Below are 57,671 nucleotides of genomic sequence, written 5' to 3' on the forward strand. Positions count from 1 at the left end.
GGAACCTACGATCTGTAGGTTCCTTTTTACATGTATAGACTCTTATGTTCATTTGCGAGTATTATATATCCATTTATTATTTCAAAGTAAAATGAATAGGGAATATAGTTGTCAGAATACTCTCTCGTTATTAAGCCGTTTACTAATGTGGTGCTTGGGCGGACTATTTTTCTTTTTTGTAGTCCACCCAGACGGGAGATTAAATCAGGATCAGCGCGGAATGATCAACTTCGGCCTCTTGCGTGTGGAGATCACAACACGCTTGTTGGAAACCTCCTGGCCGTTCACCTCACCGTGACTAATGAAGAGCAGGATGCGACCAAGATCCTTCCACATAACATTGATGAAATTGTAAGTAAGGTTGGGAGTTTCCCCTTCGCCTTCGAGCTTTACTACCAATTCCTTGTGACGATCACTCGTCTTGCCGTCGATAGTAATGGTAGCGTTGTAGAAGGTAAGTTCAGATCCTGCTTTAATCTTCATCGTTACTCCTAAGTAATCCAGACGACTTTTGTCGCTATAGACATTATATTTATTTAAAATTAGAAAGACAACAATAAGGACAGGGAATATGTTCCCTCATATATGCATGCTTGTCCAAAACATGATAAAATAAAGATTGCTTAGTGTTTTTGATATCATAAAATTGCCGTTCATCATATCCGTTAGGTTGCATATACTAAGTTTGATGAATTTACCAAAGGGGGTTTTTTGGTTGTTCCAGTCACTTCTAAGAGCAAAACAACAATTTGTCACAGAGACGAATACAGATAAAAACTTTGAAATGTTTGTCAAATCATTCCAAGAATTTGAGAAAAATATGGAAGCTATTGAGGAAAAACCAGAACGTAAAAAATTATTTGGAAGACCTTATCGGTCTATCTAAGGAAGGGGGGTTGGCGTGGATTTTTCATCTCCAAGCATGTCCCAACTACCGCCTAATCAACCGCTGTATCACGCAGTTCATCGGGATCGGTATACACGGCAATCTTTTATTCAAGAGATTGAAAAAGCAACAGGTCGTCGATTAATTGTATATATAGCAAATTTTAACCATCCAGAAAGTGCTATCACACGTGAAGATATCGCACCATTTAGCGAGATGGTTACAGCTTTGGATAAAGATAGCAATGTTGATCTGATGATTCAAAGTCCTGGTGGCGATCCCAATGCAGCGGAGATTATTGTACACACGTTACTTGCCAAGACCAAACATTTACGAGTTGTTGTCCCGCAGGCAGCAAAAAGCGCAGCTACGCTCGTTAGTTTGGCAGCAGATGAAATTGTGATGAGTAATACGTCTGAACTTGGACCAATCGATCCACAAGTTACGATTCCAACTGCCTTTGGACTAGCTTTTCGTCCTGCTCAAGCATTTTTAAATGGTTTGGAAATGATTAAGAAAGAACATGCGGGTGGACAAGCTTTAAACCCTGCATACTACCCTTTCCTAAAGGGTGTTGACGCAGCATTGATTGACTACTGCATGAAATCGATTGAACATTCCAAACGTTTGGCCGTCAAGTGGCTATCTCGATCCATGTTCAAAGGGCAGGTAAACGAAGCAAAACGAATTGCCGAAGAATTGATCAATATTGAAAAATATCCTAACCATGGTCAAGTCATTAATTACCAAGATGCAAAAAAGATTGGGCTTAACATCGTGTACAAGCCAGATAATGATTCTTACTGGCAAGCAATGTGGCAGCTTTATATTAATTATATTATTATGATGAGAGAAAAAGAAAGCGTAAAGATTTATGAAAGCACTTACTCTTCCATTATGATATAAATGACACATAGAATTGATCGAAAGCCTTCTGAAAGCAAGGCAGATGATCGATTCTATTTATTTTTTAAGAAAACTTTTTCTATTTGTAGTTGATTGACGATTTGATGAAATGGTATAATTTTAATCAGACCGACAAAGACATTTGAAATTTTACATTACTATTACAGAAAGGAGTGTATTTCTTCTTATAAAAATATCTGCTCCATGAAGTGGGGGTTTTTTATGAGCATTTTAATAATTAATCGTTTTGCCCATGACCGATGCCAGTATGAAGAATGGCTCAGTGGTCTCGATGAAGAGTTACTTCTTCTCAGTGCGGAAGAAGTAATAGATAGTTTCCCGGCAAAAAAATATGCTTATATCGAATCCTTTTCAAGGTTTGATACAAATGGAAAAGTAGAACTTCGTGCAATTGAACTATTTGCACGCTATCGATTTCATACCATTATTGCCATCTCCGAAAGAGATGTACTTCGAGCAAGTTATTTAAGGGAAAGGTTTCAATTACAAGGACAGCTTCCTGAAAGTGCTTCTCAATTTCGTGACAAAACAAGGATGAAAGAAATCGCTCAAGGTTCAGGGCTTGCTGTTCCGCGTTTTACCAGCTTGGAGTCTAGTCTTGATCTTCTATCTTTTGTAGAAGAGTATGGCTATCCGGTGGTTATTAAACCAATTGACGGAGCTGGATCACAGAATATTCAGGTTATAAGTAACCGATTGGATCTAGAAGAATTTTTGGAAAAAGGCATACAACATTCTACAGAGGTAGAAACTTTTATCTCTGGAGATATGTATCATGTGGATGGTCTCGTTACCGAAGGAGAGGTTGCATTTATCTCTGTTTCTAAATATGCAAGTGGTTGTCTTGCATATCAATCAGGTGGATATAACGCTAGTTATTTGATTAGTCGTCAAAATCCCATGTTTCAAAGACTTGCTGATTTTACTACTCAACTACTAAAAGCGCTTGATACTCCTTCGCACACAGCTTTTCATACAGAATTATTTCATACACCAGAGGATGAAATTTTTTTATGTGAAATTGCTAGTCGAACAGGTGGAGGTCGTTTGGATACCTATTTAGAGCAAGCTTATGGTATTCATCTAACGAAAACTTGGGTACAAGCACAATGTGGAGTAGGTCTGTTAGAAGTGGTGAAAGATGTCATGCAGCAAGAACAGAGTATCCTTACTGGAGATGTTCTGATTCCTCCGCGTAAGGGAGAGTTTATCTCAGGACCATTAGAAAGCCCCCCTTCTTGGGTAACGGAATATCGTATGCTAGCAAAACCAGGAGAGCGTTATGATCATCCCAAATTAAGTATTGACCACATAGCATCCTTTGTCGTTCAAGGGCAAAACGAGGAGGAAATAGAAGCGAGACTTGCTCATATAGCTGACTGGTTTGAACAATCTTCATATTGGAAGTAAACCGTTTTGGTAATGTGATCGTATGACAAGGGCATTAATAAGTTTAAATATTCAGAAAAGAGTGATGGAATGAGTATTTTAATTTTAAATCGTGTTGCTCGTGATCTAGCTCCATATGAAGAATGGTTAAAAGACTTAAATGAAGATCTTATCTTGTTAACCGCAGATGACTATGCAGATGATTTTAATCCAGCGAATTTTGCATATTTTGAATCATTTTCTAACTACAACTACAATGCAAATGTAGAAGCAAGAGCAGTTGAACTTTTCGATAGATATAAATACCGTGCTGTAATTGGTTTATCAGAGAGAGATGTTCTCCGCGCTGCATATTTACGTGATCGATTTGGTATTGAAGGACAAACGTGGGAAAGCGCATGGAACTTCAGAAGTAAAATAAAAATGAAAGAACTAGCGATAGGACATGGATTGCCTTGTCCAGATTATCAGGAAATCGTCAACAGTTTTGATCTGCTAGAATTTGTGGAAGAACACAAGTTGCCTGTTGTTCTTAAACCAATTGATAGTGCGGGGTCTGTTGGGACTACTGTTTTAGAAACACAAGAAGAATTAGCAGCTTTATTGGAACAAGGAGTTCCTCATAATTGGGAAGTAGAAAAATTTGTAGAAGGCGATTTGTATCATGTGGATGGATTTATTTATCATGGAGAATTAATCTTCACTTCTGTGAGCAAATACGTCGAATCATGTTTATCTTTTCACGAAGAAGGTAAATTTACGGGTAGTTTTATTGTTGATCAAACCACTGAATTAGCAAAACGAATGTCGGAAAGAGCAGCTAAACATCTACGTATTATGGCTCCTCCAGAACATACACCTTTTCACGCTGAATTTTTTCATACACCTGATGATAAAATCGTACTTTGTGAAATAGCGAGCAGAACAGGTGGAGGACGAGTAAATATACAGATTGAACAATCATTTGGGATTAACTTAAATAAATGCTGGATTTATGCTCAATTAGGGATACCTCTGGAGCTGCCTACAGGTGGTCGGAAACAGGTAAAACCGCATATTTTAACTGGTTCCGCTTTGCTTCCACCTAGAAAAGGTGTATTTCGAGGGTTTAGTGCAGAGTCATGGCCTGAATGGGTGACAGAGTATCGACTTTTAGCGAAACCAGGAGAGAGATTTGATGGACCGAAATCAAGTGTTGATCATATGGCTTCCTTAGTAGTGGTTGCGAACTCCGAACAGGAGATGGAAGAGAGACTCCGTGAAGGAAATCGAATTTTTCGAGAGCAAAGTGTATGGACATAAATAAGGTAGACAAACATGATGCTTAATATTTGCTGTATAATGTAGATGCATGTTAATCCGACATGCCACACGATGATCAGGAGATTCTAATGGCACGGAATGACTTCCATGGATCTATGTCTTCAAAAGATAGGAGCACTTTGAGTATCAGCGTATTTGATTTGGAGGTAGTAGGTGATCGAGTCATGGTGACCCATAAGAGCAGTGGAATGAGATCAAACGAGATGATTTCTGTAGTTGAGCTACTCTCTAATGGCAGATATGCAAGGGGCATTGATTTTGAAGGTTATCGGATCTCCATTCAGGCGAAGAATGGACATCAACTAGCTGTAATGGTACAGAAGTGAGATCTCCTGATAAAAAAGGTGGGAAGAAACCTTCTTTCCGCCTGAGACATGATAGAAACAAGCATCTCCTAATCATATTTCATGATGGAGATGCTTTTATAATGATGAAGGATGTTTTCTTTTCTACGAACAAAACTTTTGATGGCTTTTCCTATTTACATGTATGATAACAGGAGCACAAGTGGACAAAGAAGGGAAGAAGCATCAATGTCAGATTCGGTATTTGCTGTAAATCGCCATTTATCTCAAGAAACTGTATGCAGTCGCTTGTCTCGAAAAAGAATGAATGGATTTAATTTCAAATAATAAAGAGTGGCAAACATGAAACTGGATAATATCCGTTTATGTGTAACCAAATATAAAGAATGCTTTCTTTTTTATCATGATATTCTTGGTTTAAACCTCTTGTTAGCTAATGAAACCTCTACTTACGCAGACACAGGTTCCTCGAAAGTATCATTGTTTAATCGAGAGTTTATGGCTCAAGCGATAGGAGAGAGCAACCTACCTTTTGAAAGTAAAAGCATGGATTCATTTGCACTCATTTTTGAAGTAGATGAAGTGGAAAGGAAATACAAGGAGTTACAGAAAAAAGGAGTTACATTTATCGCAGAGCAAACCGTTCGAGAAGATTGGGGAATAAAAGTATCTCATTTTAGAGATCCAGGAGGAAATTTGATTGAAATATATGAGAGCTTAGAAAAATAGAAAAAGCAGTATAGATCCTGATTTAGATTGTAACTTGAGTCACCTGAAGGCGGCTCAAGTTATTGTTTTGATATGTGATTGTTTCATACTTTTGATGCTAGGCTAGTAAGCCGTTATTCTTTAATTTTCTTGTGTTTTAGAGATGAACTTGTGGATGAATTCACATGCAATCTTACAAGATTGATCAAGAAGACAGTTATGCCTTCCTGGTACTTTTTTAATGTCTACTGCTTTGCTAAGTCTTTTCTGAGCAATACGACTTGTTTTTGTGTTGTCGACTATCTCGTCATCCTCTGCAAGCAGTATAGAAACGGGTGTTTGAAGTGTGTTTCTCTTTAGCATCTGATTAGTGAAATGAATGGCTCGAATTAGCTCAATAATAGAAATTACTGGGCGGTGCTTCTTTGAACCTCGATATTTTTCAAAACACATTTCGGATTGGGGGAAGGGGATTGTTGGATAAATACGATTGATTTGCTGAGCAATTTGGCGATCAAAGGTCGACATTCTGATTGCTTCTGATGGAAGGAGTGGCTTCCATTTCAACCGAAGAGGGGGACTAATAGAAGTCACTCCCATTACCTGCAGTCCACATTCCTGTTCCAGTCTATCTTTTAGTGTTGCAGCTTGAAGTGCAAAGAGTCCTCCTAGGGAGAAACCTGCTAGATAGGTTTTTTTGATCCCATATTGGGTAATCCCCTGCAATTGTGTCCAACACGCATACCACCAATCAGTCCATCTGGTGGTAATGTGGAAGCTAGGGTAGCTGGGTACAACTACCGAATATCCTAGACTTTGCAAATAATATGCTGCTGGTTGCAGTGATTTGGGCAGTTCGCTCCATCCCGGGATAAAGTAAATGAGGATGTCATTTATCCCGGGAAGGAAAAATGATCCGTTAATTTCTTCTGGGAGTTCGATGCCAAGTAGTTTGTTATAAGGCATGATGTCTCTCTCAATGTTCACCGGTAGAAAACGAAAGGAAAGCGATTTGTATTACACAATTCTATTATATTATAACTTTATTATAATACTCATACAATTATATTTTTTGTGTTAGCATGAAAATGGGAAGTCCTAATACTCAAGCGATAATAGGGAGATGTTATTTTCAAGAATATTGAGATAAAAAATGGAATATAATTACTATTTATCTAAAATTTATCTATTAATTTATTTTCATTAAATCATATTGACATACTAAGTATTTACATATAGAATGAATCCAATCGAATACGAGCTTCTTATCTAGAGAGATGGAGGGACTGGCCCTTTGATATCTCAGCAACAGATCACTTGATACTGTGCTAATTCCTACAAGCAATTTGCTTGGAAGATAGGGAGAGTTATTTAAATGAGCGATAATAACCATTAAAATGTCTCTTTCTATAAAAGGAAGAGACATTTTTTGTTTTCTTTAAAATTTACTTATTTTCACAAGTAGACTAGATTTTGGATTTTTCACCCTTATGTTATTGGCAATTTTTCAAGTTATTGTATTAGGAGGAAATGAAATTGATTGAGTTGAGAAATGTCAGTAAGATTTATCCTGGATTGCCTCCAGTTGAAGCCTTAAAAGAAGTATCCCTTCATATAGAAAAAGGCGAGATCTTTGGTGTGGTAGGCGTGAGTGGGGCAGGAAAAAGTTCTTTAATCCGCTCTGTGAATTTGCTCGAAAAACCCACCACAGGTGAAGTAATTGTAGATGGTGTTTCATTAGCTTCGCTCTCACCTGAAGGATTAAGAGATGCTCGTCGAAAAATCGGGATGATTTTTCAGCAATTTAATCTCCTCGAATCTAAGACTGTATTTCATAATGTAGCATTACCTCTCTATTTGAGTGGAAAGAAGAAGAAGGATGTTGAAGAAAAGGTAATGGAGTTACTTACCTTTGTTGGTTTAGCTGATCGTGCAGAACATTATCCTGGACAGTTATCAGGCGGGCAAAAGCAACGGGTAGGAATTGCAAGAGCATTAGCCACTGATCCACATATTTTACTGTGTGATGAGGCTACTTCTGCACTTGATCCAGATACGACAAAGTCAGTACTTGATCTTTTGCAAAGGATTAATACGGACTATGGTATCACTATTTTGTTAATTACCCATGAAATGGATGTGGTACGAAATCTTTGCCATCAAGTAGCGGTGCTTGATCAAGGGAGTATTGTGGAACAGGGAACGGTCTATGATGTCTTTACTAATCCAAAGTCTCAGACAGCTCAACGTTTCGTTCGTACGATTTTTCAACAAGAGCTTCCCAAAAGCATCCAAAACTCTTTAAAAGAACAAGATCATGTTTTACGGGTTGTATTTACTGGAGAAAATGCAAATCAGCCACTTATTGCGGAGACGATCAAGAAGTTCCAAGTGAATATCAATATTTTACAAGGGAATATAACGGAACTTCAAGGGAAGCCGTTTGGAGATCTGTTAATAAGTATTCACGGAAGTACGAAAGAAATAGCGGAAGTTATTCATTATTTACAAGAAAAACAAGTATCAGTAGAAGAGGTGAAGTCACTTGGCTTTTGATTGGGCAGTTTTTTGGCCGCAATTAATAGATGGGATTTTGGCAACTTTGATTATGGTAATTGTTTCGCTCGCTTTTTCTGTGTTAATTGGTTTCCCTTTAGGAGTGGTTTTGGTTGTAACCAGACCAGGACATATTTTAGAGAACCGGATAGTCTATGCGATTCTCAGTACAATAATAAATATTTTTCGCTCTGTTCCATTTATTATTCTGTTGGTTGCCATTATTCCGTTTACTAGACTTGTAACGGGTTCATCCATTGGAACAGCAGCAGCGATTGTGCCTTTAATCTTTTATGCAGCGCCCTATGTTGGCCGCTTAGTAGAAAACTCTTTGTTAGAAGTAGAACCCGGGGTGGTGGAAGCTGCTCAAGCGATGGGGGCTACTCCTTGGCAAATCATTTGGAGATTTTTGTTACCAGAAGCCTTAAGTTCGCTTTTCCTCGCGGCTACTATTGCTACGATTGGTCTAATTGGTGCAAGCGCGATGGCAGGAGCTGTTGGAGGAGGTGGACTAGGCGATCTTGCGATTACATACGGCTACAATCAATTTGAAGTTCGTGTAATTGTTATCACTGTTGTTTTGTTAATTATTTTCGTGCAACTAGTACAGTCATTAGGAAATTATTTAGCCCAAGTGGTCAGGAGGAAGTAAGTTATGAGAAAGTTATCATCTATTTTTTTATCTATTTTGCTTATTATCGGAGTTTTAGCAGGTTGCTCCAACCAAAGTGATCAAACGATTAAAGTAGGAATCAGTAGCTCGGATACAAAAGTCTGGGAGTTTATTAAGCAACAAGCCAAAAAAGAAGGTTTGGATATTCAAATTGTTACCTTTAATGATTATGTACAACCAAACTTAGCCTTGTCGGATGGCAGCCTTGATGCAAATGCGTTTCAAACGGTCTCTTATTTTAATGAATTTAAGAAACAAAGAAATCTGGATTTAACCGCAATAGGTTCTACTGTGCTTGCGCCAATGGGTGTTTATTCAAAGAAATATAAAGATATCACTCAAATTCCTAATGGTGCAACCATAACCATTCCAAATGAAGCAAGTAACGGTGGACGGGCGTTACTGCTCTTAGAAAAGGCAGGTTTATTGAAGTTGAAAGAAGGCTTTAATGGCAAAGGTTTAACAGAAGTGATCAAATCAAATCCGAAAAATTTAAAAATCGTAACGGTTGCTGCTCCACAAACTCCTCGATCTATGGATGATGCAGCTGCAGCAGTTATTAATAATGGAATTGCAGTTAGTGCCGGGCTCAGTCCTGTCAAAGATCCCATTTTCAGTGAAGACAAAACTGCAAAGCCTTATATCAATATTATCGCAACACAAACAAAGAACAAAGACAATGCTAACTTAAAAAAGCTAGTGAAAATCTATCAATCACCTGAAGTGGCTGAATATATTAAGAAGGTCTATAATGGCGGCGTTATTCCGACGATAGTTCCCGTATCTGAAATAGAAAACCTATAGAAAAGGAGAGGATAGCATGGTACAAACAAAGGTATTGTCTATTCGTGAACAAATCACTCAATTTATCGATGAAAGAGGTGAACAATGGATTCAGGTCAGTCATGATATTCATGAACATCCAGAGATCGGAAATGAAGAGTATTATGCTAGCGAGCTTCATATCAACTTATTGAAGAAAAATGGATTTGCGGTGGAAACGAATATTGCTGGTCATCCAACCGGTTTTATCGCTAGGAAGAAAAGTGCAAAAGCAGGACCCGTCATTGGATATTTAGCTGAATATGACGCTTTACCAGGACTTGGTCATGCCTGCGGTCATAATATTATTGGTACTGCGAGTGTATCGGCAGGGATAGCGCTTGGAGAAGTAATTGATGAGATTGGTGGAGAAGTAGTTGTATTTGGTACGCCAGCAGAAGAGGGAGGACCAAATGGAAGTGCCAAAGCTAGTTTTGTGAAGGCAAATCTTTTTACTGGAGTAGATGCTTGTGCAATGATTCACCCCAATAGTGATACATCCAAAACTACTCCATCCTTAGCTCTTGATCCGCTAATCTTCTCTTTTTATGGGAAGGCCGCTCATGCTGCTGCAGCTCCAGAGAAAGGGATTAATGCTTTAGATGGTGTTATCCAACTCTACAATGGAATTAATGCATTGAGGCAACATCTCACAGACGATGTTCGAATTCATGGTGTGATTACACATGGAGGTGATGCGCCAAATATTGTACCAGAATTTGCAGAAGCGCGGTTCTATCTTCGTGCAGCAAAGAGGACAACTCTAAACGATGTGACCAATAAAGTCAAAGCAATCGCAGAGGGTGCAGCGTTAGCAACTGGTACTCGTGTGGAAATTAAGCCATTGCAAAATGAAATAGATGAACTAATCTTAAATCCTACATTTGATGCAGTTTTAGTAGAAGAGTTAGAAAAATTAGGGGAAACAATAATAAATGATATCAGAGGTCTAGGTTCAACAGATGCAGGGAATGTTAGCCATGTTGTGCCAACTGTTCATGGTTATATCAAAATTGGCCCGTCAGATTTAGTTCCTCATACAGATGCATTTCGTGAAGCAGCCAAATCACCTCAAGGAGATAAGGCATTAATCCTTTCAAGTAAGGCATTAGCATTAACAGGGGCTCGCATCATTACAGAACCAGCATTACTGGCTGCGATTCGAGAAGATTTTCATTCCAATGAATTATAAGGGGATTTAGGATTATTCTGATAGGCTCTTTGTGTATGTTATGCAGAGAGTCTTTTCATTTTTAATGGAAGTAAAATAACAGATGATCTTTTCAAAAACAAGGAAAGAAAAGGGATGTGTCAAAACAAAAAACCTTTTTCTTTTTTGTATACTCTTTTTGCAATATAATGAAGGAAAGTTCTTTTTGAAAGGAGCAGATAATATTGCGACGACCAATTATTCCGGGTTTGAAGGAACGGGAGCAAGCGAACAACTTGGTTACTCGTCCTATTACCTCCGCATTGGAATTGCAAGAGCGTTTGCGAAGAGAAAGAACGAACTCCTATCTAAAGTTATTCTCAGAATTGGATACAAAAAGTAAAATCCATTTCAATATAGATTCTGTTATGGAAAAAATAGAACAAGAGTTTGCAGATATTCCCATCACTGAACAATTGATTGGCATTGTCGCAAAGTGCTATTTAGAAGATGGTTATGATGTGCATTTATTGGATCGCAATCAAAAGATTATCCGACATCTGAAAAAAACGGATGCTTTACCAGAAGTATTTGATAAGGCAAGAGGACTCGCACTTCATTCACAATATGCGTGTATAGAAGTGTATGCGGACTGTATACGAGCAGTATCAGTCAACGGGGATGTTTCTGTTGTCAAGGAGTGAATGAGATATGGAACGAGATGAATTACAGTTAGCAGAGATAAAGTTAGTGCGAGTAAGACAAGAATTAGAACAAAAATATGGTCACTATGATCAAGTACGACGAACGGCAACTGGTATTTTACAAGCGATTGATCTTTCTCTGGTGAGATCTAGTATTGTAAAAAGCGTGACAGAAGAGATGATGATCACAACCCCTAAATATTGGTTAGCTCCAGCTCTGGTAGCGTTAACAGGGTGGTTAAATGATCAGCAAGATTTGGCTGAGAGAGCTTTGGAAGAAGCAATGCGTCGAAATTCAAAGAAGACATCCCTGTTTTTTGCTCTTGTCAGCAGGCGGTATAATAGACAAGTTGCATGCCGTCAGTGGTTTCAACACTATTTTCAAGAAATAAATCCAATGGAAGTGGATCGAGATATGGTTATGGTTATAGACGGAATTACCAATGGGGTTTTTCCTCTATCAATCACCACAGCTTTCACTGATCAAAGTACAATATGGAAAAATGAGCTGACTTCCAATGTAGAGCTAAAGACAGCAGAAAGAGAAGAATGGAGAGACGCTCTGTTTCAACGGATAGAATATCCATTAATGGATGAAAAGTATCCTTATTTAGTGAAAAACAGTTTAACTTGGGATAAAATCAGTTATTCTGCTCAGATCGTGCAGTATCATGAAGAAATCGGAAATTATTTGGGGAGTGTATTAAAACAAGATATCGAGCCTTCTCCACAGGTAGAAGTTGCGATTGATAATCTATTGGAAAAATTAGTTTTCCAGTACGAGGACAATGAGCTGAGTTTGCGCCAAGAAGAACGGAAAATGCAGATTTTAATTGAAGAAGAGGGCGATATGGAGAAAACTGATAAAAGGATGGAAGGAGAAAAGGAATTATTTTCTTCCACACAAAATTACCTAGAGTTATTACGTAATATGGCAATGTATCCTGAAACTCTACAAGTATCTCCTCTCACTCAACGGTTTGCATTGGCAGTATTAAAAAATGTAGTAATAGAAACACATAGTGATTTGGCTACTTCCATTCGAAAACAAGTTCCAATGGAAATTCATATAACAACACCGAACAAAATTAGAGAAATTGATCTGATGAAAGATTGGGTATTTGAGACAAGAGATGGTTCTAATATGGAAGAATGTAAGAAATCCATGCAAGAAGCTTTGAAAAAATCAAATAAAGAGCGAATTAAAGAGATGTGGAAAGTTCGATTTTCAAAAGAATATTTGAATCACAATAAAATAAAAGCTATTTTAATCGCAGCACTGTCAGCAGGAGTCTTTTTCTATTCTCCACTCATGGGTGGGATTGGAGTACTAGCAGGAGCAATATTTTACAAATGGCTTCGTGAAAAGCCTTTCTATGATCAATTAAAAGAAATTGACCCTTATATTCAATCAGAAGTAGAGGCAACAATGGCTGATATCGTTGATTATCGGCATAACTTTGATAAGGCAGATGAAAAAGCAGAGCAGTTGCCTACTTTATTGCGACCACTTTATGTAAAAGAAATGTTACAACGTAATTATGACAAAGCTCGTGTTATTGTTCGTTAAGGAGGAATTAAAAATGGGTGATAATCCATTTAAAGAAGAACAGATGAGTGTTTTTAAAGATGCTCCTACCAATGAAAAAAAACAGATAGAAACAACATTTCCAGCAAATAGTCAAATAAAACAACCTAAAGAAGACCCATATTCTAAATTTCCAAAATGGGATTTACTTCCACCATTTAAGTTGATTAAACGAGGAGGTCAAAAATGAATGGGGAAATAAAACCGCCATCAAGCTATGCAGAATGGTTGAATTGTTTTGAAGTTCTTGGGACGGGAATGCATGATGAAGAATTGCTGGAAGCCGTATCCAAAGGAAAAGTTCCTTGGTCTGATGGGATTGCTCAACGTTTTGCAGAGAGAATGATGGATGCAGTATCAGAGAGATTGCAAAAAGCTGTTGAGCAATTTGGAAAGGAGCTGGGGAGAGCTCGCGGTGAAGAATATGCAGTTGTACAAGCTATCTTGGCACTTCGTCGACAAATAAAGTATATGCTCCGATTTGTTTCTGCTCCAGTTTTCCCAGAAGAGATCATCAAAACTTTCTCAGCAGAAATAGAGAAAAATGCCACAAATATACAAGATCAAATCTTAAGTGAGGTCAAAAAAGACCCTAGTGGAAGATTAGTTCGTGTCGTTCAACACACTCCACTACTAGTACGGGAGGAACCAGTATCGAACGATACGTCTATTCCCATGGGAAAAACGAAAAGGAGAATTATATTTTAATGAGCGATCTCATTTCATTTACTGACATCTTAGAAAGATACTTGAAAGCACGTATCCCATTTATTTCGATTCGCAGTTCAGAAAGATCACGTGTTTTGGAAGTAGTTCGTAACTTAGCTCAAAAGATAAATATACCTACTTATGTACACACTCTTTCCCAAGGAATGCGAGATCTGGTGCATCATCGTACGGTGAGTGAAGATCGTTCGATCATGGGAGCTGTCGATTTTATGAGCAGCCAATTTACTCAGAGACAAAATCTTACTTATGTACTGACAGAAGTCTCCGATTTAGAAGATGACACACCAACTGCGCGTTATTTTTATGATGTAGCAATGCTTGCTGCTGAAACAGGAGGATCGGTAGTTGTTGTTACTTCCAATCCAGTATGGAATCCATTAGCAAGACTTGGAATGTCCATTACACTCGATGTTCCAAATGAAGATGAGATGTTGACAATCATTCAAGAACAGATTAGTCCTTATCGCGGTCAAATACCGATCAATTGGACGGAACAAGAAGAAAAAGAAGCTGCGGCTATATTATCAGGTATCAGCCAAATTGAAGCAGAAAATGTTATTGCTACGTTATTGGCTAAAGGAAAAATAGAAAAAGAAGATTTGGTAGAACTGACACAGGTAAAAGATAGCGTTTTCTCTGATATTTCTGGGCTTGAACGTATTTATATCAAAGATCAAGAATTGACGGTAGGAGGATTAGAAGGTTTACGGAAGTGGCTGGACCATGAAAGACCTCTGCTGACAGCTGATTTGCGAGAAAGAGGAATTCGCCCACCACGAGGTGTTCTACTGGTAGGGGTACCTGGTTGTGGAAAATCATTATCGGCAAAAGCAATCGCATCAAGTTGGAATTTACCACTCTATCGTTTGGATTTATCTACCATATATGGTCAATATGTCGGACAATCTGAAGGAAGACTGAAAGAGGCTTTAAGTACTGCTGACCACGTATCACCTTGTGTTCTATGGATCGATGAGATTGAAAAAGGTTTAGCTGGTTCGCAAGGAGATAGTTCTGGTGTGACAAATCGATTAGTCGGGCAGTTTTTATTCTGGTTACAGGAAGCTCGTTCACGTGTATTTGTAGTAGCAACGGCCAATGATGTATCTAAACTTCCACCTGAGCTACTGAGACGTGGTCGCTTTGATGAATTATTTTTTGTAGATTTGCCTACACCAGAAGAAAGAAGAGATATTATCAATATCTATATCCATCGTGGATTAAAACGAAGCCTTGATGATCGATTATTAGATGAATTGGTGCGATTATCAGAAGGATTTGCAGGAGCAGATATTGAGTCCGCTGTGCGAGATGTTGTAAAAGAAGCATTCTTAAAAGGAGATAACTCGATAACTGTAGATCTCTTTCGTCGTAGCTTTCAAAATGTTGTTCCTCTCTCTCAGACAAGCCCTGAGCAGATTCAAGCAATTCGTACGTGGGGGAGGGAGCGTGCAGTTTCTGCTTCTGGTAGACCAATCACAGATGACCCAAATTTGGGTCAAATGAAACGGAATATGCTTTATCCATAGGATAGTAATTTTTTTACAGGGAATAGATAAAAATGAAATTACCTTCATTCTATAGTAAAATAGGAATGGATTTTTTTATACCGCTTAAATTTTAGCGGTTTTTTTTAAGCCGCATGATGGAGGTATTTAGTTTGAAAGAAAATGACTTATTGCAGAGACAGTTATCATCTAGACATATCTCTATGCTTGCAATAGGAGGTTCGATTGGAACTGGATTGTTTTTAGCAAGTGGAAATGCAATTCACCAAGCAGGTGCAGGCGGTGCTATTTTAGCGTATGCAGTTATTGGTTTGATGGTTTTTTTCTTAATGACAAGTTTAGGTGAAATGGCGAGTTACATGCCTGTTACGGGATCATTTAGTGCGTATGCTTCCCGTTTCGTTGATCCAGCACTTGGATTTGCACTTGGGTGGAATTATTGGTATAACTGGGCAATAACGATTGCGGTGGAATTATCAGCAGGTTCTCTTCTCATGAAATTTTGGTTTCCCACTGTACCATCATATGTATGGAGTTTGTTATTTTTATTTATTTTCGTTATTTTTAATTTGATATCTGTTAGAGGTTTTGGGGAATCAGAATTTTGGTTTGCACTTATTAAGGTAGTGGCTATTATTCTATTTATTATTGTCGGTATATTGATGATTTTCGGTGTGATTGGTAATCAAGCAGTTGGATTTTCCAATATAAATGCTGGATCAGGCGCTTTTCATGGCGGATATTTCACTCTTTTTCAGTTGCTGATTGTTGCTGGATTTTCATTTCAGGGTACTGAATTAGTAGGAGTCACAGCAGGAGAGAGCAAAGATCCTACTAGATCTTTGCCAAAAGCAATAAAGCAGATTTTTTGGCGGATTCTTCTCTTCTATATCCTTTCTCTTTTAGTTATTGGACTTTTAATTCCTTCCGATGACCCGAGTTTGCTTGGAGGAGATGAAACACAAATTGCCTTAAGTCCGTTTACCATTGTGTTTTCAAAAGCAGGTTTTCCTGGCGCCGCTTCTTTTATGAATTTTATTGTCTTAACAGCAGTACTTTCAGCTGGGAATTCTGCAATTTATGCTTGTACTCGTATGCTATGGAATTTATCCCGAGAAAAACAAGCACCCAAAAAATTAGGCATTCTCAATAAACGAGGAGTTCCTATTTTTGCATTAGCCCTTACCATTTTAGTAGGAGCACTTGCCTTCTTATCATCCTTTTTTGGTGATGGAAAAGTATACATGTGGCTACTAAATGCATCTGGGCTTTCGGGATTTCTTGCTTGGCTAGGGATTGCAATAAGCCATTATAGATTTCGAAAAGCATGGTTAGCACAAGGAAAAGATTTAAATGAGCTTCCTTATCGTGCAAAATGGTATCCTTTTGGTCCGCTTTTCGCTGGACTTCTTTGCCTTGTAATTATCGTTGGACAAAATGTACAGGCATTCACAGGCGCTAATATTGATTGGAATGGCGTACTCATATCCTATATCAGTATACCTCTGTTTCTCTTGTTGTATCTGGTCTGCAAATGGAAGAAGAAAACAAAATGGATACCAGCAGAACAAGTAAATTTAGATAATCAATAAGTTTTGTTCCATCAGACTTTATGCATGTATACAGCAGTAACAGCACACTATTGAGATGAGACTAGTATTGGTGTTAGCAATTGTTACTCTCTTGAAAGTCTGACAATATTTTTCAAAATACATCTTTACAAACGTTTGTTCCGCTGATGGAATGCCTCTAGTTGCTCATGGAAAAACAAGTTAGTATATGGTTGTGCAAACCAATCATTTTGCACATCAAATGCTATACGTATGGAAACAGCTAGACAGTATTGCGAAACCCCAAGCTGTCTGTCTATGTTGCTCGAAGCAACAAAGAACCCTATTTTAACCGTGGGACAGACGGGGTTAGCTTGGTAAGAGGAAGTAGTCATGAAACTACCGTCCCAATAATCCCACAGCTTAGCTGTGTGGAGTGTCAATTCGGGATTTACTTGATATACCGAATGTGGATCATTGCTTGGATGAAGAAATAGAAAAGAAAAAACAGGGGATCAGCAGTCCTCTGTTTTTTCTTTTCTAATCTGTTACTTTACTTGTTTGTAACTTGTTAATACTAAGATCAATCTCATCTAACTCTTCTAACTCGCTTTTGTTTGAAATCTTATTTTTACCACTAAGTGTATTAATTTCATCATATATTCGCTGGAAATCGCTCAAAAATTGTTCGGATTTTAGCGATTGTAATGTTTTTTCGATGCTGTTTTGTGCTTTGGCACGAGCGACTTGTGCTAATAAATTATTTTTCTTATCTTCAAGATCGAGATATTCTCTTTCTAATAGATATAGTTTTTCTTTCAAGTCTCGAATGCCTGATTCTGTCTCTGTTACATAGTTTGTATATTCTTTCATTTTTATCTCATAGTGAGCTTTTTCTGATAGAGCCTTACCTGCTAGTTCTTCTTCCCTAGCTTTGGATGCAATTTGAGCTTGTTTTTCTCGTTTAAGTATCAATAAATGAGCTTCTTCTTGTTGTTTTTTAAAGTTTTCCAGATAGATGAGCTGTTGACTTATTACTTCTTTCACAGTACCAATTTCTTTTTCCATATCTTTTAAGTATTGCTTTAGGATAGATTCTGGATTTTCAATATCGTTCATTACTTGATTGTACGTGCTTTTAAAAAACCTGCGAAAACGACCCATTTTATTTCCCCCAGTATGATTAGTTGTTTTTCTTTTTATCTACAAAAGCCTGCCAATCTGCGTCAAAACTATTGTCAAACGTACGTTTTGGTTTCGAAGTGCCAGCAAAGCTAGTACTTTGTGGTTGGAGTATTTGGTAACCAAAATAGATCAAAGCACCACCAACGAGAATTGCAAAGAGAAAAGGTACATTAAATAGACAGACTACTGCAGCTAACCCTAAATATAAGTAGGCTATGTTTTTTTCTTTTTTCGTGGTAGCATGCTTTAGTTTTTTGGCACCGATAAATGCGAGCCCTCCTAATAGAGCCAAAAGGAAGATAGGCCCAAAATGCCCAAGCAAAACAAATGCACCGATAACAAGTAAACTGATCCCAGCAAATTTCTTCAACGTTTTCCCCTCCCTTGTTGTTATTGCTTTAAGCATACTGAAGTGGAAAGAAAGACAAAACGATCTAAAGGTTTATCTTTCTCTAAGACTTTAGTCGCAGAGGAAAATAGGCTTAGATTATTGCTGATTTCATCCGTAATTCAGTCTGCTAAGTTTGTACCTGCTAGATCGTTATAAAAGTTTCTATGGTGTCTAGGTTCTTTCTTCCACTTTTGGTGAAATGTTTGATTTAATTATTCTTTTTTTGCATTTATCTATTTGTATTGCATATTGTGAACCGAAGAAGAAGGTAGAGGTGATGGCATGTCCAAAAAAACAAGTATTGTGATTTTAACGTACAATCAAGTAGAGATGACAAAACGCTGTATCGATAGTATTCGAGAGCACACACCGGAAAATTATGAACTGATTGTCGTAGATAATCACTCCACAGATGATACGGTTTCTTACTTAAAAGAGCAAAAGGATATTGTTTGTATCTTTAATGATGAAAATCGTGGATTCGCAGGTGGATGTAACCAAGGTATTGAGATTTCAACAGGGGATTATGTATTGTTATTAAACAACGATACAGTAGTGACGTCTGGTTGGCTCAGCAGCATGATTCGTGTAATCGAAAAAGAGAAGGTAGGCTTGGTAGGACCGGTAAGCAATTATGTAAGTGGGGCGCAACAGATATCTGTATCTTATCAAACAATGGAACAATTACCTGCTTTTGCAGATGCCTATACCCAGCAAATGAAAAACAAAGACAAACAAGTTCTACGATTAGTGGGTTTTTGTCTGTTAATCAAACGAGAAGTAATCGAGAAGATTGGTGTATTGGATGAATTGTATGTGAAAGGATCTTTCGAAGATGATGATTACTGTTTGCGTGCCGCTATTGCTGGATACCAACTGCGTATTGCTTTGGATTCATACGTTCATCATGAAGGGCATGTGACGTTTAATAATAATCAAGATTTAAATATTCAACACTTGTATTGGCTAAATAGAGCCAAGTTTATTGAAAAGTGGAATGGAGACATCATCTACTATTTGTTTACAAGACCCGAAATAATCGATATGGTACCTACTGATGCCAAGCGAATACTGGATGTGGGTTGTGCTGCTGGTGCAACTGGTGTAGAACTGATGAATCGTCAAGACTGCCAGATATTTGGAATCGAGTTAAATGAACAAGTTGCACAAATTGCAAGAGGAAACTATGAGGATGTCAGGGTAGGCGATCTTGAAAAGCTAACATTTGAGTATCCAGAAAACTATTTTGATGCGATCGTCTTTGCGGATGTATTAGAGCATTTACGTGATCCATGGGCATTGCTGAAACAGTTTCACCACTATTTACGGCCAGGTGGAACGGTGATTTGTAGTATTCCAAACATTGGTCATGCAGAAGCGTTAATACCTTTATTAAAAGGGGATTTTACGTATGTCCCTGCTGGAATATTGGATCAAACTCACTTACGGTTTTTTACAGCCAAAACAGTTCCAACGTTATTTCCAGATCATTTGTTTCAGATCGAATCCATCGCTCCAAAAGAAATGGGTGTAGAAAAAAATACAGAATTATTTTTACAGGAAGTATCCCATCTAGGAAAAAGATTTGGGATCGAACTCGATCAATTGGCTGAACGAGCGCGAACCTATCAATTATTGGTAAAAGCGAAGAAAAAAATTTAGAGATTCAGATAAAAAACTCACACTTCCTCATTTGCATGCTTGTAGTAAAATATTTGTTCGCTGAGATCAACTCCTGCGGCAATTGGTGAGGGATAAATTATTCAGTACACAGTACTGCTTTTTCAGCATGTGAAGCAAACGATCTGTATGGTGTAAGAGCTTTTGATAACTGGTTGTACCAATTTATTCACGTAATACAACGTATGGGAACTATAAAATACAAAAAGAGTGATGAGAGCATCTCCTTTTGTATTAGCTTCCCGACACTGTATAAGAAAACATTTATTTGGTTTGTAATCTCTCTTCTAAGTAGGTTTTATTGTGTAAGACATGTGGATTGTTAGGTTGATATTTTCGTGCTATTTCGTTATGTTTGTAGGAATTTTCGATATCACCAATACGATCATAACAAACACATAGTTGCAGGTGAGGAAACCAGGTTGAAAAAGAAACGTTTTCTACCGCCATGTGATCACTAGGAGGTTTATATTCAGTAGCAAAGCGATACCAGTAAATTGCTTGTTCGTACTGCTTCTTTTCTAAAAAAAAGTGACCTAATCGACATGCAGCTTCTGCTCTTGGTCGATCATATTGGAATGTCTTTAGAATCCACTCGATTCCTTGCTTGGAAAATCCTAAAGCATTGTAACAATCGACGATATGATAGCAGGCACGAATATTATCTTCGACCCATCCTTGCTCGGTTTCTAAAAATTTATGATAATAGTGGATAGCACGGCTATATTGTTGATGATCTTTGCATTCATTTGCAAAATAAAACAAATCCCGAGGAGAGAATTCATCTCCTCTTCTTAACTTTGCTTCATAAATTTCGATATTTCGATTGCTGTCATGTTCGATAGGAAGGTGCTGGATGGCAACATCGCTATGTTCGATATTTCCTCCAACCGCTAAGTATTCGTGAACAGCACCAATCCATTTAAAATTGCAGGCTCGTTTTACCAAACGATTTCGTCTTAGACTTGTTAATACTTGCCCTTGATTATCAAAAGCAAGTTGGTACTCCATAGACACAGAATCGATAGTTGGGGAAAGATTCTTTTTTAATTGGAGAAATTTTTTGCGATCCTCTTCTTGAATGACATCATCTGCATCAAGCCAGAGAATGTATTCTTTTGTAGCCTGCTGAAAAGAATAATTACGTGCAGCAGCAAAATCATTTATCCATTCAAAGTCAAAAATACGATCTGTGTGTTTTTTTACGACTTCTAAAGTATTATCTATAGAACCTGTATCGACGATATTGATTTCATCTGCGATTCCTTTTACCGACTCCAGACAACGTCCGATGACTTCTTCTTCGTTTTTTACAATCATACATAAACTGATGGAAATCATACGAAAACCCCTCTTTCCCGTGCTCATTCTTCTTATGTCTATGCAGTCTGAGGAGGTAAGGTCACCCGAATTCATGTTATAATGGAATTGGAAGGGGTCGGGAAAATGAAATTATCCAAATTAAAAGAAAAGCTACCTAATTTAACACACTATATGCAATATAATCCTGCACAATTTTTACGGGAACAACCCGTAGATGAAGGGGAATTAAAGGCTGTTTTAGAAGAAGCAAATACATACTTACGTCAAGTTTTGCAAGAACCAAAAGTGGATCCTCAAGTGTTGATCTATCTCTATAGTTATCTCGGGAACGGCTATCGTGTACTATATCAAACGAGTAAAGCAGTGCAATATTTGGAGAAGGCGCTTGATTTGACGAAGCAAGAGGAAGATTTGCAAGGCGAGTTACGTGCGCTTATTCGTTTAGGAGAGGCTTTCAAATACGATGAAAGACATGAAGCTGCTCTCGCGTGTTTTGAGCAAGCATTAGCAATAAGCAGCTACAAAGATTTGGAGAATTATCGGGACTATGCCTTGCAACATATGGGGAAATGTTTGTTGGAGTTAGGAGAATATGAGAATGCGATTCTTCGATTTGAAGAAGCGCTCGATCTACGCAAAAAGAAAAACAACCCTTCTCTTGTTTTAGCAACCGAAACAGCGATTGTTTTGGCGCATATTATTCAAGAAGAAGAGGGGAGTACCCCCAGTTTATAACATATCAGGGTAGTTTGAACGAAAATGCTCTATTACTTCAGGATATATTTCTTCTGTTATATCAACCAATTCGCCATCAAGGAGATAAAAGAAATACAAATTTTCCCTAGACTCTGATTTTGAGTAGTACATACCAACTAATTTTTTCTGAAAAGCAAAGGTAGCTCCAAGAATAACAGGTATCTCCGATTGGTCCTCGGATAAAAGGACTTGGAAAAAATAAGGTTCCAATTCGTCTAATAGCCGTTCCCGATATGTTTCTCCTGGATAACGCAGGGTGAGTGTATCGGGTGTTTCTGTTTCCACTATGTAGATATCTTTTCGTGACTCTTTGTCCCAGATGATGAGAGCGTGTTGGATTTGATGATGAGAAAATACATATTGGTGATCAGTAGCAAATTTTATATTCAAGGGTGATACTCCTTTCAAGTGCGGCGCCCGGTGCTACACAGTTGTGTGGCACCGGGCGCTGGTTCTTCTACACTGCCGAGGTCGGCATCCTTACGGGCGTCCTGCTAGCAGAGCAGAGAACGAATCTCAGAATTCGGAGTACCAGATTTGCGCTCCGTGCTTCCCCGCTCGAACGAGTGGTTTGATGTTGCTGATCTTGTCCGCAGGGATACGGATTTCTTCCTGACCCCGCCTGTTCAGGATGACAACATCCTGCCCCTTCTGAAGAGGGTGAGAGCAGCCGTACACGAAACGGATGCTCGGTGTGGCAGGGCTTCCAGCGGTGTAACCGCCGCGTCCGGTGAAGCGCGCCTCATTGGTGTCAGACAACAGAACTCCCTAACGATAACTGAGATATTTGTATGTAACTAAATTATATTCGAATTATAAAATTTTGCAAAGGATAAACAGTTCGAGGTATAAAGTCTTATTATTATGTGAAATACTTATTTGATTTTTGAAAATATTTCTTGTATATGGTTATATTTATTTAAGAAAGAAAGTGTATGCTAAATAGTGATTAAAAAGTAGGTTATTCTTGGTTTCATAATGAAGATGTTTTTACTCTCTCTTTTTTGGTATACTAAGCCTGTTGTAAGAGAGGAGGGTCCTTTGGTGAGTTCACAAGTACAAACACATGATGATTCCAATGAAAACAAAGAGAATGAATTTCTCGATTTTATCGTATCGGCAGGGGTATTTGGTGGATTGCTCTTCGGCATTTTTATTGTTGCTACGATCATTGAATTAGTGATGTAAGGACACCACGATTAGGTGTCCTTTTTCTCTTGGCAACGATTCACGAATGAGCTATACTTGCAGAGGAGCCAAGGGAAGAAACTAGGCAATTAGTCTTTGTTGCCACTTACATATAAACCCTGATTTGGCTTTTTATCTATGGACTGGAGGATGGAGCATGAACGTACATGAGTACCAAGGAAAAGAAGTGCTAAAGAAATTTGGCGTCCAAGTACCAAACGGATATGTCGCTTTTAATGCAGATGAAGCAGTACAAGCAGCACAATCCTTAGGTGGTAACCTTTGGGTGGTGAAAGCGCAAATCCATGCAGGTGGTCGCGGAAAAGCTGGCGGAGTGAAACTTGCAAAAAGCTTAGATGAAGTACGTGAATTTGCAAATGAATTAATCGGAAAAGTTTTAGTTACACATCAAACAGGTCCAGAGGGCAAAGAAGTAAAACGTCTTCTTATCGAAGAAGGTTGCCCAATTGAGAAAGAATACTATATCGGTGTCGTTATCGATCGTTCTTCCAACTCTGTTGTTTTGATGGGTTCTGAAGAAGGCGGTACAGAAATCGAAGAAGTTGCAGAAAAAACACCTGAAAAAATCTTCAAAGAAGTGGTTGATCCAGCAGTAGGTCTGCTTCCTTTCCAAGCAAATCGCCTTGCTAATCGGATCAATATCCCAAAAGATAAAATCAGAGAAGCTGTGAAATTTATGCTCGCTCTCTATAAAGCTTTTGTAGAAAAAGATTGTGCATTAGCAGAAATTAATCCGCTTGTCACGACGACAGACGGTCGTGTGATGGCACTCGACGCAAAATTAAACTTTGACTCCAATGCATTGTATCGTCAAAAAGATATCGTCGCGCTTCGCGATTTGGATGAAGAAGATGCAAAAGAGATTGAAGCTTCCAAATATGATTTGAGCTATATTGCTCTAGATGGAAACATCGGTTGCATGGTAAATGGTGCTGGACTTGCAATGGCAACAATGGACATCATCAAACATTACAATGGTGACCCAGCTAACTTTTTGGATGTTGGGGGCGGTGCAACTGCTGAGAAAGTGACAGAAGCTTTTAAAATTATTTTGTCTGACGAAAAAGTAAAAGGTATTTTCGTAAATATTTTTGGTGGAATCATGAAGTGTGATGTTATCGCAGATGGTGTCATCCAAGCAGCGAAACAGGTGGAACTCGACCGTCCGCTCGTTGTTCGTTTGGAAGGTACCAATGTGGAATTAGGTAAGAAAATGTTGAATGAGTCCGGTCTTGCAATTGTAGCAGCAGATTCCATGGCTGATGGTGCACAAAAAATCGTCGAACTAGTGAAATAAGGTTGATAGAGAGGAGCATGCAAGGTGAGTATTTTTGTTAATAAAGATACCAAAGTGATCACCCAAGGGATCACTGGTGCAGTAGGTCTGTTCCATACCCAACAAGCGCTTTCGTATGGAACTCAAGTGGTAGGTGGAGTAACCCCTGGTAAAGGTGGTACAACAGTAGAAGGTCTTCCTGTTTTCAATACTGTTGTGGATGCAGTAGAAGCAACAGGAGCTACCGCTTCTGTTATTTATGTAGCAGCTCCGTTTGCAGCAGACGCGATCATGGAAGCAATCGATGCAGAACTTGATCTCGTTGTATGTATCACTGAAGGTATCCCTGTACTCGATATGGTAAAAGTTCGTCGTTACCTGGAAGGAAAGAAAACTCGTCTAATCGGACCTAACTGTCCTGGAGTTATCACTCCTGATGAGTGTAAAATTGGAATTATGCCTGGATATATCCACAAAAAAGGACATGTCGGGATCGTCTCTCGCTCTGGTACTTTGACTTATGAAGCAGTACATCAGCTCAGCACACGTGGTATTGGACAATCTACTGCTGTTGGTATTGGTGGAGATCCCGTAAACGGAACCAACTTTATTGATGTATTGGAAGCATTTGAAAATGATCCGGAAACCAAAGCTGTGATCATGATCGGTGAGATTGGTGGTACAGCTGAGGAAGAAGCAGCAGAATGGATCAAAGCTAATATGACCAAACCTGTTGTTGGCTTCATCGGTGGACAAACAGCTCCTCCTGGAAAACGGATGGGTCATGCTGGCGCGATCATTTCTGGTGGAAAAGGTACAGCTGCTGAGAAAATTGCAACTTTGGAACGCTGTGGCGTTTCTGTAGCATCCACTCCTGCTGTTATCGGCGAAACATTGGTAAACTTATTGGAAGCAAAAGGATTATTGGATGAATTTGTCGTAAAGAGCTAATAGCACAAAAAAGGAACCTATGTTGGGTTCCTTTTTTTCATCTAAAAGAGGGGGCTCTTTTCTTGCTGCGAAAATCATTGATTGCCATCCATCATCTGACTGGAGTTGGTTGGGCGACAATCGGACGTTTGTTTCAATTGGGTTGGGAAGGTGGAAAAATATCAGAGCATATCTTATCTCAGTTACCAGCAAAACCTGCCCAAGTGATTCGGAAAAACTGGTCATCTGCTTATATGGAAAAAGTAATCCAACAACTTGCGCAAAAGCAAATCGATACTATGACTGTTTTCGATGATGATTATCCAGATTTGTTGCGTGATCTGCCTCAAGCTCCATGGGTCTTGTATTTGCTTGGAAATAGAGCTTTGCTGACCTCCAAATGTATTGCCATCGTCGGTACAAGAAAAGCTAGTACATATGGGAAGCGAGTAACAGAGCAACTGAGCAGAGAATTAGCCAATGAGACTTGGACGATTGTGAGTGGAATGGCGGCAGGTATCGATGGGATTGCACACCAGAGTGTGTTAGCGGTTGGAGGTAATACCATCGCTGTTTTGGGAACAGGGATTGATGAAATATTTCCCAGACATCATCATAAGCTATATCACCAGTTGATCCAGTCCGGATTGGTCATTTCCGAGTATCCACCTGGTACGCCCGGACATCCTGGGCTATTTCCTCAACGAAATCGTATCATCAGTGGTCTGTCATTTGGAACAATCGTGGTAGAAGCAGCAGAGCGAAGTGGTTCGTTGATAACTGCAGAGTTTAGCATGGAACAAGGAAGAGAAGTTTTTGCTGTTCCAGGGCCGATTCAGTCACCTGGAAGTAAAGGAACTCTTACTTTGATTCAACAAGGTGCCAAGTGTGTGCAATCCGTAACAGATATTTTAGAAGAACTGCCTGACTGGAGAACGGAGCCATTTACTCAAACGAAGAAAGAGATTGCAGTTACAGTTGATTTGACTAAAATAGAAAAGGAAGTACTTTCCTATCTTACAAATGAGCCACAACAGATAACGGAGTTAATCGAAAAAATGACTGGCAAAATACCGATTAGCGATTTACATACTTCTTTGCTATCCTTAGAAATAAAGGGATGCATTGCACAACTCCCAGGTGCACATTACATAATGAAGAGTTACTGATATGACTTGCCTGATAAACGCAGATAGAAGTTTAGTACACGTTTGTAGATAAGTTTACATTCACTATCTTATCAATTAAAAAATACATACAAGCCTATATCCATTGTTGCACAACTGATGTTTGGTCTGGTATGTTAACTGGTATGAACGAAAGGCGAGGAAGGAGGGCCCCCGATGGCCGACTCGTTGGTGATCGTAGAGTCCCCAGCAAAAGCAAAAACAATTAGCAAATACTTAGGTCGTGGATATATAGTAAAGGCATCTATGGGTCATGTTCGAGATTTACCAAAGAGCCAGTTAGGAGTAGATGTAGATCAGAATTTTCAACCCAAATATATTACAGTCCGCGGTAAAGGCGATGTAATGAAACAGTTAAAAGATGCCAAAAAACGTGTGAAACGCGTTTATCTAGCAGCGGACCCTGATCGCGAAGGAGAAGCCATTGCTTGGCATTTGGCAAATAGCTTAAATATCGATCCAAAAGAAAGTTGTCGGGTAGTTTTTCGTGAAATTACCAAGCAGGCAGTTAAAGACGCATTTAAGCATCCCAGACCAATTAATATGGATTTGGTAAACGCACAACAAGCAAGAAGAATATTGGACAGAATTGTTGGATATAAAATCAGTCCCTTGCTTTGGAAAAAAGTAAAGCGAGGTTTAAGTGCGGGTCGTGTGCAATCGATCGCTGTAAAGTTGGTAATCGATCGAGAGAAAGAGATACGAAACTTTAAGCCAGAAGAATATTGGACGGTCACAGCACACTTGTCTACAGGGAAAGAAACGATTCAAGCACAATTTTATGGATATGAAAATAAGAAGACCGAGTTGAAAAAAGAGGCTGATGTGGAGAACTTATTAGCAGTGATAAAAGGGAAAAGATTTGTCGTATCTGATGTTCGTTTGACAGAGAGAAAACGAAATCCTGCCCTTCCTTTTATTACGAGTACACTGCAGCAAGAAGCAGCGCGTAAGCTCAATTTTCGTCCACAAAAAACGATGGCTATCGCTCAGCAGCTCTATGAAGGTATAGAGCTGGGGAAAGCTGGTAGTGTGGGTCTAATTACTTATATGCGTACAGACTCTACACGTATCAGTGACACTGCGAAAGAAGAAGCAAAAAATTATATACGCCAGACGTACGGAGACTCCTATGTTTCCAAAGGAAGCAAAACTGCTTCAAAGAAGGCAAATGCACAAGATGCACACGAGGCAGTACGTCCTTCTTCTGTTTTAAGAACTCCAACTGATGTTAAGGAGTATTTGAAGCGGGATCAATTTCGTTTATATAAACTTATATGGGAAAGATTTGTTGCTAGTCAGATGGCGCCTGCTATTTTGGATGCAGTGACTGCTGATATACAAGCAGGAGATGCAACATTTCGTGCAACAGGCTCAAAAATTAAATTTCATGGGTTTATGAAGGTATATATTGAGGGAACAGATGAAAAGAAACAGGAAGAAGAAAAATTTCTGCCTGCTCTAGAACCCAAACAAACCTTGACCAAGAAAAAAATAGATCCAAAGCAACATTTTACACAGCCGCCGCCTCGCTATACGGAAGCTAGGCTGGTCAAAACATTAGAGGAAAAAGGGATAGGGAGACCTAGTACCTATGCACCAACACTAGATACGATTCAAAAACGCGGATATGTTCTGATGGAAGATAAACGCTTTGTTCCCTCTGAGCTTGGTGAAATTGTGCTGAATATGATGGAAGAATTTTTTCCGGAGATTTTAGATGTCACCTTTACAGCCCACATGGAAGAAGATTTAGACCAAGTCGAAGAAGGTCAGATCGATTGGGTGAAGTTGCTCGCTCAATTTTATGAGCCTTTTCAAGGTCGTCTATCAGTTGCCGAAGAAGAAATGGCTGAAGTAGAAATTGCTGACGAAGAATCTGATGAAGTTTGTGAGAAATGCGGCAAGGTGATGGTTTACAAGCATGGTCGATTTGGTAAATTTCTAGCCTGTTCAGGGTTTCCAGATTGTCGTAATACCAAAGCAATTGTTAAATCAACCGGCGTAACTTGTCCCACTTGTCATGAAGGAGAAGTAGTAGAGAGAAAAAGCAAAAAGAATCGCTTGTTTTATGGATGTACTCGTTACCCGGAATGTGATTTTGTGTCTTGGGATAAACCAGTACCTCGTCCATGTCCAAAATGTAAGGGAATGTTAGTAGAGAAAAAGAAAAAGAAAGATACATTTATCGTATGCACCCAGTGCGATTACGAAGAGGAGAAAAATTGACATGAATAGCATTACGGTAATCGGTGCAGGGCTTGCAGGTAGTGAAGCTGCTTGGCAAATTGCATCTCGTGGAGTACCTGTTAAACTAATCGAGATGCGGCCTGTTCGCAAAACACCAGCACACCGCGGGGATCAATTTGCGGAGTTGGTATGTAGTAATTCCCTACGAGCAGCAGGGCTTACCAATGCGGTCGGTATATTAAAAGAAGAGATGCGCAAATTCACCTCTTTGATCATGAGAAGTGCTGACCAGCACGCAGTACCTGCGGGCGGGGCACTTGCTGTGGATCGAGAAGCATTTTCTCAGATGATTACCCGTACTTTATCCGAGCATCCTCTCATAGAAGTAGTCAAAGAAGAGGTAACTCAACTGCCAGAAGGTATCACAGTAGTAGCTACTGGACCGCTAACCTCACCTGATTTGTCGGCCAAGTTACAAGCGTTGACTGGAGAAGAATATTTGTACTTCTATGATGCAGCAGCTCCTATTGTAGAGAAAGAAAGCATAGATATGGAAAAGGTTTTCTTGCAATCACGTTACGATAAAGGAGAAGCAGCATACCTCAATTGTCCGATGAGTGAAGAAGAGTTTAACCGCTTTTACGAAGCGCTTATTACAGCAGAAGCAGCACCCTTAAAAGAATTTGAAAAAGAAATCTACTTTGAGGGTTGCATGCCTGTAGAAGTGATGGCAAAGCGAGGAAAGAAAACATTATTATTTGGTCCGATGAAACCAGTTGGTTTAACAGATCCTCGTACAGGGAAACGTCCATTCGCAGTCGTTCAACTACGCCAAGACAACAGTGCAGGAACTTTGTTTAACTTAGTTGGTTTTCAAACACATCTCAAATGGGGTCCACAAAAAGAAGTTCTTCAGTTGATACCTGGATTGGAAAATGCAGAGATCGTTCGCTATGGTGTCATGCATCGAAATACGTTTTTAAATTCGCCAAAATTACTCCATCCCACTTATCAATTCAGAGGCCGTGACGATCTATTTTTTGCAGGTCAAATCACTGGTGTAGAAGGTTATGTGGAATCAGCAGCAGCTGGATTATTAGCGGGAATAAACGCAGCACGTCTTGCTAGAGGTGAAGAACTTGTTACTCTTTCTCCTGCTACTGCCATGGGAAGTTTGGCTCATTACATAACCACGACAGATGCAAAGCATTTTCAACCGATGAATGCAAACTTTGGGCTATTTACACCATTGGATTCTCCCTTGAGAGGCAAAAGGGAGAGGGCAGAGCAATATGCTGAGCGTGCACTGTTAGAAGTAGAAAGTGTATCTACTAAAATCAATGTCCAAACAGAAAAAGAGATCATCACATAATAGATAGGGAGTAGAGATATAATGGAGCAATTTCATGCAACTACTATCTTTGCCATACGCCATAATGGAGAAGCTGCGATAGCTGGTGATGGTCAAGTTACATTTGGTAATCAGATGATCATGAAGCATGGCGCTAAAAAAATTCGCAGGCTTTATCGAGGGCAAGTGGTAGCAGGATTTGCAGGTTCAGTTGCAGATGCTATCACCTTATTTGAAAAATTTGAGGGGAAACTGGAAGAATACCAAGGGTCTCTTACTCGAGCAGCAGTGGAGTTAGCGAAAGAATGGCGTACAGATAAAATGTTGAAATCTTTGGAGGCGATGTTGATTGTCTTGAACAAAGATCAGTTGTTACTCGTTTCTGGTAACGGCGAAGTGATTGAGCCGGATGATGATGTCTTAGCTATCGGATCTGGTGGAAGCTACGCATTGTCTGCTGGTCGTGCGTTAAAACGATATGCTCCTGACTTATCTGCAAAAGAGATCGCGAAAGCCTCTTTGACTATTGCAAGTGAAGTTTGTGTGTTTACCAATGATCAAATCATCGTTGAGGAGGCTTAAAGATGCTTACTCCAAGAGAAATTGTTACAGAGTTAAATAAACATATTGTAGGTCAAGATCAAGCCAAACGTGCAGTTGCTATTGCACTGCGTAATCGATATCGTCGTAGTTTATTACCAAATGATTTGAAAGAAGAAATTGTACCAAAAAATATTTTAATGGTTGGTCCAACTGGAGTTGGGAAAACGGAGATAGCAAGACGCTTAGCAAAATTAGTAGGAGCTCCATTTGTGAAATTGGAAGCAACCAAATTTACAGAAGTAGGATATGTGGGGCGCGATGTGGAATCAATGATTCGCGATCTTTCCGAAACAGCTATTCGCATGGTAAAAGGGGAAAAATTGTCAAAAGTTACAGAGCAGGCAAAAATATTGGCTGACGAGCGCCTTGTGGAACTTTTGGTACCAGATAAAAAACAGTCCACTTCTTTCAAAAATCCTATTGAGATGTTGTTTCAGTCCGGTCAACCAAAAGAGGAACCTACAAAAGAAGAGAATGCATCTATCCGATTGGAACGAAATAAAATGGCTCAACTGCTGAAAAATGGTGAGCTAGAAGATCAGCTCGTAGAGTTAGAAATAGAAGAGCAGATGGGTTCTATGTTTGATATGTTTGCTGGTATGGGCGCGGATCAGATGGGTATGAACATGCAAGAGATGTTTAGCAATATCATGCCGAAAAAGAAGAAAAAGCGACGTCTGCCTGTTCGAGACGCAAGAGAAATTTTGATTCAAGAAGAAGGACAGAAATTGATTGATATGGATCAAGTTATCCAAGAAGCTTTGGAAAGAGTAGAGCAGACAGGGATTATCTTTTTAGACGAAATCGATAAGATAGCAGGGAAAGATAATCATGGACCTGATGTTTCTCGTGAAGGTGTACAGCGCGATATTCTTCCTATTGTCGAAGGATCAACAGTGGTAACAAAATATGGATCTATCAAAACAGATCATATTTTGTTTATTGCAGCGGGAGCATTCCATGTCGCAAAACCATCTGATCTAATTCCTGAACTTCAAGGACGTTTTCCGATCCGCGTAGAATTAAATGATTTGACTACGGAGGATTTTATCCGCATCCTTACAGAACCTAAAAATGCACTTTTAAAACAATATTCTGCTCTGTTAGAAACAGAAGGAATCAAAGTGACATTTACAGAATCAGCTATTCGGGAGATAGCAGATTTAGCTGCTCAGGTAAATAGTCAAACGGAGAACATTGGTGCTAGAAGACTGCATACTATGTTAGAACGACTGTTGGAAGAACTATCTTTTGAAGCTCCTGATATCACATTAGAAGAAATTAAAATAACGCCAGAATATGTGAAAGAGCGATTGGGAAATATCGTTTCAAATCGAGATTTAAGCCAATATATTTTGTAAAAAAAGAAGCCATATAGGCTTCTTTTTTTACTGCGCTGGGGTATGTTGTCTATTTTGGATATTAGCCAGCATGGAGTTAAACTGTGGGGAGACACTGTGATATCCAATAGCAAAAGATTCTACTGCTGGATTCCAAGCTTGATAAACAAATGCAGCCTTTTTAATCCGGAATGCTTGATCTGTATTTGGAGTGACAATAGAACCAACCGTAACTCTTGTCCAGTCATTTCTTGATACATATAAACGAGCATCAACTATACCTTTTTGATTATACAAATCTACCAAGGCTTGTCCACTGAGTGCATGTGATAACGAGCCATCATGTTGGGACATCGCTTTATGACTTGCTCCTGGATATTTTTGTTCATATTCCAACACCAAAGTTTTGAGTTCATCCAATGTTAATGTTCCATCTTCAGAAAGATTGCGAATATGAATATTTTCTGCTTTTACACCTAATTGCATGAGAGCAGATTTTAATTCATTGTTTCTTGCCTCCGAAAACTTCTGATTATCAATTTGATTATATCCTTCTGTTACAGGATTATGTGTGCCGCCCCACCAGCTGGAGCCTACTTCTCCATTCAATATTCTTTGAGCAACCGATCCAGCACCATCAGTGTATAGGACTGCTATTACTTCTCTTCCAGCATCTAAGTGCTGGGTAATCGCAACTCCCATCGAAAGAGTTTCATCATCTTGGTGAGGGAGATAAAAAATAGCAGGTGGTGTGCTTGTTATTTTGGAAGATGGTGCTGATGTTTTGGGGGAAAGGGATTGAATGCTTTTTGGAGTTTCAGGTTGTGTAACAACTATGAATGTCCCCCCTCCTTTTACCTCTGCCGTTATGAGGTTTTTCTCAGCATCATAGGTTTGATTTTCTACTCGGAAGTAACCAGCTTCTTCTTCACCAGAGGATATATATTGGAACATCTCTGCTTTTTTGCTATCTTTTTTTACAGGGATTTTTAAAGTATAAATTAACTGTTTATCAGTGGATTTAATTTCAAATTTCATATCCTCTCCCATTTTCAATGCTTTGAGGTTACTGGGACGAATCGAAAATTTCTTACTTACATCTCCCGTTCCTTTTACAGTACCAGTTATTTTCCACTGGTTGCTTGGGATGGAAGAGCTTTTTTTAGTTGTTGATTTGGCAGAAGTAATAGACCAGTTAGGGAAGGATAAGAAAGAAAGACAAAATAGGATGAGCACTGCTAATTTTAATTTTCTCAATTTCGTACACGTTCTCCTTTGTTTTAGCATGATGTATAAACACGTGTCACATAACTCTATTTTAATAAATCGTTGCTATTTTTGTCTTGTGACAAAAAACGGAATGACCGATTAATAGGTCAAAGTGCTCTATTCTATTGTGGAGTTCGCTAAAAACAATAAAAAAGGAAAACACCTTATTCTATGATTTTCATCTATTTGTCTACCATTTTCTCTTTATTTGTGATAATAATATTTGTTGTAATAATGCTGATAAAGGGGTTGGAGATACATGAGTGATCAATCAAACTTGAGTGCAACACCAAACTTCGATGGACAAAGCATGTCCAAAGGGGAGAAATTACTACGTAAATCTGCCGAAATGGGTAATGTAAAAGCTATGCATAATTTGGGCTGGCGTTTGTTAGATGGCGCTGGTTTACCTCATAATGAACAAGAAGGAGAAATGTGGTTAAAGAAAGCGATCTCTCTTAACTACGACCCTGCTTTAAGTGCACTTGGCTGGAGACTTTTAGATGGAAAAGGAATTACGCAAAATATTGCAGAAGGAGAACGGTTGCTTCGTGAAGCTGCGGGCAAAGGCAATACTTATGCAATGTGCTCTCTAGCTTGGGCTATTTTAAAGGGAACACTGCCAAACGGCAATTTATCTGAAGCAGAGACTTTGTTGACCAGAGCTGCGGAAGGTGGAAATCTTGATGCGATGGATAGTTTAGGGTGGCGCTATCTAGATGCAAGTGGTTTTCCATACAATCAAGAACTCGGGGAGTATTGGCTGAAAAAAGCTTCTGAGGCAGGTAGTGCAGAATCTATGTACCAATTGGGCTGGCGTTTAGTAGAAGGATTCACTTTGCCATATAATGAAGCAGAAGGCATCATCTGGTTGGAAAAAGCATGTGATGCTGGGCACACTCATGCAATGTCTTACTTAGGAAACCTCTTACTAGATAAAGAGGAGTTTGCTCAAAAATCTTCAAATCCAGGTAATTTACATTAAGTTACAAACATAATCCTTGCAAGCTATTTGCTTTGTATGATATATTCGACATTGGTGTAAAACACACACGCCAAAGGAGTGAGCAGTGGTGCCAAAGATAACCTTTGGTTGCTGATTCTCGATGATCCTTGGCGGAGGATAAAAACCATAAGGGGGCTGAATTCATGGCAGTCGTATCCATGAAACAACTATTAGAAGCAGGTGTTCACTTCGGTCATCAGACACGTCGCTGGAACCCTAAAATGAGTCGTTTTATTTTTACCGAACGTAACGGTATCTACATTATTGATCTGCAAAAAACAGTGAAAATGATGGAACAAGCATACCAATTTGTACGTGATCTATCTCGTGATGGTGGAAATGTACTATTCGTTGGAACGAAAAAACAAGCACAAGAAGCAGTAAAAGATGAAGCTATTCGTTCTGATATGTTTTTTGTGAATCATCGCTGGTTAGGTGGAACATTGACCAACTTTGGTACCATTCAAAAACGTATCCAACGCCTTCATGAATTAGAGCGTATGGAGGAAGACGGTACTTTTGAAGTACTACCTAAAAAAGAAGTTGTTCTCTTGAAAAAAGAACACGCTCGCTTGGAGAAATTTCTAGGCGGCATTAAACATATGAAAAAACTTCCTGATGCAATCTTTATTATTGATCCACGTAAGGAACGCATTGCTGTTGCAGAAGCACGCAAATTAAACATTCCAATCATCTCTATTGTAGATACAAATTGTGACCCAGATGAAGTAGATTATGTGATTCCTGGTAACGATGATGCTATCCGCGCTGTACGTCTGTTTACTGCTAAAGTCGCTGACGCGATTATTGAAGGAAGACAAGGCGAACAACAAAGTTCAGCTTCGTAAGTTTTTATTTGCGTAGGGGTGGTACATCCACCCCTTTTTGTTAGAAATTCTAAGTAAATTGTGTTTATCGTGTGGGCAACTGCCCATCAAAGTAACCTTTAATTGATAGAGTGAAAGGTAGTGGCATTAGATGGCTATTTCGGCTTCAATGGTAAAAGATCTACGGCAAAAAACTGGTGCTGGGATGATGGATTGTAAAAAAGCGCTTACAGAAACAAATGGTGACATGGAGAAAGCGATCGAATATCTTCGTGAAAAAGGAATAGCTGGGGCTTCCAAAAAAGCAGATCGTGTTGCAGCAGAAGGTATTGTTGAATCTTACATACATGCTGGTGGGCGTATTGGTGTATTGGTGGAAGTAAACTGCGAAACTGATTTTGTAGCAAAAACTCCTGAATTTGGTGCGTTTGTTAAAGATATTGCGATGCAAATCGCTGCGATGAACCCAAAATATGTTCGTCGTGAAGAAGTGGCAGAAGAAGAAGTAGAAAAAGAACGCGAAATCTTAAAGCAACAAGCTCTTCAAGAAGGTAAACCAGCTAATATCGTTGACAAAATGGTAGAAGGTCGTCTGGTGAAACACTTCAAAGAAATCTGCCTACTCGATCAAGTATTTGTAAAAGATAATGATAAAACGATTGATCAATTGGTAAAAGAACAGATTGCGCGCATCGGAGAGAACATTACCATTCGTCGTTTTGTGCGTTTCGAACTAGGAGAAGGTATTGAAAAACGCCAAGACAACTTTGTAGAAGAAGTTATGTCTCAGGTAAACAAAGGTTAAAGCGATATGGGGAGCACATTTCGTGTATCCCCTTTTTCAACTACTGATAGAAATGTGGGGATCGTATGAGCACTCCCAAATATAAACGTGTTGTTTTAAAACTAAGTGGGGAAGCATTAGCTGGAGATCAAGGTTATGGGATTGATTCAGCGGTACTTACTTCTATTTCCCGTCAAATCAAAGAGATTATTCACTTAGGTGTAGAAGTTGCAATTGTTGTAGGCGGAGGAAACATATGGAGAGGTATCGCGGGTACCAAACGCGGGATGGATCGTGCAACCGCTGATTATATGGGAATGTTGGCTACTGTGATGAATTCTCTTGCCTTGCAAGATTCTTTGGAATCCATGGATGTGGCAACAAGGGTTCAGAGTTCGATTGAGATGAGACAGATTGCTGAACCTTATATTAGACGTCGTGCTATTCGTCATTTGGAGAAAGGGCGCGTAGTTATTTTTGCAGCAGGTAACGGCAACCCTTATTTCTCAACTGATACAACTGCTGCGCTTAGAGCCGCAGAAATTGAGGCAGAAGTAATTTTGATGGCGAAAAATAATGTAGATGGTGTGTACAATACGGATCCACGCATTGACCCGAATGCAGAGAAATATGACACATTAACCTTCTTAGAAGTGTTAAATAAAGGGCTAGCTGTCATGGACTCTACCGCATCTTCTCTATGCATGGACAATAATATTCCTCTGATCGTTTTTAATATTACGACAGAAGGTAATATCCGTCGCGTATTAATGGGTGAGTACATAGGAACTGTTGTAAGGGGGAACCACAAATGATTAATGAAGTAAAGTCAGCTACACAAGGTAAAATGGATAAAGCAGTACAAGTGTTAAAAAGAGATTTAATGTCACTACGTGCCGGGCGTGCAAATCCAGCCCTATTGGATAAGGTGATCGTTGATTACTATGGTAGCCCTACTCCAGTAAACCAGCTTGCCAATATCAGCACTCCAGATCCTCGTACTCTATTTATTCAACCTTGGGATAAAACAGCAGTAGCACAAATTGAAAAATCAATTTTAAAATCAGAACTTGGTCTTACTCCAAACAGTGATGGTGCTTCCATACGTATCACTATCCCTGCGCTGACAGAAGAACGCCGTGCAGAATTAGTAAAAGTAGCAAAAAAAATGGGCGAAGAAGCTAAAGTTGCCATTCGCAATGTTCGTCGAGATGCAAATGATGAATTAAAAAAATTGGAAAAAAATGGCGAAATAACAGAGGATACTTCACGTCGCGGTCAAGAAGATATCCAAAAAGTAACAGATCAGTTTATCAAGGATATTGATAAAGTAGTTGCTGAAAAAGAAAAAGAGATCATGGAAATCTAATGGTGTGTACCGGGAAACTCCTTCAAATTTGAGGGGGTTTTCGACTACACCTTTACTATCCACATTGCAATTACTCGTGGTGGAGGTATATATATGCTGTTAGGAATTAAACGCCTGTTCGCTCAACGTAATTCAGACGATGGTTTTCCTGTTATGTTTGATAAACAAATGTTACCAAAGCATGTTGCGATTATTACCGATGGGAATGGGCGCTGGGCCAAGAAGCGTGGATTACCACGAACTGCTGGACACGCTGCAGGCATGAGGAGAGTAAGAGAGACCATAAGAGCGGCTAATGATTTGGGAATTGAAGTACTTACTTTCTATTCTTTTTCGACTGAAAATTGGAAAAGACCAAAAGAAGAAGTGGAATATCTCATGAAGTTGCCGGTTGAATTTTTGAAAACTGATTTACAAGAGTTAGTGGACAGAAATGTAAGAGTTCAGATGTTAGGTGAAAAGAAACAAACTCCTACTTTCACGCAACAAGCACTTACAGAGTTTGAAGAGAAGACAAAACAAAATACTGGGATGATTCTTAATTTTGCTATTAACTATGGATCAAGAGATGAGATTCTATCCTCAGTTAGACAGATTATAGATGACATTGAAATGGGAAATATTAGTAAGAATGATATCTCAGAACAAGTTATCAGTGAAAGACTACTTACTAAAGGATTACCCGATCCAGATTTGGTCATTCGCTCGAGTGGGGAAATACGTATATCAAACTTCTTGCTTTGGCAAATCGCTTATAGTGAGCTCTGGTTTACCGAAGCACTTTGGCCTGATTTTACAAAAGATATGTTTCTACAAGCCATTGGTGAATACCAACAGAGATCGAGACGTTATGGATCCCTCTAATACAGGTCAGTAGAAAGTAATCGATACAAGGAAATAAATGATAGCAAACAAGTACACATGCATGTTGTGACAAACTAGCTGTTTTTCGCATTTCCTGTAAAGGAGGTAGGACAGGAGAGGATCGCCGACTGCAAAGAATGCAGGCACTCCTCTACGCCAAATCAGATTAGGTGGGTATCCTGTCGGCAATTATGAAAGTGCGCATCATTTCAGGAGTACTAGGAGCCATTTTCTTTTTGCTATTGTTATGGTTAGGCTCTTGGTGGTATTCGGTATTTATCTGGATACTTGCAACAATATGTTTTTTGGAATACTGTCGGCTTTTTGGTTTTACTTATAAAAAACCCCAAGTGATGCTTGGGATACTAATCTTTTGGCTGATGATTGTAGCTCGATTAAAAACGCAGTTAGGACTAGCTTTTTTACCTACACTAACTTATTCAAATGTGTTAATTCTAGGTCTGGTTTTATTTCTTTCTTTATTGGTATTTTCTCGTAACCAATTTGATATTTATCAAATGGCGCACTTATTTATTGGTACGATATACATAGGTTTGGGTTTTTCCTATATGATCAAGATTATTTGGCAACCAGATGGGTTTTTATGGTCTCTTTTTGTACTTCTCATCATCTGGGCGAATGATACTGGTGCATATTTTACTGGGAAAAATTTTGGAAAACGTAAGCTATGGCCATCAATTAGCCCGAATAAAACGATTGAAGGTTCTATTGGAGGAATTATACTAGGTTTAGTCGTAAGTGGTTTTTTTGGATATCTCTTCCCGCAAATATGGACGATCAGTTACGCAATAGGTCTTGGTCTACTCATTTCTGTTCTCGGACAGCTTGGAGATTTAGTAGAATCAGCGATTAAGCGATCTACAGGAACCAAGGATTCAGGCAAAATTATGCCAGGTCATGGTGGTGTACTAGATCGATTCGATAGTTTAATTTTTACCTTTTTGGTACTACAAATATTTACTAGCTCTTTTTAGATCATGAGTTTTCTAACAGAATGAAGAGGAGAACTTAGATGTTAGAGAAAATTTCTATTTTAGGTTCAACTGGTTCCATTGGAACAAGTACTTTAGATGTAGTCAAACAACATCCAGAGGAGTTTCAGGTAGTTGCTTTAGCAGCTGGTAACAATGTAGAAGAAATGATCAGACAAGCAAAAAACTTTCAACCAAAAGTAGTTTCGATGGCTACCAAACAATTGGCTGATCAAGTTGCAGCTGAGATTTCAGATTCGATAAAAGTAGTTTGGGGAGACGAAGGTCTTATAGAAGTAGCGACTCATTCAGATGCTACTTATGTTGTATCTTCTCTTGTTGGAAGTAGAGGTTTGCAACCTACATTGGCAGCAATAGAAGCAGGAAAAAGAATCGGTCTTGCAAATAAAGAGACCTTGGTTACTGCTGGTCATTTAGTTATGGAAAAAGCAGAACAACGTAAAGTTGATATTTTGCCGATAGATAGTGAACACTCCGCTATTTTCCAATGCTTAAACGGGGAAAGAAAAGAAGATGTAAAGAAAATCATTTTAACTGCATCAGGTGGAGCTTTTCGTGATTATACAAGAGAACAGCTGGCAACAGCTACACCAGAGATGGCGCTAAAACATCCCAATTGGGCGATGGGAGCCAAAGTTACTATCGATACTGCTACCATGATGAATAAAGGATTAGAAGTAATGGAAGCACATTGGTTGTTTGCAGTTCCATATGACCAAATTGATGTCTTGGTTCATCCACAAAGTATTATTCACTCTATGGTAGAATTTCAAGATGGGGCAGTCATGGCGCAGTTAGGAACTCCAGATATGAAAGTGCCGATTCAATATGCATTGTCGTATCCGAAAAGGCTGCCACTTTCCATGCCAGCCTTATCATTAAGTGATATCAAACAATTAACTTTTCGAGATCCTGATGTAAAGAGATTCCCTTGTTTGGCAATGGCGTTTGAATCAGGTCGGATCGGTGGAACAATGCCTACGGTTTTAAATGCTGCAAATGAAGTCGCTGTTGAGAAATTTTTAAACAAAACTATTCCCTTTTTAGGAATAGAGGCTATGATAGAGAAAACCCTTAGTGAACATGAAGTGATAAAAAATCCTCAACTAGAAGAAATTCAACACGCAGATCAGTGGGCACGTGAATTTGCTCGTCAATTAACCTTTTAGGTGGTGATGTTGGTGCACGTACTGCAAACTGTTATTACGTTTGTAATTGTTTTGAGTGTATTGGTTTTTGTGCACGAACTTGGTCATTTTCTGTTTGCAAAAAGAGCTGGAATCCTGGTTCGAGAGTTTGCCATTGGAATGGGAACAGTGGTTTACTCCAAAAGAAAAGGAGAAACCTTATATTCTATCCGTCTATTACCTTTAGGCGGGTTTGTTCGTATGGCAGGTGAAGACCCCGAGATCATCGATATCAAACCCGAATCTAGGCTGTATCTAGATTTTAGTAATGATCTCGTAAAAGATATCTGGTTGATAGAACCTGAGCAAATTAGTGATATGGTTTCTGGTACCTTAGTAGAGATGGATACAGAAAAAGATTTGCTTGTTACTATTTTATTAGATAATGGAGAACAAGTGCGTTACCCATTGCATCGAGAGGCTTTCATCCATTTCAATAAAAAAAATGAGATGCAGATTGCACCACTTGATCGTCAATTCGGTTCCAAGACAGTTTGGCAGAAAGCTCTCGCTATTTTGGCAGGACCAGTATTTAATATTATTCTGACAATCATTTTATTTGGAATATATACGGCTGTGATCGGAGTCGAATCAAAACTACCCATTAGCGTCGTTTCCAAAGGATCACCAGCGGAAAAAGCTGGTTTAAAAGCAGGAGATGTGATTCAGTCTGTAAATGGAAAACAGGTGTCTACCATTGATATGCTGCGAGTAGAACTTGTTAATTCAAAAGGAAAAGCAGTTCCATTTGTGATCAAACGAGGCAATCAAGATTTACATTTAAAGATCGCGCCCCAAAAGCAAGGGGAAGTATATATTATTGGAACCATGTTTGATCAAAGACAAATGATGCGTAAGGCTACGGTTGGGGAAACCATCCGTGAAGGTTTTAAACAAACCTACAATTGGTCTATCGTTATATTGGATGGTTTCCGCAGTCTAGTAACAGGTCAGATCTCCATTAAGAACTTGGGCGGACCAGCACAGATGGGCTATTTAACTGGTAAAGCAGCAGACGCAGGTTTTGTTGCATTGATTAAATGGACAGCATTGCTGAGCTTAAACCTAGGAATATTTAATCTACTTCCTATTCCTGCTCTTGATGGTAGCAGACTCGTCTTTATCATTATTGAGGGAGTTCGAGGTCGACCGATCAATCCAAATAAAGAAAGTTATGTTCATTTTGTTGGGTTTGCTATGTTGATGATGTTAATGATATTTGTGACGTACAACGATATCATTAAAATATTTTTTTCCTAGAAATGAGGAAGGATTGTGAGACAGAAGACCGCTTTTATTCCAACTTTAAGGAGTGTTGCTGATGCAGAGATGATCAGCCACCAGCTATTGGTTCGGGCTGGTTTTATACGCCAAGTAGCTGCTGGAGTATACAATTACTTGCCACTTGCACAACGTGTGCTAAATAAAATTTCTACCATTGTTCGAGAAGAAATGGATCGTATTGGATCTCAAGAATTGTTAATGCCAGCATTAAATCCTGCTGAGCTTTGGCAAGAGTCTGGTCGATATGATACATACGGTCCAGAGTTAGTAAAGTTACAAGATCGTCATGAACGTAATTTTATCCTTGGACCAACACACGAAGAAACCATTACTGATTTGATGCGAAAAGAAGTAAATACGTATAAAAAGTTACCAATGACGTTATATCAGATTCAAACAAAATTCCGGGATGAAAAACGTCCAAGATCTGGGTTACTGCGAGGCAGAGAGTTTATTATGAAAGATGCATACTCTTTCCATGCAGATCGGGATTCATTGGATGAGACTTATAAAGATATGTACCAAGCATATGTCAATATCTTCACTCGATGTGGATTGGAGTTTGGTGCAGTCGAAGCGGATTCAGGTTCTATTGGTGGAAAAGGAACACATGAATTTATGGTATTTTCAGAAGCTGGAGAAGACAAAATTGCTATATGTACCTCATGTGATTACTCAGCCAATATTGAAATGGCAGAAAATGTAGCAGAGGAAACGATTGAACCAAGAGATCAACAAGCACCACCCATGGAAAAAATTCATACTCCAAATGTGAAAACGATTGAGGAGCTTGTAACCTTTTTAAATGTTATACCAAGTTTATTGGTGAAGACACTGATATTTATCGTGGATGGAAAACCTGTCATGGTTTTGGTTCGTGGAGATCATGAAGTAAATGAGATCAAGGTGAAAAATGTACTAGAAGCAACAACCTGTACTATGGCAGATGAAGCCACCATTTTTAAAGTAACGGGAGCACATCCAGGATCACTTGGTCCCGTGAATGTAAAAGAAAAGATTACCATACTTGCAGACCAAGCACTTCGTTCGATGGTTGATTGGAACATTGGTGCTAATGAAGATGGTTACCATTTCATTCATGCAATGGAAGGAAGAGATTTCACTGTTAGTAGATATGCGGATTTGCGTACAGTGGAAGAAGGAGATAAATGCCCTCGTTGCGGTCAACCGATTCGATTCCAAAAGGGAGTAGAAGTTGGTCATATCTTCAAATTAGGAACCAGGTATAGTGATGCAATGAAAGGTAATTTTCTTGATGCAAATGGAAGAGAACAGACTTATCTCATGGGCTGTTATGGAATAGGGATTTCTCGTACACTATCTGCGGTAGTTGAGCAACATCATGATGAAGGTGGTATCATATGGCCAGAGTCTATTTCTCCTTTTGCCGTTCATTTAATAGCAGTAAATATGAAAGATGAAATACAACGCAATTTAGCTGAAAAACTTTATCGAGATTTATTACAAGCTGGAGTTGAAGTTTTGTTTGATGATCGCCAAGAAAGAGCTGGAGTAAAGTTTAAAGATGCCGATCTCATTGGTATTCCTACGAGAATTGTTGTAGGATCTAAAGCACCTGATAACTTAGTAGAAGTAAAATCTCGTCGTACTGGTGAGAGTCAAGAGGTTATGGTAGATCAAGTTTTAGATAGAATAAGATAAAGAGAAAGAACCCTTTAATCGAAAGAGGGTTCTTTCTCTTTATGATATATCGCCATATAGAGCGTTAGGTGTTGAGAGAAATTATTTTGAAAAGCTTTTGAAGACGAACTGATAAAAAAATCCTCATTTATAGGTTAGGAAAGCGGATTTAGAAAAATTCGAGTGGATCACTTTTACTTATATATAAAGAAATAAGACATCCGAAAAATATTTTTAATATAAATAAGATTCTATCATTTTTGTGATTTTTTATTGATAAATAAGATAAAATGAAGATGTTTCATCACATCAAATTTTTTATTCTTTTGAACGGAAAGAGGTGTTATTTCTGAAGGCAGAGATAATAAGTCAACTGTTTGCTATGAGTTTGTCTGTATTTACTTTAAGTTCAACTGCGCAAGCAAGTATGAATCTTACGAAACCAGTGTACAACCATGGGTGTCAAAACGATGATGGGAATGACGGCTACGGTGAAGACGAAAACATGAAACATAGTGATAGTGGCAAAGGATGCCTTAATGGCGGTGGGAATGGAAACGGATGCCACAATGGTGGTGCAAATGACGCTTATGATGGCGCGAATAACACCGACGGTGGGGCGAATGGCACCTGGGAAGTTAACAAGGGTTACAGTGATAGTGGGAATGGATGCCATAATAATGGCGGGAATGACAATGGTTGCAGCGGTGATGCAGGTAATAACTATGGCAGTAATGGATTGGAGAGCCAAAACGATAGAGGAAATGGGAACGGATGTCACAACAATGGTGAGGCAGGCGATGGTGGATCCGACGATGGATGCATGAATGGTGGTTGTATAAATAACGGAGGAACAACAGAGAACGGAGGAACAACAGAGAACGAGGGAACAACAACTAATGGTGGCTATACAAAAACAGATATAAAAGTAGATGCTACTCCTATTTCTACAGATGATGAACCAACTACTATTAATGGTGGAATATTACCTAAAACGGCTACAGCTTATCCATTTTCTGGGGTGATAGGTGCAAGTTTAGTAGCATTAGGTTATATTTTGAGAAAAAATAGAAATAAAAATAAAGGATAATATCTTGAGAGAGTATTGTTATTTTGATCTTAAAATTGCATTTAATTGGTGACAATTTCAATAAACGATATTTAAGATGTTCAAGATTTTTGAAGAAAGTTTATCTGCTCTATATCTGAAAAAGTTGTAACTTATAACAAATTTATTAAACATTGATTATTTCATTGACACTTATTTACCTGAATACTAAGATGAAAATAGACAGATATACAGAATTATTCTATACATTTATGGTTGAAAAAGGGAATAGAGCAAAAGGAAAGGTTGATATATTTGAAGAGAAGAAAAGTTGCTACAGGTTTTTTTGTGCTTGGTTTGTCTGTTTTTGCTCTGAGTCCTGTTGCATTAGCAGCAAATAAAAATGCTAATTTAGTTGATCTAGACACAAAAGTCAAGGTTTCCATCGGTTCTCAAACAGAAGAGCCTTGTGAAGGTGTGGACTGCAACGAGAACGGAGATAACAACGGTGGATCTGGAAACAACGGCGGATCTGGAAACAACGGCGGATCTGAAAACAACGGCGGATCTGAAAACAACGGCGGATCTGAAAACAACGGCGGATCTGAAAACAACGGCGGATCTGAAAACAACGGCGGATCTGAAAACAACGGCGGATCTGAAAACAATGGCGGATCTGAAAACAATGGCGGATCTGAAAACAACGGCGGATCTGAAAACAATGGCGGATCTGAAAACAACGGTGGATCTGAAAACAATGGCGGATCTGAAAACAATGGCGGATCTGAAAACAATGGCGGATCTGAAAACAATGGCGGATCTGAAAACAATGGCGGATCTGAAAACAATGGCGGATCTGAAAACAATGGCGGATCTGAAAACAACGGTGGAACTGAAAACAACGGTGGAACTGAAAACAACGGTGGAACTGAAAACAACGGTGGATCCGAAAACAACGGTGGATCCGAAAACAACGGTGGTGTAGATACACCTGAGAACAATGGTGGCGTAGATATCCCTGAAAACAACGGTGGAACTGTTGATGTACCAGTTACTAACACAGATGCACCTGTAGTTGTTGCTCAAAATGAAACACCAGTAAAAGAAACTGCAACTGATGAAGAACCTACAACTGTTAATGGTGGGGAACTACCTAAAACAGCTACACCTTTACCATTTGTTGGCTTGATTGGTGCTGGTCTTGCTTCTCTTGGCCTACTTATCCGTAAAAAAGAGAAACAGTAGAAATGAAAAGAATTTCACTCTTACTCATGATGGTAGGAGTGTGTATGATGGGTTATACGATGTTCACATATGTACCTCAAATGTTTATAGGCAGTTCGGTCAATAAATCTGATATTGATAAAGTAATGGCAGAAGCAAATAATAATACTAACGTGGACAAAAAAATCTTATATCCAATTAGACCAAAAACGGGTGAAAACGTCGGAGAGTTGATTATTCCGAAATTAAATGCTATTTTGCCTATCATTGAAGGTACAGATCCGGATGAGCTGGAAAAAGGTGTAGGTCACTATGCACAAAGTGTGCTACCAGGTGAAAAGGATAATGCTGTTTTAAGTGGTCATAGAGACACGGTATTTCGAAATGTGGGAAAGCTGGAGATTGGCGACCAATTGGTTACGAAAACCAGTGCAGGTGTATTTACTTATAAAATCGTAAAAATGTGGGTAGTAGACGAAGATGACAGAACCGTTATCGTTTCTCATAAAGGGAAACAGATTTTAACTCTTACTACATGTTATCCATTTAACTTTATTGGCCCAGCTCCTCAACGGTACATTATACAATCAGTATTAATCGGAACAAAATAGTTCTATCCTTTTTATCAACCATGTAGGGGGATTCTATCCTCCCTTTTTTTTTGCCAAAAATCCTCTTGATGAACAAGGGAACCGAATGATTTGCTTCATTGGAAACGATTATGTTATAATCTTTTTGGCAATACTACACACAGTAACTACATTTGATTTATCAGATGTAAATCCTTCACCTACCTTAAGCACTTCAGGTGAAGTGCTTCTCTAAGGAATTGGTGATTTATTAGATAGGCTCCTGTGAAAGAGTGGGTAAATACCCACTCTTTGCATTTTAAAAGCTACTTATGGAGGTAGTATTCTTGAGTCGACAAGTTGTAGAGCAAGTAGAAAAGATTGCCGTTCCACTTCTTGGGGTTCTTGGACTAGAACTGGTAGAAGTGGAATATAAGAAAGAAGGACCAAACTGGTTTCTAAGAATTTATATCGATGGTCTAGAAAAACCAGTAGACTTGGATGATTGTGCCAAAGCTAGCGAACAGCTTAGTCTTGCATTGGATGAGAAAGATCCTATTCCAGGAAATTATTACTTGGAAGTTTCATCACCAGGTGCAGAAAGACCACTCAAAAAAGAATCAGATTTTCAAAAAGCAATTGGAAAAACCATACACGTAAGTACATATGAACCTATTGATGGACAACGGACTTTTGAAGGGAAATTAGACCAAGTTCTACAGGATGTAATAGTAGTAAATGGACAATCTATTCCCCGAAACAAAATAGCGAGTGCTAGGTTAAGCGTGGTTTTTTCATAATGAAGGGAGGATTAGGCCGGTGAATGCGGAGTTCATCGAAGCACTCGGTCAATTAGAGAAAGAAAAAGGAATTAGCAAGGATATCTTGATCGATGCGATAGAGGCAGCATTAATTTCTGGTTATAAACGTAATTTTCATTCAGCACAGAATGTACGAGTAGATATTAACAGGGAAACTGGTAGAGTTCGTGTATTTGCGCGGAAATCTGTTGTTGAAGAGGCTCTAGATCCTCGATTGGAAATTTCTTTGGAAGCAGCAAAAGAAATTAATCCAAACTATTCATTAGAGGATGTAGTTGAAATCGAAGTAACTCCAGCTGATTTTGGCCGAATCGCTGCTCAAACCGCAAAACAAGTTGTTACACAGCGGATCCGTGAAGCAGAGAGAAATATTATCTATTCCAATTTTATTGATCGGGAAGAAGATATTGTCACTGGAATCGTACAACGTACTGATAATCGGAACTACTTTATCGATTTAGGTAGAGTAGAAGCATTGCTACCTCATTCAGAAACCATGCCAGGGGAACGGTTCAAACATGGGGATAGAGTGAAAACGTTTATCACCAAAGTGGAAAAGTCAACCAAAGGTCCCCAAATTTTTGTGTCTCGTACTCATCCAGGATTACTAAAACGTTTATTTGAATTAGAAGTCCCAGAAATTTTTGATGGTGTTATTGAGATAAAGTCAATTGCAAGAGAAGCAGGGCAACGTTCTAAAGTAGCAGTTACATCAAGGGACACCAATGTAGATGCTGTTGGTGCTTGTGTAGGACATAAAGGTGTAAGAGTTCAGACCATTGTCAACGAACTTCGGGGTGAAAAGATAGATATCATTCGCTATTCTGAGGATTTAACAGAATGGATTGCATCAAGTTTGAGTCCTTCTAAAGTAACCTCTGTTACTATATATGAAGAAGAAAAAATGGCAAGAGTAGTGGTGCCTGATCATCAATTGTCTTTAGCGATTGGAAAAGAAGGTCAAAATGCACGTTTAGCTGCAAAATTGACCAATTGGAAAATAGACATCAAGAGTGAGTCTGAAGCAGGAGTGGATTTTGTACCTGCACATTCAGAGGATGAGGTCGAGTGAAGAAGAAGAAAATTCCTATGCGCAAATGTATTATCTCGCAAGAGATGTTTCCGAAGAAAAGTCTAATTCGTGTAGTAAGAACTCCTGAAAACGAGGTTTTGATCGATCCGACGGGAAAGAAATCCGGTCGAGGTGCTTATCTATGTGCCAAATTAGAATACATTGATCTTGCCCAGAAGAAGAAGTCACTAGAACGGATTTTTCAAACAAAAATTGAACCTACTTTGTATGACCAGCTTAGAGAATATGCAGAGGGAGTCTCTCATGAAGAATAATTTCTTTCAAGTGTTAGGTCTAGCACAGCGAGCGCGTAAATTAACATTGGGAGAAGAGTTTGTTCTTCAATCCGTTCGAAATGGCCAAGCAAAACTGGTTATTTTGGCAACGGATGCTGGAAAAAATACTACCAAAAAGATTACGGACAAATGTAATTCTTATGATGTTCCTTTGCTTCAAGTAGGTACAAGAGTTGATCTTGGAACTGCAGTAGGAAAAGGAGAACGAGTCGTTATGGCAGTAACCGATTCTGGTTTTTGTCAGATGCTAAGGGGGCTCGTTACGTAACTAATGGGGGTGAACGGATGACGAAAATCCGTGTATATGAGTATGCCAAAGAGAAAGATATGAGCAGTAAAGAAGTTATTCATATATTAGAAAAAGTGGGCATTCCTGTAAATAATCACATGAGTGTCATGGACGAAACTGCAACAAAAAAAGTGGAAGAGTTTGTAGCAAAAATAAAGCAGGGGTCTGCAGCTGTAAATCAGGAGAAACCGAAAAGTCAGAAACAAACTGTACAACATGGGGCGGCGAAGTCTATGGAACAAACAAATAATAATTCTACTGAAGAAATTCAAGAAAAAGGCCAACCTTCTTCTCGAGCTAATCAAGAACCGATCAAAAAAAATAAACAACGCAGCAACAATACCTTTTCTAAGGGTAGAGGCGGTGCAAAAGGCAGAGGGAACAGAAAGAAAAATGATCGAAGATCGCAAAATAAAGAAAAGCAGGCACCAGTGTTGCCAAAAGAAATTACAGTGTCTGGGCCTCTTTCGGTTGGAGAATTTGCAAAATTATTAAGAAAAGAAGCATCAGAAGTTATTCGTAAATTAATTCCTATTGGTGTCATGGCGACCATCAATCAAGAAATTGATGTGGACACTATGACCCTAGTGGCAGAAGAATTTGGTGTTACTGTTATCTATAAAGAGGAATTTGACGAATCCAACATCGAAGAAATAGAAGAAGTAGATGAAAAAGAAAATCTACAAGAACGTCCACCTGTTGTTACGATTATGGGACACGTTGACCATGGGAAAACAACACTATTGGATAAGATCCGTAGTACAAACGTTACCTCAGGAGAAGCTGGTGGAATCACTCAGCATATCGGTGCTTATCAAGTAGAGATTAGTGGGAAGAAAATTACATTCCTTGATACACCAGGTCACGCAGCTTTTACAACTATGCGTGCACGTGGAGCAGAAGTGACAGATATTACTATCCTTGTCGTTGCTGCTGATGATGGAGTGATGCCACAAACAATTGAAGCCATTAATCACGCAAAAGCAGCGAATGTTCCGATCATAGTAGCAGTAAATAAAATGGATAAACTAGATGCAAATCCAGACCGAATTAAACAACAGCTTACGGAATATGGTCTTGTTCCAGAAGATTGGGGTGGAGACACTATTTTTGTTCCAGTGTCTGCCATCAACGGAGAAGGTATGGAAGATCTTCTGGAGATGATACTATTAGTATCTGAGGTACAAGAATTAAAGGCAAATCCAGATAAACGTGCTCGAGGGGTTGTAATCGAAGCTGAGCTGGATAAAGGACGAGGAGCAGTCGCGACTGTTCTCATTCAAAATGGTACACTGAAGGTAGGCGATGGGATTGTAGCAGGTAACTACTTCGGTAAGATTCGTGCGATGATCAATGATCATGGTCGTCGTGTCAAAGTAGCTCCACCATCTATGCCTGTTGAAATTCTAGGTTTACCTGATGTTCCAAGTGCCGGCGATCCATTTATGGTGTTTGATGACGAGAAGAAAGCCCGTGCGATTGCTGATAAACGTAATCAAAAACAACGGGAAGAAGAACGCGGGGCAAAAACACGCGTTACTCTTGATGATTTGTTTAAACAAATTCAAGAGGGCGAAGTGAAGGAATTAAATGTTATTATTAAAGCAGACGTACATGGTTCTGCTGAGGCAATGAGAGGCTCTTTAGAAAAAATTGATATCGAAGGAGCACGTGTGAAAATTATTCATACTGCTGTTGGTGCTATCACAGAGTCTGATATTATCCTTGCTTCTGCTTCTAATGCAGTAATCATTGGTTTCAACGTACGTCCTGAACCAAATGCACGAGCAACTGCGGAGCAGGAAAAAGTAGAAATTCGTTTGCATCGAGTTATTTATAAAGCGATTGAAGAAATTGAAGCAGCAATGAAAGGTCTATTAGATCCTGAGTTTGAAGAGAAAGTGGTAGGTACAGCTGAAGTAAGACAAATCTTCAAAGTATCTCGGGTGGGTACGATTGCCGGATGTTATGTAATTGATGGCAAAGTAGTACGAGATGGTAAAGCAAGATTGATTCGCGATGGTATTGTTGTTCATGAAGGTGAACTGGATACATTAAAACGTTTTAAAGACGATGCAAAAGAAGTAGCACAAGGTTATGAATGTGGTATTACATTAGCAGGTTATAATGATATGAAAGAAGGGGACTTGATCGAGGTGTATGTCATTGAAGAAGTAGCACGCACGTAATTTGTTTATTGGATTACTGACGTGTGAGGGGCAAATCCCTTCTTCCCTTTCACTCAAAGACAAACGAAGAGTATTACAATCTGCTCTTACTCGAATCAAGAACAAATGGAACCTTTCCGTTTCAGAAGTTGGAAGACAAGATGATCGCCAAGTGTTTGAGCTCGCCATTGTTGGAGTAGCAACAGCTAAGCATGTGGTGGAAAAAGAGCTTCAGCTCGCTTTAAAACTCTTAGAAGCGACAGATGAAATGTTGATCTTTCATATTGACATCACTTTTGTGTAGGAGGTGTCGCCCTTGGCACGCATCCGTGTGAGCCGTGTTGGCGAACAGATCAAAAAAGAGCTTAGCCAAATTATTCAACAAGAAATTAAAGATCCACGAATAGGATTTGTTACCGTAACTGCCGTAGAAATGAGCGGTGATCTACAGCAAGCAAAAGTATATGTAAGTATACTAGGTAGTCAATCAGAAAAAGATGAATCAATTGCTGCATTAGACAAAGCAAAAGGTTTTATTCGATCAGAAGTAGGTCGCCGTGTTCAATTAAGACATGTACCAGAAATACATTTTTCCGTTGACCACTCACTTGATCATAGTGATCAAATTACGCGATTGCTACACGATGTAAGAGATGAAGATTAGGAGAAACGTTATGTTAGACTGGACAAGTGCTACAAAAACACTTCAAAATGCTAGTCAAATCCTAGTTGTATCACATGTGAATCCTGATGGAGATGCTATCGGTTCTACTCTGGCTGTTGGAAATATGGTGGAATCTCTTGGAATTCCGGTGACACTTGTAAATGAATCACCTATTCCTGATAAAATTGCTTCGTTACCAGGAGCAGAAAAGATTCAATTTCCGTCTCAAGTAAGTGAACGCTTTGCAGTTATTATTGCTGTTGATGCTGCTGATATTTCCCGTATTGGGAATTGTCAGCAGCTTTTTGCCGATAACCCTACTATCATTAATATTGATCATCATGCTACCAACGATTATTTTGGAACGATCAATGTAGTAAAATCGGATGCAGCAGCAACTGTAGAGATTCTTTATGATTGGGCGGAGTATTTAAAGATTTCGATATCTAAACAGTTAGCTACGGTTTTGTATGCTGGTTTGTTAACGGATACAGGTGGATTTAGATATTCCAATACGACTTCCCATACCCTTCGAATTGCTGCAAATCTTCTAGATTTAGGGGTAGCCTCTTACGAACTGGCAGATCGATTATTGGAAACGATAAGTACAAGTTATCTCGAACAACTAAAAGATTCACTTGCCACCATTCAGATCGATTTAGATGGTAAGGTTGCATATTTAACATCGATGGAAGAAGATAATGAAGGCTTGGTTAACTTTGCTCGTAATATAGAAGGCGTTGATGTAGGGGTTCTGTTTCGTCCCAAAGATGAACATCACATAAAAGTAAGCCTTCGATCACGTCAATTGATCGATGTATCCCAAATAGCCCTCTCGCTTGGTGGAGGTGGCCATGCACGAGCTGCTGGTTGTACGATAGAGGGAACTATGGATGAGGCAATTGAGGTAGTAATCCAAAAATTGAAAGCAGCTTTTGAGGGCGTGAATGAATGACATTACATGGAATTATACCTGTTTGGAAGCCCAAAGGCATGACATCTCACGATGTAGTCAGCCGAATTCGACGGTTAGCAGGTCAAAAGAGGGTTGGTCATACAGGTACACTTGATCCAGAAGTAGAAGGTGTTTTACCTATCTGCCTAGGTCAAGCAACAAGATTGGTAGAATATATCCAAAATCTTCCAAAGCGATATCAAGGGACGATGACGGTAGGAATTGCTACAGATACAGAAGATCAAACTGGAAAGATTGTAGAACAAGTAGATGATATACCAAAAACATTTCCTTTAGACGATGTTGCCCAAGCTTTTCAAGGGGAAATGGAACAAGTGCCACCTATGTATTCAGCAGTAAAAATAAAAGGTGAGCGACTGTATGAATTGGCAAGAAAAGGTTTAGTAACAGAGCGTCCATCTCGACGTGTCACGATTTACCAATTAGATATTCAGCAAGTGGAATCGGATGCCTATCCAATATTAGCTTTTGATGTAACATGTTCGAAAGGTACTTATGTACGAACTTTGTGTGTGGATATTGGAAAATCATTGGGATACCCTGCTCACATGAGCAAACTAATTCGAGTACAAAGTGGTCCTTTTCAAACAGCAGATTGTTACACATTAGAAGAATTGGGATTAGCAAAAGAAGAAGGTACATTTGCACAAACATTAGTAGCAATGGGTGAAGCGATGTGTCATCTTCCAGCGATTGTAGTAAATCAAGAAGATGGACAGCGAGTGTTAGATGGAAGTATATTTGAATGGGATGAAACGGTAAAAGTTTCCGCATCTAACTTGGTTCGCATTTATGATGAATCAGGTAGATTTTGTGCAATTTACGAGATCCATCATCAAGATTTAAGACCAGTAAAAGTATTTCGGGATGTGCATGAATAATGAAAATAATAGAAATTACTTACCCGTTTGACCCGAATTCAATGGACATGGAAAAGTTAAGTTTAGCAATTGGTTTTTTTGACGGGCTGCATTTAGGCCACAAAGCAGTAATAAAACGAGCTATCCAAAAGGCAAATGAGTTTGCAATTACTCCTGCAGTTATGACATTTTCCCCTCATCCAAGGGAAGTTCTTGGAAGAAAATCTTTCACTGGTTATTTAACTCCATTGAAAGAGAAATTATATCAATTTGAAAAGCTTGGTATGAAGCGAGCTTATATTGTTACTTTTGATCAATCTTTTGCTCAATTAGATAAAGAAAAATTTGTTACAGATGTTTTACTTCCACTTCAAGTCTCGGCTGTAACAACTGGATTTAATTTTACATTTGGTCACCGAGGTATGGGTACTGCTGCTGATCTGGTCCAACTTGGTAAAGGATTGTTTGATGTAGAAATCGTATCTCCGATCATTATGGAAAGCTCAGCAGTTAGCAGTACAAGAACACGAAATGCTCTTTCTTCAGGAGATATTCATTTGGCAAATGAACTTCTTGGTAGACCCTATCGAATTCAGGGTGAAGTAGTTCATGGAGATAAGAGAGGTCGTCAAATTGGGTTTCCTACTGCTAACATACAACCTGATCAACCATATTATATACCTGCTCATGGTGTTTACGTTGTTCGTGCCTTTTTTAAAGGGAATTTTTCATATGGTGTTATGAATGTTGGTGTTCGGCCTACTTTTGACCAATCACAAGTCCAAACAAAATTGGAAGTACACCTATTTCATCAGTCACCAAATTTAAATTTATATGGTGATATGGTACAAGTGGAATTATTACATTACCTCCGAACGGAAACAAAGTTTGCTTCTGTTGAGGCATTGATAGATCAAATAAGAGCAGATGAGGTACAAGCTATAGGGTGGTTAACGAAAAATAAAAGCTCTTTGGAAGAACCAAACAATAGTCTTGTATAAAAACCAATCTCATTCGAGAGATTGGTTTTTATACATATCAAGTTGTTGATCTTAGTGTTCATGGAAAGTATAGTTTCTTTTGCAAAATTCACTCTGTATTTGTTAACATTCTATATATTTTTCTTTTGGCATCTTGGTTTGTCTACAAACATTTACAATGATCATTCTTTAAGCTATAATGTCTTAGGAACCGTGACTCGGTTTTCCGTTTGCCTCAACGGTGCACTGGGTTATTGGGGTTGACTGAATATATGGAGGTGAAAGAAAGATGACGATTTCTCTCGAGAAAAAACGTGAAATTATTAATGAGTATAAAACCCATGAAAGTGATACTGGATCTCCTGAAGTACAAGTAGCGATTTTAACTCATCGTATCAATGAGTTGAACTCCCACTTGCGAGATCACAAGAAGGATCACCATTCACGTCGTGGTTTGCTCAAGATGGTTGGACAGCGTCGTAACTTGCTTACTTATTTAAAAGATAAGGATGTTACACGGTACCGTGAGCTAATTCAAAAACTTGGATTACGTAGATAATAAGCGGGGTATTAGACCCCGTTTTTTTATACCTTTTGAAAAAAGCATAAGCAGGAAATACTAATAAAAACGAGAATAGAAAAATGTTAAACGTCTGAAAGGAGGCAATGAAGTGGAGTCTCAATTGTTTGAAACAGAGCTCGGTGGACGAAAACTTTCATTTGAAATCGGGAAATATGCAGCTTTAGCAAATGCATCTGTAATGGTGAGATACGGGGATTCTGCTGTACTTGCTACGGTAGTTGTATCAAAGGAACCAAAAGAACTAGACTTTTTCCCACTTACGGTTAATTACGAAGAGAGATTGTATGCTGTTGGAAAAATACCAGGTGGTTTTATTAAGAGGGAAGGTCGGCCTAGTGAGAAGGCTATTTTAGCCAGCCGTTTGATTGACCGGCCAATACGTCCTTTATTTCCAGAGGGATTTCGTCATGAGGTCCAAGTTGTAACAACTGTCATGTCAGTTGATCAAGATTGTTCTACTGAAGTTGCTGCAATGATTGGAGCTTCTCTTGCATTATCCGTTTCTTCCATTCCATTTGCAGGTCCGATCGCAGGTGTTATTATTGGTCGTGTAGATGGGAATCTTATCATTAATCCTACAGTAGAACAAATGGAACAATCTGATCTGCATTTAGTTGTAGCTGGTACCAAAGATGGCATCAATATGGTAGAAGCAGGTTCCAAAGAAATTCCTGAGTCGATCATGTTAGAAGCAATTTTACTTGGGCATGATGAAATAAAAAAAATGGTTGCAGTACAAGAAGAAATCTCTTCAAAATGTGGAAAAGAGAAAATGATTCCCGTGCTAGCTTCCATCAATGAAGATGTGGAAAATCGTGTCCGCGATCTGGCTACAAAAGAACTGATTGCTGCCATTCAAGTAGTCGAGAAACAAGCAAGGCAAGAAGCCATTGATGAAGTGAAAAAAGCAACGATCGAAACCTTGCAAAACGAATGTACAGAAGAATATTTTGCTGCAAATGAAAAAGACTTTTATAAGACATTGGATTTAATCGTAAAAGAAGAAGTGCGTCGTCTCATTTTAGAAGAAGGAAAACGGCCAGATGGACGTACTACAGAAGAAATACGACCACTCTCTAGCGAAATTAATCTTTTGCCTCGAACACATGGTTCTGGTCTATTCCGTCGTGGACAAACACAAGTACTAAGTATTTGTACGCTTGGTGCACTTGGCGATGTTCAGATTTTAGATGGGTTAGATCTAGAAGAGTCCAAACGCTTTATGCATCACTACAATTTTCCACCATTTAGTGTTGGGGAAGCAAGACCTATGAGATCCCCTGGTCGACGGGAAATTGGTCATGGTGCTCTTGGCGAAAGAGCATTGGAGCAAGTTATTCCTAGCGAAGAAGAATTCCCATATACGATTCGATTAGTTTCGGAGGTTTTGGAGTCCAATGGTTCCTCTTCACAAGCAAGTATTTGTGCATCTACACTAGCGCTGATGCATGCTGGAGTTCCAATCAAAGCTCCTGTAGCAGGGATTGCAATGGGATTGGTAAAAGAAGGCGATTTGGTTAGTATCCTGACAGATATTCAAGGAATGGAAGATCATCTTGGGGATATGGACTTTAAAGTAGCAGGAACTCGTAAAGGTGTTACTGCTCTTCAAATGGATATCAAAATCGCTGGAATTGATCGCCCGATACTGGAGAAAGCGTTGCAACAAGCAAGTGCTGCGAGGTTAACCATTTTAGATAATATGGAAGCTACCATTAAAGAACCGAGCAAAGAATTATCTGCCTTTGCACCAAAAATTGTGACCATGCGTATTCATCCAGATAAAATTCGTGATGTCATCGGACCAAGTGGCCGCGTGATCAATAAGATTATTGAAGAAACTGGTGTGAAGATCGATATAGAACAAGATGGACGCATTTATATTGCTTCTTCTGATAGTGATCAAAATGAAAAAGCGAAGAAAATTATCGAAGATCTGGTACGAGAAGTAGAGGTAGGTCAAACATACTTGGGTAATGTAAAACGTGTGGAAAAGTTCGGTGCGTTTGTGGAGCTATTCCCAGGTAAAGAAGGTCTGGTACATATTTCTCAGCTAGCACTGGAACGGGTAGCAAAAGTGCAAGATGTGGTCTCCGTAGGAGATCAGATCATGGTGAAGGTGACAGAGATAGATGACCAAGGACGTGTTAATCTTTCTCGCAAAGTATTATTGAAGGAAGAAGAAGCAAGGAAAAAAGAAGCATCCAAGTAAACGGTAGAGTCAGATATGCCAAAATGGTAAATCTGTCTCTTTTTAATGCAATGATATGATGGAGGAAATCAATGAATAACAATAAGATTTCACCAAGTACATCTAATGATTTGTATGAAATACGTTTAAGAGAAGAAATGAATCGAATTTCAACATCTGCTTACAATAATGGTATTCAGATAACAAAACTAGAATCTTCAGTAGGGTTAGAAATCCTTAGGATTTTACTTTGTTATGCTTGCTTGTCAAGGACAGAACCTTGGCCCAATAACACTTGCAAGGAAACAAATTAAATTGATTCATCAAGACTGGTTACTTGAGCATATTCCCAAAGTCGCAAATGACTGCATAAACTTTGATGATGAGTGGGAGTATCGTAGATTATTAGAACTAATAGATGAAACA

At 39.0% G+C, this 57,671-nt stretch carries 60 protein-coding genes and 1 riboswitch (1 of these 61 running past the window's edge); of the genes, 52 read left to right on the forward strand and 8 right to left on the reverse strand.

The annotated features are described in order from the left end of the window. Positions 1-210: 210 nt before the first annotated feature. Positions 211-483 carry a hypothetical protein gene (locus GSM42_RS14245; protein WP_160802211.1) on the reverse strand — a complete coding sequence of 91 codons (273 nt, stop codon included), beginning with the start codon at positions 481-483 and terminating at the stop codon, positions 211-213. A gap of 232 nt (positions 484-715) precedes the next feature. Here GSM42_RS14245 and GSM42_RS14250 point away from each other — a divergent pair, with 232 nt between their 5' ends. The 6 genes from GSM42_RS14250 to GSM42_RS14275 all read left to right on the forward strand — a co-directional run bounded on the left by GSM42_RS14250 (position 716) and on the right by GSM42_RS14275 (position 5,559). Further along, positions 716-886 carry a hypothetical protein gene (locus tag GSM42_RS14250; RefSeq protein WP_160802212.1) on the forward strand — a complete coding sequence of 57 codons (171 nt, stop codon included), beginning with the start codon at positions 716-718 and terminating at the stop codon, positions 884-886. A gap of 15 nt (positions 887-901) precedes the next feature. After that, positions 902-1,792, forward strand: coding sequence for an SDH family Clp fold serine proteinase (locus tag GSM42_RS14255; protein WP_160802213.1), 891 nt, complete (start codon positions 902-904; stop codon positions 1,790-1,792). Between the two features lie 222 nt (positions 1,793-2,014). Beyond that, positions 2,015-3,223 carry an ATP-grasp domain-containing protein gene (locus GSM42_RS14260; RefSeq protein ID WP_160802214.1) on the forward strand — a complete coding sequence of 403 codons (1,209 nt, stop codon included), beginning with the start codon at positions 2,015-2,017 and terminating at the stop codon, positions 3,221-3,223. 69 nt (positions 3,224-3,292) lie between these two features. Further along, positions 3,293-4,504, forward strand: coding sequence for an ATP-grasp domain-containing protein (locus tag GSM42_RS14265; RefSeq protein ID WP_160802215.1), 1,212 nt, complete (start codon positions 3,293-3,295; stop codon positions 4,502-4,504). Positions 4,505-4,593: 89 nt separating this feature from the next. After that, entirely contained in the window at positions 4,594-4,851 is a 258-nt protein-coding gene (locus GSM42_RS14270; protein ID WP_160802216.1) for a hypothetical protein, read from the forward strand. Between the two features lie 321 nt (positions 4,852-5,172). Next, complete coding sequence (locus GSM42_RS14275) at positions 5,173-5,559, forward strand: VOC family protein (RefSeq protein WP_160802217.1); 387 nt, start codon at positions 5,173-5,175, stop codon at positions 5,557-5,559. A 120-nt stretch (positions 5,560-5,679) separates the two neighbouring features. On the opposite strand, the gene GSM42_RS14280 is transcribed toward GSM42_RS14275, so the two are convergent. Further along, positions 5,680-6,504, reverse strand: coding sequence for an alpha/beta hydrolase (locus GSM42_RS14280; RefSeq protein WP_160802218.1), 825 nt, complete (start codon positions 6,502-6,504; stop codon positions 5,680-5,682). Between the two features lie 296 nt (positions 6,505-6,800). After that, a riboswitch (SAM riboswitch) is annotated at positions 6,801-6,902 on the forward strand. Positions 6,903-7,074: 172 nt separating this feature from the next. Here GSM42_RS14280 and GSM42_RS14285 point away from each other — a divergent pair. From GSM42_RS14285 to GSM42_RS14330, 10 genes are all read left to right on the forward strand, one after another. Further along, on the forward strand, positions 7,075-8,094 hold the full coding sequence (locus GSM42_RS14285; protein ID WP_160802219.1) for a methionine ABC transporter ATP-binding protein: 1,020 nt from the start codon (positions 7,075-7,077) through the stop codon (positions 8,092-8,094). Next, complete coding sequence (locus GSM42_RS14290) at positions 8,084-8,746, forward strand: methionine ABC transporter permease (protein ID WP_160802220.1); 663 nt, start codon at positions 8,084-8,086, stop codon at positions 8,744-8,746. The genes GSM42_RS14285 and GSM42_RS14290 overlap by 11 nt, the downstream gene beginning before the upstream one ends. Before the next feature lie 3 nt (positions 8,747-8,749). Beyond that, the gene (locus GSM42_RS14295) at positions 8,750-9,571 is read left to right on the forward strand and encodes a MetQ/NlpA family ABC transporter substrate-binding protein (protein ID WP_160802221.1); all 822 of its coding nucleotides are present in this window, start codon (positions 8,750-8,752) and stop codon (positions 9,569-9,571) included. Positions 9,572-9,587: 16 nt separating this feature from the next. Next, positions 9,588-10,781 carry a M20 family metallopeptidase gene (locus tag GSM42_RS14300; RefSeq protein ID WP_160802222.1) on the forward strand — a complete coding sequence of 398 codons (1,194 nt, stop codon included), beginning with the start codon at positions 9,588-9,590 and terminating at the stop codon, positions 10,779-10,781. Positions 10,782-10,984: 203 nt separating this feature from the next. Next, complete coding sequence (locus GSM42_RS14305; protein WP_160802223.1) at positions 10,985-11,443, forward strand: hypothetical protein; 459 nt, start codon at positions 10,985-10,987, stop codon at positions 11,441-11,443. Positions 11,444-11,450: 7 nt separating this feature from the next. Further along, positions 11,451-13,013 (forward strand): hypothetical protein, encoded by a 1,563-nt coding sequence (locus GSM42_RS14310; RefSeq protein ID WP_160802224.1) that lies wholly within the window; start codon positions 11,451-11,453, stop codon positions 13,011-13,013. Positions 13,014-13,026: 13 nt separating this feature from the next. Next, a complete protein-coding gene (locus tag GSM42_RS14315; protein WP_160802225.1) occupies positions 13,027-13,221 on the forward strand; it encodes a hypothetical protein in 195 nt (64 codons plus the stop codon). Continuing rightward, positions 13,218-13,739, forward strand: coding sequence for a hypothetical protein (locus tag GSM42_RS14320; protein WP_160802226.1), 522 nt, complete (start codon positions 13,218-13,220; stop codon positions 13,737-13,739). The genes GSM42_RS14315 and GSM42_RS14320 overlap by 4 nt, the downstream gene beginning before the upstream one ends. Then, positions 13,739-15,289: an AAA family ATPase gene (locus GSM42_RS14325; protein WP_160802227.1), complete on the forward strand. Its 1,551-nt coding sequence runs from the start codon at positions 13,739-13,741 to the stop codon at positions 15,287-15,289. The genes GSM42_RS14320 and GSM42_RS14325 overlap by 1 nt, the downstream gene beginning before the upstream one ends. 116 nt (positions 15,290-15,405) lie before the next feature. Beyond that, positions 15,406-16,860: an amino acid permease gene (locus GSM42_RS14330; protein WP_202404943.1), complete on the forward strand. Its 1,455-nt coding sequence runs from the start codon at positions 15,406-15,408 to the stop codon at positions 16,858-16,860. Positions 16,861-16,985: 125 nt separating this feature from the next. Here the strand turns inward: GSM42_RS14330 and GSM42_RS14335 are convergent, their stop codons facing one another. The 3 genes from GSM42_RS14335 to GSM42_RS14345 form a co-directional block, all read right to left on the reverse strand. Continuing rightward, a complete protein-coding gene (locus GSM42_RS14335; protein WP_160802229.1) occupies positions 16,986-17,213 on the reverse strand; it encodes a hypothetical protein in 228 nt (75 codons plus the stop codon). A 145-nt stretch (positions 17,214-17,358) separates the two neighbouring features. Beyond that, complete coding sequence (locus tag GSM42_RS14340) at positions 17,359-17,982, reverse strand: PspA/IM30 family protein (protein ID WP_160802230.1); 624 nt, start codon at positions 17,980-17,982, stop codon at positions 17,359-17,361. Between the two features lie 19 nt (positions 17,983-18,001). Then, complete coding sequence (locus tag GSM42_RS14345; protein ID WP_160802231.1) at positions 18,002-18,373, reverse strand: hypothetical protein; 372 nt, start codon at positions 18,371-18,373, stop codon at positions 18,002-18,004. 303 nt (positions 18,374-18,676) lie between these two features. Here GSM42_RS14345 and GSM42_RS14350 point away from each other — a divergent pair, with 303 nt between their 5' ends. Next, on the forward strand, positions 18,677-20,056 hold the full coding sequence (locus GSM42_RS14350) for a glycosyltransferase (RefSeq protein ID WP_160802232.1): 1,380 nt from the start codon (positions 18,677-18,679) through the stop codon (positions 20,054-20,056). A 282-nt stretch (positions 20,057-20,338) separates the two neighbouring features. On the opposite strand, the gene GSM42_RS14355 is transcribed toward GSM42_RS14350, so the two are convergent. Continuing rightward, a complete protein-coding gene (locus GSM42_RS14355; RefSeq protein ID WP_160802233.1) occupies positions 20,339-21,415 on the reverse strand; it encodes a tetratricopeptide repeat-containing glycosyltransferase family 2 protein in 1,077 nt (358 codons plus the stop codon). Positions 21,416-21,520: 105 nt separating this feature from the next. Here GSM42_RS14355 and GSM42_RS14360 point away from each other — a divergent pair, with 105 nt between their 5' ends. Further along, positions 21,521-22,132 (forward strand): tetratricopeptide repeat protein, encoded by a 612-nt coding sequence (locus tag GSM42_RS14360; RefSeq protein ID WP_160802234.1) that lies wholly within the window; start codon positions 21,521-21,523, stop codon positions 22,130-22,132. On the opposite strand, the gene GSM42_RS14365 is transcribed toward GSM42_RS14360, so the two are convergent. Further along, the gene (locus GSM42_RS14365; protein ID WP_160802235.1) at positions 22,127-22,543 is read right to left on the reverse strand and encodes a hypothetical protein; all 417 of its coding nucleotides are present in this window, start codon (positions 22,541-22,543) and stop codon (positions 22,127-22,129) included. The genes GSM42_RS14360 and GSM42_RS14365 overlap by 6 nt on opposite strands. 654 nt (positions 22,544-23,197) lie before the next feature. Here GSM42_RS14365 and GSM42_RS14370 point away from each other — a divergent pair. From GSM42_RS14370 to hslU, 8 genes are all read left to right on the forward strand, one after another. Next, the gene (locus GSM42_RS14370; protein ID WP_160802236.1) at positions 23,198-23,341 is read left to right on the forward strand and encodes a hypothetical protein; all 144 of its coding nucleotides are present in this window, start codon (positions 23,198-23,200) and stop codon (positions 23,339-23,341) included. A 157-nt stretch (positions 23,342-23,498) separates the two neighbouring features. Beyond that, the gene (sucC, locus tag GSM42_RS14375) at positions 23,499-24,659 is read left to right on the forward strand and encodes an ADP-forming succinate--CoA ligase subunit beta (RefSeq protein ID WP_160802237.1); all 1,161 of its coding nucleotides are present in this window, start codon (positions 23,499-23,501) and stop codon (positions 24,657-24,659) included. Between the two features lie 24 nt (positions 24,660-24,683). Beyond that, positions 24,684-25,589: a succinate--CoA ligase subunit alpha gene (sucD, locus tag GSM42_RS14380; protein ID WP_160802238.1), complete on the forward strand. Its 906-nt coding sequence runs from the start codon at positions 24,684-24,686 to the stop codon at positions 25,587-25,589. A 62-nt stretch (positions 25,590-25,651) separates the two neighbouring features. Then, positions 25,652-26,737, forward strand: coding sequence for a DNA-processing protein DprA (gene dprA / locus GSM42_RS14385; RefSeq protein WP_160802239.1), 1,086 nt, complete (start codon positions 25,652-25,654; stop codon positions 26,735-26,737). Between the two features lie 174 nt (positions 26,738-26,911). After that, positions 26,912-28,984: a type I DNA topoisomerase gene (gene topA / locus GSM42_RS14390; RefSeq protein ID WP_160802240.1), complete on the forward strand. Its 2,073-nt coding sequence runs from the start codon at positions 26,912-26,914 to the stop codon at positions 28,982-28,984. A 1-nt stretch (position 28,985) separates the two neighbouring features. Next, the gene (gene trmFO / locus GSM42_RS14395) at positions 28,986-30,317 is read left to right on the forward strand and encodes an FADH(2)-oxidizing methylenetetrahydrofolate--tRNA-(uracil(54)-C(5))-methyltransferase TrmFO (protein ID WP_160802241.1); all 1,332 of its coding nucleotides are present in this window, start codon (positions 28,986-28,988) and stop codon (positions 30,315-30,317) included. A gap of 21 nt (positions 30,318-30,338) precedes the next feature. After that, entirely contained in the window at positions 30,339-30,878 is a 540-nt protein-coding gene (hslV, locus tag GSM42_RS14400; RefSeq protein WP_160802242.1) for an ATP-dependent protease subunit HslV, read from the forward strand. Between the two features lie 2 nt (positions 30,879-30,880). Then, positions 30,881-32,260 carry an ATP-dependent protease ATPase subunit HslU gene (hslU, locus tag GSM42_RS14405; protein WP_160802243.1) on the forward strand — a complete coding sequence of 460 codons (1,380 nt, stop codon included), beginning with the start codon at positions 30,881-30,883 and terminating at the stop codon, positions 32,258-32,260. Between the two features lie 27 nt (positions 32,261-32,287). On the opposite strand, the gene GSM42_RS14410 is transcribed toward hslU, so the two are convergent. Beyond that, positions 32,288-33,496: a PIG-L family deacetylase gene (locus GSM42_RS14410; protein WP_160802244.1), complete on the reverse strand. Its 1,209-nt coding sequence runs from the start codon at positions 33,494-33,496 to the stop codon at positions 32,288-32,290. A gap of 271 nt (positions 33,497-33,767) precedes the next feature. Between GSM42_RS14410 and GSM42_RS14415 the strand changes: the two genes are divergently transcribed. The 26 genes from GSM42_RS14415 to GSM42_RS14540 form a co-directional block, all read left to right on the forward strand. Continuing rightward, positions 33,768-34,493 carry a tetratricopeptide repeat protein gene (locus GSM42_RS14415; RefSeq protein ID WP_160802245.1) on the forward strand — a complete coding sequence of 242 codons (726 nt, stop codon included), beginning with the start codon at positions 33,768-33,770 and terminating at the stop codon, positions 34,491-34,493. 164 nt (positions 34,494-34,657) lie between these two features. Next, positions 34,658-35,362, forward strand: a complete 705-nt coding sequence (gene rpsB / locus GSM42_RS14420; RefSeq protein WP_160802246.1) for a 30S ribosomal protein S2 — start codon at positions 34,658-34,660, stop codon at positions 35,360-35,362. A 130-nt stretch (positions 35,363-35,492) separates the two neighbouring features. Then, positions 35,493-36,146 (forward strand): translation elongation factor Ts, encoded by a 654-nt coding sequence (tsf, locus tag GSM42_RS14425; protein WP_160802247.1) that lies wholly within the window; start codon positions 35,493-35,495, stop codon positions 36,144-36,146. A 65-nt stretch (positions 36,147-36,211) separates the two neighbouring features. Then, the gene (gene pyrH / locus GSM42_RS14430) at positions 36,212-36,940 is read left to right on the forward strand and encodes a UMP kinase (protein WP_160802248.1); all 729 of its coding nucleotides are present in this window, start codon (positions 36,212-36,214) and stop codon (positions 36,938-36,940) included. Next, the gene (gene frr / locus GSM42_RS14435; protein ID WP_160802249.1) at positions 36,937-37,494 is read left to right on the forward strand and encodes a ribosome recycling factor; all 558 of its coding nucleotides are present in this window, start codon (positions 36,937-36,939) and stop codon (positions 37,492-37,494) included. Before pyrH ends, frr begins: the two co-directional genes overlap by 4 nt. A 93-nt stretch (positions 37,495-37,587) precedes the next feature. Then, positions 37,588-38,358 (forward strand): isoprenyl transferase, encoded by a 771-nt coding sequence (locus tag GSM42_RS14440; RefSeq protein ID WP_237446623.1) that lies wholly within the window; start codon positions 37,588-37,590, stop codon positions 38,356-38,358. Between the two features lie 191 nt (positions 38,359-38,549). Next, on the forward strand, positions 38,550-39,353 hold the full coding sequence (locus GSM42_RS14445; protein ID WP_160802250.1) for a phosphatidate cytidylyltransferase: 804 nt from the start codon (positions 38,550-38,552) through the stop codon (positions 39,351-39,353). A 38-nt stretch (positions 39,354-39,391) separates the two neighbouring features. Next, positions 39,392-40,540: a 1-deoxy-D-xylulose-5-phosphate reductoisomerase gene (locus tag GSM42_RS14450; RefSeq protein ID WP_160802251.1), complete on the forward strand. Its 1,149-nt coding sequence runs from the start codon at positions 39,392-39,394 to the stop codon at positions 40,538-40,540. Positions 40,541-40,552: 12 nt separating this feature from the next. Beyond that, positions 40,553-41,818, forward strand: coding sequence for an RIP metalloprotease RseP (gene rseP, locus GSM42_RS14455; RefSeq protein ID WP_160802252.1), 1,266 nt, complete (start codon positions 40,553-40,555; stop codon positions 41,816-41,818). Positions 41,819-41,833: 15 nt separating this feature from the next. Next, positions 41,834-43,525, forward strand: coding sequence for a proline--tRNA ligase (locus tag GSM42_RS14460; protein ID WP_160802253.1), 1,692 nt, complete (start codon positions 41,834-41,836; stop codon positions 43,523-43,525). A gap of 319 nt (positions 43,526-43,844) precedes the next feature. Then, positions 43,845-44,594: an LPXTG cell wall anchor domain-containing protein gene (locus GSM42_RS14465; protein WP_237446625.1), complete on the forward strand. Its 750-nt coding sequence runs from the start codon at positions 43,845-43,847 to the stop codon at positions 44,592-44,594. Positions 44,595-44,867: 273 nt separating this feature from the next. Next, positions 44,868-45,797 (forward strand): LPXTG cell wall anchor domain-containing protein, encoded by a 930-nt coding sequence (locus tag GSM42_RS14470; RefSeq protein WP_160802255.1) that lies wholly within the window; start codon positions 44,868-44,870, stop codon positions 45,795-45,797. 2 nt (positions 45,798-45,799) lie between these two features. Beyond that, complete coding sequence (locus GSM42_RS14475; RefSeq protein ID WP_160802256.1) at positions 45,800-46,387, forward strand: class D sortase; 588 nt, start codon at positions 45,800-45,802, stop codon at positions 46,385-46,387. 305 nt (positions 46,388-46,692) lie between these two features. After that, on the forward strand, positions 46,693-47,145 hold the full coding sequence (gene rimP, locus GSM42_RS14480) for a ribosome maturation factor RimP (RefSeq protein ID WP_160802257.1): 453 nt from the start codon (positions 46,693-46,695) through the stop codon (positions 47,143-47,145). A 19-nt stretch (positions 47,146-47,164) separates the two neighbouring features. Beyond that, entirely contained in the window at positions 47,165-48,238 is a 1,074-nt protein-coding gene (gene nusA, locus GSM42_RS14485) for a transcription termination factor NusA (RefSeq protein ID WP_160802258.1), read from the forward strand. Further along, positions 48,235-48,513: an RNase P modulator RnpM gene (gene rnpM, locus GSM42_RS14490; RefSeq protein WP_160802259.1), complete on the forward strand. Its 279-nt coding sequence runs from the start codon at positions 48,235-48,237 to the stop codon at positions 48,511-48,513. The genes nusA and rnpM overlap by 4 nt, the downstream gene beginning before the upstream one ends. Beyond that, positions 48,503-48,802, forward strand: a complete 300-nt coding sequence (locus GSM42_RS14495) for a YlxQ family RNA-binding protein (protein WP_237446626.1) — start codon at positions 48,503-48,505, stop codon at positions 48,800-48,802. Before rnpM ends, GSM42_RS14495 begins: the two co-directional genes overlap by 11 nt. A gap of 17 nt (positions 48,803-48,819) precedes the next feature. Beyond that, positions 48,820-51,012, forward strand: a complete 2,193-nt coding sequence (gene infB / locus GSM42_RS14500) for a translation initiation factor IF-2 (RefSeq protein ID WP_160802261.1) — start codon at positions 48,820-48,822, stop codon at positions 51,010-51,012. A gap of 1 nt (position 51,013) precedes the next feature. Further along, a complete protein-coding gene (locus GSM42_RS14505) occupies positions 51,014-51,295 on the forward strand; it encodes a DUF503 domain-containing protein (RefSeq protein ID WP_160802262.1) in 282 nt (93 codons plus the stop codon). A gap of 12 nt (positions 51,296-51,307) precedes the next feature. Then, a complete protein-coding gene (rbfA, locus tag GSM42_RS14510) occupies positions 51,308-51,655 on the forward strand; it encodes a 30S ribosome-binding factor RbfA (protein WP_160802263.1) in 348 nt (115 codons plus the stop codon). A gap of 10 nt (positions 51,656-51,665) precedes the next feature. Beyond that, complete coding sequence (locus GSM42_RS14515; protein WP_160802264.1) at positions 51,666-52,610, forward strand: DHH family phosphoesterase; 945 nt, start codon at positions 51,666-51,668, stop codon at positions 52,608-52,610. After that, complete coding sequence (gene truB, locus GSM42_RS14520; RefSeq protein WP_160802265.1) at positions 52,607-53,512, forward strand: tRNA pseudouridine(55) synthase TruB; 906 nt, start codon at positions 52,607-52,609, stop codon at positions 53,510-53,512. The genes GSM42_RS14515 and truB overlap by 4 nt, the downstream gene beginning before the upstream one ends. Further along, a complete protein-coding gene (locus GSM42_RS14525) occupies positions 53,512-54,492 on the forward strand; it encodes a bifunctional riboflavin kinase/FAD synthetase (RefSeq protein ID WP_160802266.1) in 981 nt (326 codons plus the stop codon). The genes truB and GSM42_RS14525 overlap by 1 nt, the downstream gene beginning before the upstream one ends. Positions 54,493-54,760: 268 nt before the next feature. After that, positions 54,761-55,030 (forward strand): 30S ribosomal protein S15, encoded by a 270-nt coding sequence (gene rpsO, locus GSM42_RS14530; protein ID WP_160802267.1) that lies wholly within the window; start codon positions 54,761-54,763, stop codon positions 55,028-55,030. 112 nt (positions 55,031-55,142) lie between these two features. Beyond that, entirely contained in the window at positions 55,143-57,266 is a 2,124-nt protein-coding gene (gene pnp, locus GSM42_RS14535; protein WP_160802268.1) for a polyribonucleotide nucleotidyltransferase, read from the forward strand. A gap of 234 nt (positions 57,267-57,500) precedes the next feature. Then, positions 57,501-57,671, forward strand: partial view of a hypothetical protein gene (locus GSM42_RS14540; protein ID WP_160802269.1) — the 5' portion only. It continues 90 nt past the right edge of the window; the window shows 171 of its 261 coding nt (coding positions 1-171); its start codon is at positions 57,501-57,503; its stop codon lies off the right edge, out of view.

The organism is Shimazuella alba (assembly GCF_009831235.1).
Classification (GTDB): domain Bacteria; phylum Bacillota; class Bacilli; order Thermoactinomycetales; family Thermoactinomycetaceae; genus Shimazuella; species Shimazuella alba.

Coding starts and splice junctions, on each gene's coding strand:
- topA (WP_160802240.1), top strand. CDS start 26,912: ATGGCCGACTCGTTGGTGATCGTAGAGTCCCCAGCAAAAGCAAAAACA.
- truB (WP_160802265.1), top strand. CDS start 52,607: ATGACATTACATGGAATTATACCTGTTTGGAAGCCCAAAGGCATGACA.
- GSM42_RS14495 (WP_237446626.1), top strand. CDS start 48,503: ATGAAGAATAATTTCTTTCAAGTGTTAGGTCTAGCACAGCGAGCGCGT.
- GSM42_RS14415 (WP_160802245.1), top strand. CDS start 33,768: ATGAGTGATCAATCAAACTTGAGTGCAACACCAAACTTCGATGGACAA.
- pyrH (WP_160802248.1), top strand. CDS start 36,212: ATGAGCACTCCCAAATATAAACGTGTTGTTTTAAAACTAAGTGGGGAA.
- GSM42_RS14275 (WP_160802217.1), top strand. CDS start 5,173: ATGAAACTGGATAATATCCGTTTATGTGTAACCAAATATAAAGAATGC.
- GSM42_RS14280 (WP_160802218.1), bottom strand. CDS start 6,504: ATGCCTTATAACAAACTACTTGGCATCGAACTCCCAGAAGAAATTAAC.
- tsf (WP_160802247.1), top strand. CDS start 35,493: ATGGCTATTTCGGCTTCAATGGTAAAAGATCTACGGCAAAAAACTGGT.
- GSM42_RS14450 (WP_160802251.1), top strand. CDS start 39,392: ATGTTAGAGAAAATTTCTATTTTAGGTTCAACTGGTTCCATTGGAACA.
- hslV (WP_160802242.1), top strand. CDS start 30,339: ATGGAGCAATTTCATGCAACTACTATCTTTGCCATACGCCATAATGGA.
- GSM42_RS14320 (WP_160802226.1), top strand. CDS start 13,218: ATGAATGGGGAAATAAAACCGCCATCAAGCTATGCAGAATGGTTGAAT.
- GSM42_RS14475 (WP_160802256.1), top strand. CDS start 45,800: ATGAAAAGAATTTCACTCTTACTCATGATGGTAGGAGTGTGTATGATG.
- GSM42_RS14355 (WP_160802233.1), bottom strand. CDS start 21,415: ATGATTTCCATCAGTTTATGTATGATTGTAAAAAACGAAGAAGAAGTC.
- GSM42_RS14260 (WP_160802214.1), top strand. CDS start 2,015: ATGAGCATTTTAATAATTAATCGTTTTGCCCATGACCGATGCCAGTAT.
- GSM42_RS14330 (WP_202404943.1), top strand. CDS start 15,406: ATGGAGGTATTTAGTTTGAAAGAAAATGACTTATTGCAGAGACAGTTA.
- hslU (WP_160802243.1), top strand. CDS start 30,881: ATGCTTACTCCAAGAGAAATTGTTACAGAGTTAAATAAACATATTGTA.
- GSM42_RS14445 (WP_160802250.1), top strand. CDS start 38,550: ATGAAAGTGCGCATCATTTCAGGAGTACTAGGAGCCATTTTCTTTTTG.
- GSM42_RS14515 (WP_160802264.1), top strand. CDS start 51,666: ATGTTAGACTGGACAAGTGCTACAAAAACACTTCAAAATGCTAGTCAA.
- rpsO (WP_160802267.1), top strand. CDS start 54,761: ATGACGATTTCTCTCGAGAAAAAACGTGAAATTATTAATGAGTATAAA.
- GSM42_RS14245 (WP_160802211.1), bottom strand. CDS start 483: ATGAAGATTAAAGCAGGATCTGAACTTACCTTCTACAACGCTACCATT.
- rpsB (WP_160802246.1), top strand. CDS start 34,658: ATGGCAGTCGTATCCATGAAACAACTATTAGAAGCAGGTGTTCACTTC.
- infB (WP_160802261.1), top strand. CDS start 48,820: ATGACGAAAATCCGTGTATATGAGTATGCCAAAGAGAAAGATATGAGC.
- GSM42_RS14310 (WP_160802224.1), top strand. CDS start 11,451: ATGGAACGAGATGAATTACAGTTAGCAGAGATAAAGTTAGTGCGAGTA.
- GSM42_RS14300 (WP_160802222.1), top strand. CDS start 9,588: ATGGTACAAACAAAGGTATTGTCTATTCGTGAACAAATCACTCAATTT.
- GSM42_RS14360 (WP_160802234.1), top strand. CDS start 21,521: ATGAAATTATCCAAATTAAAAGAAAAGCTACCTAATTTAACACACTAT.
- GSM42_RS14270 (WP_160802216.1), top strand. CDS start 4,594: ATGGCACGGAATGACTTCCATGGATCTATGTCTTCAAAAGATAGGAGC.
- GSM42_RS14350 (WP_160802232.1), top strand. CDS start 18,677: ATGTCCAAAAAAACAAGTATTGTGATTTTAACGTACAATCAAGTAGAG.
- GSM42_RS14440 (WP_237446623.1), top strand. CDS start 37,588: ATGCTGTTAGGAATTAAACGCCTGTTCGCTCAACGTAATTCAGACGAT.
- frr (WP_160802249.1), top strand. CDS start 36,937: ATGATTAATGAAGTAAAGTCAGCTACACAAGGTAAAATGGATAAAGCA.
- GSM42_RS14295 (WP_160802221.1), top strand. CDS start 8,750: ATGAGAAAGTTATCATCTATTTTTTTATCTATTTTGCTTATTATCGGA.
- GSM42_RS14525 (WP_160802266.1), top strand. CDS start 53,512: ATGAAAATAATAGAAATTACTTACCCGTTTGACCCGAATTCAATGGAC.
- GSM42_RS14340 (WP_160802230.1), bottom strand. CDS start 17,982: ATGGGTCGTTTTCGCAGGTTTTTTAAAAGCACGTACAATCAAGTAATG.
- trmFO (WP_160802241.1), top strand. CDS start 28,986: ATGAATAGCATTACGGTAATCGGTGCAGGGCTTGCAGGTAGTGAAGCT.
- GSM42_RS14265 (WP_160802215.1), top strand. CDS start 3,293: ATGAGTATTTTAATTTTAAATCGTGTTGCTCGTGATCTAGCTCCATAT.
- sucC (WP_160802237.1), top strand. CDS start 23,499: ATGAACGTACATGAGTACCAAGGAAAAGAAGTGCTAAAGAAATTTGGC.
- GSM42_RS14335 (WP_160802229.1), bottom strand. CDS start 17,213: ATGACTACTTCCTCTTACCAAGCTAACCCCGTCTGTCCCACGGTTAAA.
- GSM42_RS14315 (WP_160802225.1), top strand. CDS start 13,027: ATGGGTGATAATCCATTTAAAGAAGAACAGATGAGTGTTTTTAAAGAT.
- GSM42_RS14325 (WP_160802227.1), top strand. CDS start 13,739: ATGAGCGATCTCATTTCATTTACTGACATCTTAGAAAGATACTTGAAA.